The organism is Paenibacillus agricola (assembly GCF_011440305.1).
Taxonomy (GTDB): Bacteria; Bacillota; Bacilli; order Paenibacillales; family NBRC-103111; genus Paenibacillus_S; species Paenibacillus_S agricola.
The window spans coordinates 1-56,321 of the sequence record NZ_JAAOIW010000005.1; the positions used below are offsets into that span (position 1 = coordinate 1).

The window sequence follows — 56,321 nt, forward strand, 5'->3', positions numbered from 1 at the left end:
TCCTGCTCATTTTTACTAAAGTGTTTTTTACTCATATGCTCGCCCCCACTATTCTCTCTAGTATACAAAAAGGTACCCATACGCTAAACACTTTTTTTAAAGTGTCCAGTGTATGGGTACCAGTTTACGCGATGGATCTATCTCTTTCTTTGTTAATGCTGACATACTTTACTCCTCCATCTCCGTCTATTGTTAGGTAATACAAAAAGGAGTATAGGCTCAACCTCAAAATCTCGCGAACCCTGTTTTTTTCATCATCGATGATACCAGCTGCAAGAAAGCAAGAGCACCAAATAAGAGTCTGGATGGTGACCATCCTGCGCTATTATGATGTACGCTGGCACATCGAGACCGGCTATCGTTACTTCGTTGAACTACAGCGTCAAGAATGTTCAAAACCGAACGCCCCGCTAACGCTTGGAGATGTCGTACGACGGATTCACCAAGATTAATCTGGACAACTGGTCGTATATGTGTACGAGCAGGCATTGGCGAAAACACCACTTTTCGACGTTTTGAAACGTTTGAAGCTCACCGCCTAAACACCTTTTTTGGCTTCACTCTACCAGTATGCCCTTTGGGGCTGGACGATCTGTTTTTTTGCAAGACTCAAAGTTACTCTATTTTTTTTGTTTATATAAAAATATCAACTCATACACAAACCTTTTATATTAATTTGAATATTCTAAACTATCTAGAAAAGGTGGTGATTTGCGTGATAGTAGATTGGCTGATTGTCGGTGCTGGATTTACCGGAGCTACTTTGGCTGAGCGGATTGCTTCCCAGCTCGACCAAAAAGTATTATTGGTAGATCGCAGAGATCATATTGGAGGCAACTCTTACGATTGCTATAATGAGGAAGGCATCTTGATCCATAAATATGGATCGCACACATTTCATACCAACTCCTCAATGGTGTGGAACTATCTTTCTCGCTTTACAGAGTGGAGACATTATTTTCATAATGTGCTTGCCGTAGTGGATGGTAAGAAAGTCCCCGTTCCATTTAATCTAAATAGTATATATGCTCTTTTTCCCCAAAAGTATGCGGAAAAGCTTGAGGAATTGCTTATCCAACATTATGGTTACGGAGTGAAGGTACCCATTCTAAAGCTTAGGGAGAGCGCAAGCGGAGACCTTATCTTTTTGGCTGACTATATTTATAAAAAAGTATTTTACCACTATACCCTTAAGCATTGGGAACTCAATCCGGAAGAGTTGGATCCGTCAGTCACTGCACGGGTACCGGTTTATATTAGCAGGGATAACCGCTATTTCCAAGACACGTATCAAGGCATTCCAAAGCATAGCTACGCGACTCTCTTTAGTCGAATGCTAAACCATCCGAATATTAGGGTACTCTTGAACACGGACTATAGGGAGATTATAGGAGATATTAAGTTTAAGCGCATGATCTACACCGGACCCATCGATGCTTTTTTTGATTACAAGCATGGGACCCTTCCGTACCGTAGTCTTCGCTTTGACTTTGATACCTTAAATCAAGAATATTTCCAAGAGGCTGGAACCATCAATTACACCAATGAGTATGAATTTACTCGCATTCTTGAAACAAAACATCTTACTGGTCAAATCTCCCCCAAAACAACTATTACCTATGTTTACCCTCAACAACATAACCAGCAAAACGAACCTTACTACCCTATTCCACGCGCAGAGAACCGGCTGCTCTACAACCTATATTTAAAGGAAGCAGAACAGATTAAGGATAAAGTGCTTTTTGCCGGTCGGCTGGCGGATTATAAATACTACAATATGGATCAGGCTGTGGCACGCGCATTAACATTGTTTAAAGAAATCGCGGAAAAACGGAGTTAATATCTCGGACCTGATGGACGTAAGAAACAATCCAAAAATGCTAATTTAGGAGGTAGGACTTATGATCTGCTTTTCCTTGGTGGCCCATGAAAACGAGAAAGCTGTATGTAATCAAGTAGAAAATATTCGTCGTTTTATAGGAAGAGATTACATGATCGTTTTATATAACGGGGGCAGAGATAAAGAATTCGGCAAACAAGTTTGTGAAAAATACAATGAAGTACAACTGTGTGCTTATAGCAGACCATTACAATACAGAAAAACGGGTAGAGTCTTATATGACGTGTCGAGATGGCTTAAGTCAATGAATATTCATTATGACTATCTGGTCTACTTGGAATCAGATACCATGTTTATTAAAAATGGGTTTAAAAATTACCTCTATAAAGAAATGAGGGGATACGATTTTATAGGGCAGCAATGGAGAAAGTACAAGCCTAGCAAAGATATGCCTAGATCCCCCGGGACGGAGACGATGTTTAAAGATTGGAAGCGATGGAAAAAATATTTTAAACAAAACTATTTTTATAAAACATCGAACCCATACCAATCCTATAGATATGAAACGATTCAGAAAATCCTGAAAAACATTGATGAAAAAAAAATAGAGGTATTATTAGCTGAAAGCCCGGTAGAGTCGTTAGGTGAGATGCTATTTCCAACATTGGCTAAAAAAAGTGGAGCTAAAATACGAAAATATCCCATATTGTTTAAAAAATATAATCGTTGGAAGCCTGAGCTTACCAAAAATGATGTTAAGAAGGCAATTAAAAAAGATAAATTTATGTTTGTTCATCCTATCAAAAGCAGTACTCTCCGCGATTGGATGATGAAGAATATCAAATAAAAAGTTGAATTGATTTTGTTCAATCTCTCGGAGCCGACCAAGTCATTGACTATACGAAAACACACAATTCCTTCTCAGGAAAAAGCTACAGAATACGAAGTAATAGCTAAATTCAACACAAAGTTTTCCTATATATGAAAATCTTAAGCAGCTCGCTCAACTGATTGCAGATGGAACAATCAAAGCCTAAATCGAGACAGTCTACCCACTGAAAGATGTAAGAGCATCCCATAGACAAAGTGAGGTTGAGGTAGAATACTGTAAGATATAGGATCTGGATCTTAATGCCACTTACCTGACCCTATAACAAGTAAGAGACCTCTCATGTGTTGATCAAATAGAAATTGACCTCTGGGCATTTTGAATAAGGGTTTAGAAGGCTGGGAATTGTATACAAGAGAACTTGGGGCAGGCATCATAATTATTTGATTAAAACTGTAAAGCTTCAAATGGATATATTAAACGTTACTACTTAGGTCTCCCCATTTCGAGGGAGATTTTTTTTTCACTTTGCGGGAAAATCGGGGCTTCGTACCTGTCCATTCTTTGTGCGGGCGCTCACGGCTACTCTCGGGGCGCCCTAACCACTTGTTATAGCCGCTACGCGAAACGTTCATAATGCGGCACATCTTCTCCAGTCGGTATTCGGAGCGGTGTTCATAAATGAACGTGTATTTTACCGACGGTCTTTTGCGAAGAAGTGCATCGCCTTTTTTAAAATTTCGTTCTCCTCCTCGAGATCACGAATCTGCTTCACGGGGCTTCAACCTTAGGATCTCTCCACCAGTTGCCCATCAGCTACGAGGTGACTTGACTTGGTTCTTACCTCGATTGAACTTTCATCAATTAGTTGTGCCTAGCTTGGCTAGACGCGCAGAAAATCACAAAACCGATGCTCGGTTTCAAATCAATTCTAACTGCAGAACAGACATTAAAGGGAATCGAGGCCATGCATATGATTAGGAAAGGGCAGGCAGAATATAATTCGTCTGTCCTCTCTGCAGTTGAATGGCTTAATAAAATATTTGGTATTGTGGCTTAGTTAATTACAATTTATTGGGAAATTGCTATCTTTTTTAATTCTTGCACCACAACCCCTGATAATACCAAGCAAATACGTACTGAGGATCTGGATGATGAAGATGGAACGGATATTTAAATAATGTGTTGTCTACATTAATTTTATTAAAAAGCGCTCGATGATTTATTGATAAATCATCGGAACGTTTTTTTTGTTATTTTTAATAAATTGCTAATAAAACAGGTATTCCTAAAGTAACTGCATTTAAAACATATCCCGAGATGGTTCGGCTGGATTATAGGGTTATTTTACTAATTATGGGGTACATTAAGTAACAAAATATAGAAAAGGAGTACCCATTATGGAATATCAAAAAAAGGAACGATATGCAAACATTATTCCTATTGCAGAATTAGATACCTCCGAAAAAAGACTGCAGCCTTTTCCCGTGTATAACCAATTACGGAATTCCACACCCATTCGTTATGATGAAAGCCGTGATTGCTGGGATGTGCTTCGTTATGAGGATGTTCATCGGATCTTGAAGGACCCGGTAACCTTTTCTTCTGTTCGGGAACTAACCGGTAAAGGAACGGCAACCATTCTAACTATGGATCCCCCAAGGCACTCACAGCTGCGGTCACTCGTAAATAAGACATTTACTCCAAGGGTAATTTCTGATCTAGCACCTCATATTGAATCCATAACGAATGAAATGTTGGATGCCGTGAAAGATAATAATCATATGGATTTGGTTCACGACCTCGCTGTCCCGTTACCTGTTGTCGTCATAGCAGAGCTGCTTGGGGTTCCTCCACGCGACAGGGAGCTGTTTAAAGAATGGTCAGATATTCTCGTTAAAGGACCGGATACCAATTCAGATGAAGCCTTTAGCCAAGTGATGAAGGAAAAGGAAAGAGCCATACAAGAATTAAATGATTATTTTGCCAAAATCCTGGAGCAGCGTCGGGTTGATCCTAAAGAAGACCTGATCTCGTTACTATTATCAGCTGAAATTGAAGGACAGCAATTAAATGATATGGAAATCATCAGTTTTTCGGTTCTGCTCCTGGCCGCCGGGAATGAAACTACAACTAACCTAATAACGAATGCGGTTCGTATCCTTACAGAGAAGACCGAGATACAGCAGCAGCTAAGGGGGAATCCTGAGCTCATACCCAGCTTTATCGAAGAAGTGCTTCGTTACTATCCGCCAATCCAGGCTATAGGAAGAGTGGCAACCACCGATATCGAGATCGGCGGTAAGTTGATTAAGAAAGGGAATCAGGTAGTTTCCTGGATTGCCTCAGCGAATCGTGACGAATCCAAATTTGTAGAGCCTGATGCTTTTATTACCGAACGACGACCGAATACCCATCTTTCATTTGGTTTTGGGATACATTTTTGCTTGGGAGCCCCTCTTGCCAGATTAGAAGGCCAAATTGCTATACGTACAATGCTGAATCGTATGGAAGATATTGAATTCATAGCAGGATCGCCGCTTACATCGATTCAAAGCCCTTTCGTTTATGGGGTTAAGCAATTTCCAATTGCCTTTCGTTCATTCCGTATAGAAACCTAATGCTGCAGGCCCGCCATAACATTCAGACCCGGCTTCCAAGAGACGCACACCAGATAGGAGAGGCTTGAAACATTGAAACCAATCGTACCCTTTGAACCGATCAGACAGGAAAACATACCTTCAAGCGAAGCATGGATCTATCAAATGAAATGGGACTATATCTTTGTCATGTCGCTACTCCTCCATTTAGATGGACCACAAAATTAAAAAGACGGGTCTGGCACATGCCTGACCCATCCATCGTTGTATAAATATACGCCAACGTGCATAATGATTGCTTTCTAAAGATTTCTGCAACAAATCGTCTAACGAATTAATTAGAAAAACGGAGCTGCCCACCCGCATAACTCCGTTTTTGTTGTTCCATAATTCGTTAGAATTTTCTAATTGTCCAAGAAATACTGGGGCTCTGGTCCTTAATTCGTTAGAAAATAGTTTTATGAAGTTTTTCATACAAAAGTATAATTATGCGATTCTTAAAATGCATAAAAAGGAAGTAATGAATTTATTCATTTACTCAAAATAAGTTTCTAATGTATAGCTGCAGTACTAAACAAATTTCAAACATTATGATCAAGACATGGTGCATTACGTATATATTTGGTTAACATCCTCGCTATATCTTCGGGAGGAATTGCACGATCAGTCATAAACCAGTGTTGTATAATTCCAAACTGTGCATTTCCTAGATAAGCAATTGCATAGTCAGTAAATAGGCTTTCATAATTCTTATCAGATTGATCTCGTTTCAGATTCTCATACAAGCGTGTACCTACTAAATAATGGAGTCGTTCTCTTAATTCTGCTGGAGCTCGTGAATGGAATAGTGCTTTAAAAAAGCTAGCATGCTTTTGCATGTATTGAAAAGCTTTGGTTATTGGAGGAAAAGCTCCTTCATGATCAGGATAGTTCTTCAGTTCCTGAATATTGACAGGTTCAAACACACTCAATAATCCTTGAATAAACGCCGTTTCCTCTATCAGATGAAATATATCTTTATAATGCAAATAAAAGGTGCCTCGATTTATTCCTGCTTTTTCACAAAGGTTTTTAACTGTCAGCCCTTTAATACCTTCCTTCTCTAAAATAGACAACAAGGCGTTCTCCATTAGCGTACGACTGCGGATTATTCTCATATCCGTACTATTTTCCATTGTTTGTTCACCTCCAATTATGAATTTCGGATTTATTTATCAACACTATTGACGATATATCTATTAAACAACACTTGGCCTTTTATGTTCATTGATCTCTTCGTTATGCTTGAATATAATTAATTCTATAGCCTTTATCAACACGAGTTCATTATATTGGGCTGTATTATTAAAGGAGGAAAACCATGGAATACCGATATCTTGGAAGGACTGGTACAAAAGTCAGCGCGTTTGCGTTAGGCGGATCAAGTTTTGGATCTAGGGCAAGCGAAGAAGAGAGCATAAAAATTATTGATGAAGCATTGGACTTTGGCATCAATTTGATTGATACATCTAATATTTACGGAAAGGGGGAATCAGAACGTATTATCGGGAAAGCTATTAAGAACAAGCGGCAAAATGTCATATTAGCTTCTAAATTTGGTGCGGAAGCTACTAATGAAATAAATCAAAATGGTGCATCTCGCCGTTGGATTAGAATTGCTGTTGAACAAAGTCTATTACGTTTGAAAACCGATTATATAGATCTTTATCAACTTCATGTTCCTTTTGAATTTGTTGACTATGAAGAGATCCTACTAACGCTGAACGATTTGGTGAAAGAAGGGAAGATTCATCATATCGGCACTTCAAATCACCTAGGTTGGCAAATTGTTCAAGCGCAAGCCATCAGTGGTCGATATCATATTCAACGATTTACAAGTGAGCAAACACCATATTCTATTATTAATCGACGAATGGAATTTGAACTTGCTGAAATAGCTAAACATTATGACCTTTCTCTATTTGTGTACAGTCCCTTATCTGGTGGCTTACTAACTGGAAAATACACAGCTGGTCAAGCAGCACAAAGCGATTCGCGCGCTGCCACATTGAAAGGATATGTGGATTCATTAGATCCCGAACTAGTTGAAAATGAATATAAATTTAAGATAATTGCAAAGTTACAACTGCTGGCACACGAATCGGGGATTTCACTGCCGGATATGGCGATAGCTTTTACTCAAAGTCATCCATCCGTCACATCAACTCTATGGGGACCACGCACTTTAGAGCAATTAAAAGCCTATATTTCCGGTGCACAGTTAAAGCTCGGCACTGATGTGTTGGATGCTATTGATGCAATTGTTCCACCAGGGAAACGTATCGATGACAAAGAGCAAACCTGGACTCCTGAGTGGATGAGTACCGAACGGCGCAGGCGATGAACATAAAAGGTAGACGATATATGTCGTCTACCTTTTATGTATATTTATACACTCGTGATAATTATTAGTTAATTCCAACGAATTATGGAACAATTCCATTCAATTATGGAATATCACATAAGTCACAAAATGGAGCCTATTATTAAAAAAATCTTAATTGCATTTGCTAAATCCGCAATTGCTGCAATTTTTGCAGCCTTCGCTATTAATTAGCGATGCTGAGCCGCAGGAAGGGCATAGATCCAACGATGTCGCCGAGTTGCGGTTGACCGCATACTGGGTAGTTGTCTCCATCACGACCTCCTGGGTCGCTGTTACTAAGGCATCTGCTTCTGCTTCGCCAGCTCCGCTTGTGTACGCCGAAGCGGATTCGCTGTACATCTCTAGCGCCTTCGCTACCGCATCCGCAATCGATTCTACACGGTTCGCGCCAAAGCCGATGGCACCTGAACCGCCGATGCCTTTGAGATGCTTGGTCAGCAGCTGCACCTTATTGCCATGATCGCCGTAGCGAAGGAATAATGAGCATACGCGTCCCAATGCTTCGGACATTGCGAAAACATCAGAACCAGCCTTTCCTACGTTGAGGAATACTTCGCTCGGAGAACCGTTCATTTCATTAATCGTGATATACGCCATCCCGAATGGCGTGTTGAACTTGTAAGTGGAGCCGCGGAGTACCTGCGGACGGCTTTTATATTGCTTATCCACCACTTGGGCAGGGGTAATTTGCGGAGCATCTTGTATACTACCCTGTAGATTTCCCTGTGAAGCACCTGACAACGTATTCGAGTTAGCTGATTCAACCTGTGGAGCAGCCACTTTGGCTCCTGCATCAGCCCCTGAACTGCTCTCTGCATTCCCTTCGACCTGCGCTTCTTCTTTTTTATCCGTTGAAAGCACTTGGACATCGCGACTGCCATCCCGATACATCGTTACACCCTTGCAGCCTAGGTCAAAGGCAAGCTCATAAAGACGCTTCGTATCCTCCACCGTGAAATCGGCCGAGCAATTCGCAGTTTTGGAAATCGAGCTGTCCACCCATTTTTGGATCGCAGCTTGGACTCGAATATGGTCTTCAGCCGACATATCCATAGAGGTTACGAAATAATCCGGCAAGTCCTCATTCGGATGGGCATCCTTCCAATCCTGGGCAATCGGCACATATTGCTTGTCAAAGCCAAGCCGGCTTTGCCTATAATATTCAAATGCGAAATAAGGCTCGATTCCTGTTGATGTCCCTACCATCGTACCTGTGCTGCCTGTTGGAGCCTGAGTAATAACCGTTACATTCCGTATACCTTTTTGCTGTATCGCCACGCCTACCTCAGGAAACACGCTAGTCATCGTCTTCATAAATCCGCTTTGCAGAAAAGGCTCTGCCTGGAAATGCTCAAAGCTTCCTTTTTCAGCGGCAATGTCCGCTGAAGCCAGATAAGCCTCTTTAGCCATAAAGCTATATAAGCGATCCAGAAACAGAAGCGATTCTGGGCTTCCGTAACGAATTTTCAATTTGATCATCAACTCAGCAAGTCCCATAGTCCCGAGCCCTACCCGGCGCTCACCCTGCTGATTAATACGGTTTTCCTCAAAATGGTAAGGTGTCTTATCAATAACATTATCAAGGAAACGCGTAGAATAACGTACAACCTCGCCGAGGTCGTCCCAATCTACATCATGCTTTTGGGCATCATAAAACTTCGATAAGTTAATTGCTGAAAGATTGCAGACACCCCAAGCAGGGAGACCCTGTTCACCGCATGGATTCGTACATATAATCGGGTTAAAATACCAGCTATTGGACATTTGGTTGTAATATTCCATAAACACAACACCAGGCTCCGCCGATTTCCAGGCAGATTCCATAATCGTATGCCAGATTTCACGGGCTTTCAGTGTACGCTGCACAAGAACCTGCTTGCCCAGCTTCTTCCATTTATCCAAATCGCCATCCCAGACCTTGTCATAGTCAGGATCTGACATATCTGGATAGACCAACTCCCAATCCAGGTCTTCTTTGACTGCCTTCATAAATCCATTGCTCACACAAACGGATAAGTTCGCGTTGGTTACTTGCCCCATCGTTTGTTTGACCGTAATAAAATCAACAATATCAGGATGCCAGTCATTCATCATCAGCATCAAGGCGCCACGGCGGCTGCCCCCCTGCTCAATAAGGCCGGTCGTATAGCTGAATAAGCCTCCCCACGAAACCGCACCGCTCGACGAGCCGTTAACACCCTTAACTACAGCGCGCCTTGGACGCAATGATGACAAATTAATCCCTACACCGCCACCACGAGCCATAATTTCCGTCATCTCAGACAACGTAGTCATGATGCCTCCACGGCTGTCATGGGGCGAAGGAATAACGTAACAGTTGAACAATGTCAGCTCGTCACTCGCATCTGCTCCAGCAGCGATTCTCCCACCTGGAACAAGCTTCCAATCCTCAAGAATAGAGCGGAATTTGCCCTTCCATTCTGTCTTCTTCTCCGGAGTTGCTTCCACTGAGGCCATCGCTGTAGCCAATCGATCCCAAAGCTGCTCCGGTGTTTTCTCAACGGATAAAGTAAGCTTGGCAACAGATGACTCTACAACATCACCGTTACGTAGCTTAACTTGCACCGAATCGCCCTCACGGCTAATAACGACTCCCACTTCTTTAGCTGGGAACTTCGGATCATCCTTAGTTAACACCAATACCGTATCGCCTACCTTGGTACCGCTAGTATCCGCATTTTTCATTGCATAACGGTCAAGAAATATTTTTTCACTTAAACCTGTTAATTTTTGTTCTTCTGTTAGCAAATGAACAACCTCCCAAAATGGACATTATCAAAAAAAACAATATCTTGTATGTAAATTAATTATACAACACAATATGTAGCGTCTCTAATAAGAAAATCCTGAAATTCATTCAAAGCGACAGCAAGTTAACTATATAGCTCGTTTATTCTCGCTTTTACCCTCTTTTTCATTTCTGGGTTATGGTCCATCATCGGTTAAGCAAACCCCTATTTAAACTTTTGACAACTGGCGTTTGCCTTGATACCCTAAGCATAGGAAATAATTAGGATGCGAATTCGTTTATTCTTGTAGTTTCAATCTACCATATTAAGCGTCAATATTCAAACATATGTTCCCTTTGGAGGAGTGGTTTACTTTGTATTTATATCAACAGGATTTTATTGCCAAAGAACAGCTTGCCATCTCTCCTGATGACCGTGGTTATTATTTTGGAGACGGGATTTATGAGGTTTTCCGGGTTTATAAGGGCGAACTATTTGAAGCCGATGGCCATTACCGCAGGCTGGAGCTAAGCTCAGCCGATACCCGTATCCCATTGCCCTACAGCATTCCAGAGCTTCATGCTAAGCTCCTTGAGCTTATCCACCTTAACCGCTTACGTGAAGGCACCGTTTATATGCAGGTTACACGAGGCATTGCCCCTCGCTCACATCCTTACCCTGCCAAAGCTGAGCCTGTGCTTATGGCTTACTGCAACGAGCTAAAACGCCCGCTGCAAACGATGCAGAAAGGCATAACAGCCGTCACCTCCGCCGATATTCGTTGGCTGCGCTGCGACCTTAAAACGCTTAATTTGCTGCCCAATGTTATGGCCAAACAGCAGGCCTTAGATCTTGGAGCCAATGAAGTAGTCTGGCACCGAGACCGAGTTGTAACCGAATGCAGCGCATCCAACTTTATGATCGTCAGGAATGGAGAAATCTGGACACATCCCGCTAATCACCTGATTCTGCATGGGATTACGCGAGACGTTGTTATTCGATTAGCACAGAAGCTCCATATCCAAGTGCATCAAGCTCCTTTTAAGATTGAGGAAATGATGTCAGCTGATGAAGCCTTTGTAACGGGAACAACGGTTGAAGTAACTCCGGTTATTTCAGTGGATGGCGTATACATCGGCCAAGGCGAGCTTGGTCCGGTCACACGCCGCTTGCAGCAGGCTTTTGAGGAATATGTCGGAATTTGACCCTATTGGTCTTTTTACCCAACGAAAGAACGTTATAAACGATAAACGGGAACCCTCGAAGATATTTATCTCCGAAGGTTCCATGCTTCATTGGCATATTTCTCCGCCATAAGCTGTTCAGCTAACGCATGCTCATAGGCTGTCATCCCCTCTTCTACAAGCTCAACGCCCAACCCTTCGGCAAGCCCTGAACGAAATGCCGCTTCCACCTCTGCAAGTGTAATAGGAGCCCTTCCCAAATCGCGGCACAAATCGTTGATCGCCACTGCTTTATGGACGAATTGCTTGCGCAGCCTCTCCTGAAGCCGCTCGCTTTTGAAGACGAGCACCCGGAATAGCTGGTCTACATCCATATCTAACAAAATAGAGCCGTGCTGCAGAACCACCTGCTTTTGCCTCGTTTGTGCACTACCAGCAATTTTCCGTCCCTCAACAACAAGCTCATACCAAGATGGAGAATCAAAGCAGGCCGCCGAGCCCATCGATGCATATTTGTCCTTGTCTTCATCGCTCGCTAATTGCACCATTTCCGCATCTAGCCCTAATTCGCGAAACCCAAGCACGAGCCCTTCACTCAAAACCCGATAAGCCTCGGTCACGCTTCTGGGAATTCCCGGATAATCCTCAGCCACGATAATGCTATATGTTAATTCACGGTCATGCAGCACTGCACGTCCCCCGGTTGGACGCCTGACAAAGCCAAGCCCTTCTTCTTCTAACTGCTCGAAATTGATTTCTTCACTAGCTTTTTGGAAGTAGCCAATCGACAATGTTGCCGGATTCCAGCCATAAAACCGTACCGTTGGAGGCACCTTGCCTTCGCTGTGAGCTGTCAATATTGCTTCATCGACCGCCATATTATATGCAGGATCCTGCTTCCCTGATGAGATAAATCGCCATTTTTCAACCATAACCCTGCTCCTTTGATGTTTGTACCAAGAAACCTCTGATTCCATATTTCTCTTAACCACTATCATAATGCATCGCATTCGGTTATGAAAGAGCTTCTTTTCGTCCATACTAGTTGAGGAATACGGATTGAATAGGTCTTTCCCCAATGAAGCCATGAAAGGAGCGGCAGCAGCTATGCAAACAACCCCTAAGGAACATATACGCCCCTTCAACGAGCACGTTCAGCTGCATTTTGGACGCGAATGGTTTGAGGAGCTGCATAACAAAGCGATGCGCAACGGCCCTTGGGATGATTGGACGTTATACCAGCTTGCCTATGAGGCGGAGCAGGCGAGCTTGATCGCAAGTTTTGATGAACTGCAATGCCTTGTCCATCTTCCGAATTTGATCCCCATGGAGCACCAAATCGATACCGCCAAAAAAGTGCTGACCGAAATGCGTGGCAGAGCTATTTTAGCAGATGAGGTAGGTTTGGGCAAAACGATTGAAGCAGGGCTTATTTTAAAGGAATATATCATTCGAGGCCTTGTCAAAAAAGTGCTTATTCTCGTTCCCGCATCTTTGGTGCTGCAATGGGTGCGCGAGCTAAACCAGAAATTTGCCATACCCGCTGTTGCCCAGAAAAAAGCTTACGTCTGGCAGCAATGCGACATCGTTGTAGCCTCAATGGATACAGCCAAACGTGACCCCCACCGGGATATCGTCCTTGGTTTGGAATATGACATGGTTATCATTGACGAAGCCCATAAGCTAAAAAATAAAAAAACGACCAACTACCAGTTCGTAACGGAGCTGCGCAAAAAATATTGCCTGCTGCTGACCGCAACACCTGTGCAGAATGACCTCAAGGAGCTATACAACCTGATAAACCTGCTAAAGCCGGGGCAGTTGGGTGGGCAAGGCAACTTTCAAGCTAATTATGTGGTCGATAAACGTATACCCAAAAACGAAGGCCAGCTGCAATACGAGCTATCCAAGGTGATGATCCGTAACCGCCGCAGCGATGGCAATATTCATTTCACCAAACGGATCGTCCGCAACCTAACACTAAAGCTCTCTCCACAAGAGCAAGCGCTCTATGATGGGGTAACTGCCTTCGTGCAGGGACGTTTTGAAGAATCCGGAGGCGATTTCAGCAGCGCCTTATCACTGGTAACGCTTCAGCGGGAGGTTTGCAGCAGCCGCGATGCCGTGTTTATTACCTTAGTGAATATGTTCAAAAAAACACCAGAGGAGTCTCCACTTCGCCCACGCATTTGGGAGCTTGTTGAGTTAATCCGAAGTATTAAAGCAAATACAAAGGCAGAGGCAACGATTGAGCTGGTGAAAGAAATTAATGATAAGGTTATTATCTTCACTGAATATAGGGCTTCGCAAGAATATTTAATCAATTATTTAAAAGAACACGGATTTTCTGCCGTGCCCTACAGAGGCGGGATGAACCGAGGGAAAAAGGATTGGATGATGGATTTGTTCCGCAATCGCGCGCAAATTCTCGTAGCGACAGAAGCCGGAGGCGAGGGAATCAATTTGCAATTTTGCCACCATATGATCAACTTTGATTTACCCTGGAACCCTATGCGGGTCGAGCAACGAATCGGGCGTGTCCATCGCTTAGGGCAAACCCATGATGTACACATTTACAATTTGGCAACAGAAGGCACAATAGAGCAATACATTTTGTCGCTATTGCATGAAAAAATTAATATGTTTGAGCTGGTCATCGGTGAGCTGGACACGATCCTAGAGCGTTTGGAGAAAACACAATCGTTGGAAAATCATCTTGCCAAAATGGTACTCGCATCCCGCAGCGCTGAAGAAATTCGCCGCCAAATGGATGAATTGGGTAAGTCTATCTCCAATATCCGTACTGAGGTATCGCAGCAGAAAAAACAGCAGGAGCGGGTATACGGGAACCTGCCTATGCATGGAACAGACCTTACGGGTCAGTCCCAGCCTCATGGAGCTGGGGCCGGACAGGGTATTGACCCCAGCCATCCCCATATCGATGAGGTTGCCGCCCAATTAGCTGAGCTTCTTGATTCGCTTGGACAACCAGTCGATACGGATGCACAGGTGTCCCCATGAAGCGCGAACAGATCGAAACCTTTGTTATGCGTTTTCTCCATGCAGAGCAATGTGACATTCTGGAGAAGCACCCTGCCTATGTGACTGCCAAGCTGTCTCCATCTGCCGATAAAGAATTAACGTATCGGCCTTATTATTGGAGCTTTGTCGAGCGTACAGGGATCACTCCGGAGACGCTCGTTTGCACCTTTGTCTTTGACCCTGAGGCGCATAAGGCTGCCACACAGCCTGCGCAAGCGCCAGCGGGGCAACAGCTGCATCCCGGGGCAGCTGTTGCCTCTCCCGCAGATGCGCAGCCCTTCGCCACGGGCGGTACCCCTCCCGCAGATGCGCAGCCCTTCGCCACGGGCGGTACCCCTCCCGCAGGTGCGCAGCCCTACGGCCTAAGCGCTCCCGCAACTGCGCCAGCAGGCGCTGCACCTCCTGCCACAGCCGCACAGCAGGCACCTGACAGTATCCTTGGGCGCTACTTTGGTTTCGTGCCCACCCAAATCACCACGCGCATCGCGAAGGATGAGGTCACCTTTGGTAGCCGTCGGCTGCTGCAGCTCTTTGATGTGGTGCGCAGTAAAGGGCGCTTTGTTCACTTGTATGAACAAACTCCCCAGCAGCAGCAGCGTTCATCTTCTACTATTGCCTATGAAAACTGGCTGCAGGTCAATTTCAAAGTTGATATGGCCTGTGATATGAAGCGCAGCGAAATCCATTCGCTTGGCATCCAACTGGGGACGGGCGAAATTCGCAGCCAATTTCAAAATCTGCTGCTAAACAAGCAGCTTACCCCACGCCTCCCCGCCCAGGTGTTTATAGTTCCCGATCAAATCACGCTGGCACGCGCTGTTATTTATCTAGAGGCTTATTTGGAGCAGCGATTAAGAGAGATTGACCATCACTGGGCAGAAGAAGCGGGCAGCCGGCTTCTGGAAGAAATCGAGCGGATTAGCAGCTATTATGAGCCTCTGCTGCAATCGGTAGAGCTAGAACGTAAGCAAGAGATTTCAGATCAATATAGGAACCGCAAGCAAGAAATCGAATGGCAGTATCAGCCAAGGATCGTCATATCCGTCATCAACTGTGGTCTTTTTCATTTGCGTAGCGGAAGCCAGCCCAACAACTGACGTTATGCGCTATGTAACCACAAAATGGGAAACAAACAATTTTTTTATTGGATACAGGTTGTAACAAATTTCTCGGCGCCTATTCGGTACAATATATACACGAACTCAACCTAGGAACTGGCAATTAGCTTTACCTAAGAAAGAAGGTGAATGATGGACAAGCCTCAGCTTTGGACTACATTGTTATTATTATGCGGGTGCCTTGCATTGCCTGCATTGTTCTCGTCCGCAGCCATGTCTCCTGCACCTGTAGCCACTGCCACCGTCGCTCCCGGTCTTCCTGAATCGGACAATACGCTTACTTCTGCTTCCTTGTCCGAGGCTGTACAGCAATGGATGCAGCATCTAGCAGGGGAACCAGGCTACACCGCTTGGAAGCAAGCCACATGGAGCAGTTATCCACTAGGCCCCGGTACACATGGTTGGATCGTGCTGATCCAAGCAGGTGGCAAGGACATTGGTTATATGGTCATCCATGCCGCAGATCCCCAGATACCGGACAAGTACCAGCTCACTGAATATGGCAGCGGCGGCAAGCCGCTCTTCAGCTTACACACGTTGTACCAAGCTTTGGTACAGCTTGAACTTATCCATACCTCTTACACAGCTGAACGTTGGTATGCCGCCCCCATGCTGGCAGTTTGGATCATACAAGCCGATGGCAATTCCTATTATATTGATGCAAAAACAGGCGAACAGCTCCCCACTTTGGACCTCAGCCAGCCAAAAAATAATTCCTTAGGCGCAGCATCCATAGTCACTTCTTTATATCCTGAGCATATATTAAAACAAAGCCTAGAGCTTCCCGATTTCAACCCTTATGGTAAGCTACCCTGGTTACAGGGAAACCCAGCAGTGTTTGCATCCTTCGCAGAGCTTGAGGCAGAGCTTCAATTAAAGCACAGGATTACGTTGCTATTAGAGCTGTATCATGGTCAAGTGTTTATCGCCCTTCCCGTTATCGGTTTTCAACGATGGAGCAACGATGGGATATTTCTCAAGCTGGAGCAGGATGGACAACGCGCTATTCCTTATGCCGCTGTTGCTCGCTTCGGCAAGCTTTACCGTTAACTACTGGTTTCTCTCCTCCTCCACATAGAAAAGCTTCCTGTCCGACTGTAAGCGATTACTACGATCGCTTATAGCGGAAAGAAGCTTTTCATTTTTTTTGATATACACCTTTTACCCACATCGTAATCGCCACGGGCAGCATCCCGAACCAACGATATTGCCAAGGCTCCCGTGATTTTTTCTTAATCGCTCTTGTTTGCAAACGCTCCTTCTTAGGCGTTTCTACATAATGCAAAAGCTTCTCCGTAATAAATTTAATCCATTCGATGCCCTGAGCCAAGTCACCACCTCCATAATTAGTGTAGCCAGCTTTATACTTTTCATACTTTCTATACTTTTTCCTACAAAATCATCCTAAAATCCAGTATGATACAACTATGAGTTTGAGCGGGATAGGCGATGAATAACGAACCTATGTGGATGAATCAAGAGGAGATGTAAGGAATGATCGAAATTGCCGTTCCAAAGCCCTTTAGCTTTGCAGAAAATATTAATTATTTGTCGCGTTCGCCCAAGGAATGCATGTTTCAGGTTGCCGATCACAAAATTTACAAGCTCATTCCGCAAGTGGATAAACCACTGCTTATCGAAATTAGCTGCAACGATGACAGCAATTTGCTTATACATTATCGTGGAGATGAACTACCTGCAAGCTCGGATGAGCCGACCCGAAGCATGGTGATCCAATATGTAAGAGAATGGTTTGATCTGGATACCGATTTAACTTTATTTTATGAAATGGCAAGCCAGGATCCGCTGCTGAAGCAGGTGATCAAGCAGTTCTATGGCCTGCGCAATATGGGGATTACCGATTTTTTTGAGGCCTTATGCTGGGGAATTATTGGGCAACAAATCAATTTATCTTATGCCTATACATTAAAAAAACGTTTTGTGGAAGCCTACGGCGAATATGTAGAATGGAACCACCACAAATATTGGCTGTTCCCCTCTCCGCAAACCATTGCAAGCCTTACGGTCAGCGACCTGACCAGCCTGCAGATGAGTGCCAGAAAATCGGAATACTTAATTGGGGTTGCCCAATTGGTTAGCGGCGGCAGCCTCAGCAAGCAGCTGTTACTCGATTTAAAGGATTATAAAGAAGCTGAAAAGCTGCTGGTGGATATACGCGGAATCGGCCCTTGGACAGCCAACTACGTGCTGATGCGCTGCCTGAGATTCCCTGCTGCTTTCCCGATTGCTGACGTTGGCCTGCATAATGCGATTAAACATCTCACGGGAGCAGAAAATAAGCCCACCTTGGCAGAAATTCGCCAGCTATCGTCGACTTGGACCAATTGGGAGTCCTATGCCACCTTTTATTTATGGCGCACCCTTTATTAATCATAGCTAAATGATCTGAATTAAAAAAGAGCCTCGCTCGGGCGAAGGCAATGGGTGAAACCCATTCCTTTTTCCAAGCAGGCTCTTTGCTTATTTCCAGCTTGGCTTATTTGCATTCTACAGCTTACATAGAGGCAGGCAAGCTTACATTTTTTCCGGTGCCTTCAGGCCGATCAATGCCAGCCCATTATGGATCGTAATTTGCGTGCTTCTCACCACTGCCAGCCTTGCCTGGCGAAGCGCAGCATCCTCGACGAGAATGGGGCATTCATGATAAAAGCGGTTAAAGCTTTGCGCCAAATCGACCAAATAACGGCTCACAATCGATGGCTCCAGCTTTTGCATCGCTTGCTCCAGCCGTTCTTTGAAGTAATACAGCTGCTTCAGCAGCGCTTGCTCTGTTGGCTGGTCCAACAAGGCTGCATCCTGCTCGTTTAGCTTAAGCGGCAATTGCTCCCCAGCTACCCGATCCCCTGCCTTACGCAGCACGCTGCTCGCTCTGGCATGGGTATATTGCACATATGGCCCAGTCTCGCCCTCAAAGTTTAAGGCGTCCTCCCAGGAGAACACGATATCCTTAACACGGTTGTTGCTTAAATCGCTGAAAATAATTGCGCCTACGCCAACCTCCTGCGCCGTCTCCGCCTTATTTTCCAGATTGGGATTTTTTTGTTCAATAATTTCCTTTGTTTTCTCAATAGCTAGAGTCAACAGCTCTTCCAAACGAACCACATTGCCCTTGCGTGTTGACAGCTTCGCCCCTTCAAGGCTAACCTTGCCAAAAGGCACATGCACCAGCTTATCATGCCAGCCGTATCCCATCAGCTCGATCACTTTGAACCATTGCTGGAAATGGAGGCTTTGGCCGGCATCCGTCACATAAATACACTTTTCAAAATCATACGTTTGCTGCCGATAAACAGCCGCCGTCACATCCCGTGTGTGGTAAAGCGTGCCGCCGTCTTTTTTGAGCATCAACGCTGGGGGCATATTAAATGCATCCAATCGCACCAATTGCGCGCCTTCGTCCTCTTCGAGCAGCTTCTTTTCTTTCAGCTCCTCGACAATGGCTGCCATTTTATCATTATAAAAGCTTTCGCCTGTATACGAATCAAACGACACGCCAAGCAGCTCGTACATTTTTTCGAATTCCTTCAAGCTAATCGCAACAAACCATTTCCACAGCTTGATCGCTTCCTCGTCGCCCTGCTCCAACTGGACAAACATCGAACGTGCCTCGTCTTCTAGCTCCGGCTTCTGCTCGGCTTCGTCATGAAATTTAATATATAAGCGCTGCAGCTCGCCAATGCCTTCTGCTTCCACCGTGGACTCTTCTCCCCACTGCTTGTACGCCACGATCAGCTTGCCGAATTGTGTGCCCCAATCGCCCAAATGATTAATACCGATACAGTTGTAGCCCAGAAACTCATGGATCTTATAAATCGCATTACCGATCATCGTGGAACGTAAATGCCCAATATGGAAGGTTTTGGCAATATTAGGCGATGAGAAATCGATCACAATATTGCGGCCTTGTCCAATATTTTGCGAGCCATAACGCTCATTTTGCTCCAGGATCTCGCCGATCACACTCGAAGCGACATGCCCCGGCTGAAGGAATACATTAAAATAGCCAGAAATCGCTTCAACCCTCAATACTGCCGGATGCTCCTGCCAGCTTGCCGCCAGCCCTTCGGCAATGGCCTGCGGCGCTTTGCGCAGCTGCTTGCTTAGCCTGAAGCAAGGCATCGATAAATCCCCCATCTGTGGGTTAGGTGGATATTCGATCAGGTCGGCGATGGCTCCTGTATCTACCCCCTCCAGCTTTCCTTCCAATTGTGATGCTAATAACTGCTTGTAATTCATGAATGATTTACCCCTTCCCAGCCTGCTGCATATCCCTTAGCGTTTCCCTCACGTATACAATAAAGCACCCCAGGACGGGGTGCTTGCAAGAAATGTCGTGAATAACTCCCGCTGCGTACTTAGTAGCCAATCTTCCTGCTTTTAGCCCTAAAATACCGTTATTTGCCTATGTAACATTATAGCTATCCGCAAAAATCGAGTCAAGCCGCCACAGGTGCTTTCTTTCATATTTACCGAAATCAAAAAACCATCTGCCTCCTAAAAGGAAGCAAATGGTTTCGTGACATTTCAAAAAATAAGATGCGGTCAAGAGGACTCGAACCTCCACGGGGGGTTAGCCCACACGGACCTGAACCGTGCGCGTCTGCCAATTCCGCCATGACCGCTTGTATGGCGCGGGTTTACATCGTTTTGCTCCGCGTTATATTCGGATTACCGCGCACTTCCATTTTCGTTTGGCTGACGTAAGGCTTCCGAAAGGCTAATCGGTAGCTTGCGTATGACCGCGCTTTATTTTAGACGTGCGTGCTTCGTAACCGCGAGAATAAATATAACACGGACATTTACGCGATGTCAATATAGAACGCAAAAAACGCCAGCTACCGGTTGTAGAGTACGTAGGAATACGTACATGACCGATAAGCTGGCGTTATATGGCTGCGTTATTTTATTATCTTGGCATCGCGTATTACCCAATCAGTCAATAAGCCCCTTCGTACTAGCGTACCTCTTATCGTTATTTTCTCTTCTTTTTTCAGCGTAGGCAAGATAGATTTTTGATCCTCGGATACCTCAGCGTCAAAGTTCCGGAATGTGGCACCTGCGACTCCTACGTACACCTCTGTCTCGGTCACGTTATGAACAAATCCTGTCCATTCTACCAAGGGGTTACCGAGTGTCTTTAGGTACTCCTTCTGCTGAATATCGGTCATTGCTTTATACGATTTATCAAACGCCGCGTAATCGACGCTCATCAGTCCGTTGGTTTTCATATATTGTTCCGAGCTTACTGACGTCCCGCTCGACGCTGGCTTATTCATAGCCGGGCTCGTAGCGAAGTATACTAACGCAATAATAATCGCGGCGATTATCGCGAACACCACTACGTTCTTATTCGATTTCGCCGACACATCCGGACTACCTCCAGTCATATCTGGCTCGTCCTTCTTCACGTCCTTAACGTCCATCTAACGCACTCCTTCACGTTTCCACATTTTCCCTCATTATATAACGTAATCTACGTTTTCACCACGAAAAGGTTTCAGTCAACTCCGCTGCTACTACGTCCTCTATCGCAACCCAACGCCAACCTTCGCCGCCCGCACCGCTTTCTCCGATCCCAATCCGCTTCTTGTACGTATCAATTTCCGTAATGTAGCCGGTAATTACTTCGTTCTCTACTTCGTTAAACACCGTTATCGTAACCGGTAGTACTGACGCGCGCGCGGACCGTAGGAGCCCGTCTATGTACGTTATCTCATCCTCCGCTAAATTAGGACGCGTGATTAACGTATTCCTCCGCGCGTATTCGTTCAGCGCCTCGATATGTTGCGGAATCATGAATCGCGACGATGACCAACGCAGATTCGATGCGTCGTCCGTTTTATTCGGTTTTTTCATACGTGATACCTCCGTATTTATAAGAACATTTGTTCCTATTATAACCGGTCCTTACGCGTATTAGTCAAGGGTCAATCGTCCCATAACGTAAAAAAGGCGCTCGCCAACGGAATCTTTCCCGCAAACGAACGCCTCATCTTATATCGCGATATTCCGATCGATACGACCGTCAAGCACCGTATTCAAGAACGCCAGCTCCGAAGCCGTCAGCGTCTTATCAACGACTTTCTGCATCCAGTCCCATCCGAGTTGGTCCGTATTATAGGCCGCGCCCATCACCGTATACAACATGTCCCACTGCCACTGTTCGAGTTTCATCGGCATATTCGTTTCATCCTCCTCCGTTTCGCTCGTTACACCCGCCAATACTCCCGCCAGTTCTGCGTACAGCCGTACGAATGGAAAGTATGCGCCAGGACACGCCGGCTTCCCCTTCGATATATCGCGATGTCCGATAACGTGGTACTCGTCCAAAACGTAATAGGCGGTCGTCCCGTAAATCCGCACGACCTCATCGCGTATATAGCGGTGCAGCCACGCGCTCGCGCGGAATTGAGCCTCCGTTAAATTACCGTCCATGCCTTCGTGTTCGATCGATACGGAATAGAGATTCGGATTCACTCCGAGATTATCGTGTACGACCGGCGTCAACGATGCGGCAATCTCTAACGCGCCGATTCCGTTAGCCCACGCCATGCGCCGGATGTCTACGTATTGGTGAATCGCGCCGGTCTTCGATACGCCGAAGTGTGCGGAGGATCCCGTATTACCTGCAGACGTAAACCACGAATCCATTGACGCCATCGTACCGGCGGAGATGTGGCAAACGTTGACGAACGGTATATAACCGCTGCGCGACGACGAGTTCGTATGCTCGTTACCCTTCCAGATGATTTCGTAGTTCATCCGTCATCCCTCCGTCTTCCCGCGATCCTTAAGAACCGCGATTACTTTACGTACGCTATCCGGTAATGGAAGTCCGCAGCGTCCGTAATTTTCGGTTATGCTAACTAGCTCGTTCGCGATATAGAAGTAAACCGCGCCGACCATTACGATATCCGTATCGAGTAAAATGTCCATCCTATGCGCGATTATGATTGCGAGAAACATTAGCGCTTTTTTGAGTAGTCCGGCGGAACTAACCGCTGAAGATAGACCGCGCTTTTCGTACAAGCTTGCGGCAACGCCCGTTAGAATATCGGCGACAACCGCGAGTAGAAAGAATCCGAGTAGCGCGGACCACGCTCCGAACGCATACGAAATAGCGACGCCGAGGAAACTAGCGCCGAAGTTTACCGTTGTTTGCGTTATGTTTGACGTCATTAAGCGGTCGCCTCCGTTACTTCATACGGAATGTCCGGACGAATCTGCGCTACATATACGATTACTGCAGCGCGGTCATCTTGCGCCAAGCTTGCGTAATTTACGTCCAGTATCGTTTTCAAGTCCGCTGCTTCTCCGTTGTTGTAGCGCGTGATACATGCGTTCGCGATAATACGGATCTTATACGCTGCCATCGCTGTAGTAGCCATTAAATAACGCCCCCATTCGCAAATATGTCGGCAATCGCCATTTCGAGATCCGCAATACGTTGTTCGCTCACCTGTTCGGGCGTAGGCGGCGCAGGAGGCCTAGTGTCCCACTCTGCGTCCAAATCGGTCTGACTGCGCGGGCCATCTTCCTCGTAGATCCATTGCCGGTCATATTGTCCGCGCTCATTCGTAACCGGATCATTGTAATGGCGTCCGCCGTCCTCGTTAACACAAATGTCGCCGCCCTCTGGCTGTTCGAAGGCGCTTGAAAAACGCTTAATAATTAGGCTGTTCTCATTTATGCGGATGTAGTGTTTATATTCGCCCATAATATCCTCCCTAGATTTCAGCATCTGCTGTAAAATGGAAACGCCTAAGTGTTGTTGTGGCACCTGTCAAGGCATAATTCTGCTGAAAGCTTGTCTCGAACGGATTTGCTACTGACCCCGACGCAATTGTTTTATCCGAGGCTCCATCACTTACGGTATTTGCAGCCCCGCTATCCGTGCCATAAATTGTGACCGTAGGTGTTCCGCGTTTCCTTACTTTAAAAGGAATGGTAGTATAAACAATTCCCACGTTTGTATTATCTACCGTAGTATTTAATATGGCTCCCCCTTGCGTTATCGTTGCAGGAACATTTGTATAACTGTAGCTTTTTTCGTAATACCGTTGACATAACGTCAACTCGTCGGCAAAATTTCGAGGTTGAAACGGAAGCGCTACGTCACCCGAACATAACTGGACTTGCGCAATATCAATGGTTCCTGCTGCACCAAATCCTTCAGCCGTAGACGCACCAACTCTCGACTGTAACGAGGCGCCCCAAACGTTCCAAAGCTCAAATGTCAGGTAATCGTCATTGTTTGTTCCGAAGGTTTTACCAGCAAGCGTGTTCGTTGTGAATGTGAAGGTGAATTTCTGCCACGTACTTGTGAGTATGAAATTTGTTCCGTTAATTACTTCCTGAGCCGAAGGCGAACCTCCTGTACCATAATTTTGCAAAAGATCAATACCCATCCTCTTGTTCGCAATTGAGCTCCTTGCGTAAAAACTTATCGCAACTTTTTTGGATGCCCCACACATATATCTCGTACCGTTTTCTATTGGTTGAGCTAATTGATAAAATGAAGATGCACCAATAGCACCAGCTCCGTCCGGCGCGATCCGGTAAAAAAAGAACGATTTGTCTATATCTCCCGGTGTAAGAGTTTGTCTGGAGTGCACCACATTAGTTGGAAATGTGCCTCCTCCTGTAGCTTGAGATATTTTCCACCTATCAGCTAAGTAAGCGACACTTGATGGATTTGTTAATGTTGTTCCTCGCTGCCATGCGTCAAAGTTTCCGTTTATGATTGCTTGTCTGGACAATGCACTATACGGAAGCACCGCGTCGATTTTATCGAAGTTCTCGTTAAACTCCGTCCGCAATACGTAATCAGTTCCCGTCCAGCTATGCAAATTGAGATTCGCTGTTTTATTCGTAGACATTAGCGCCATCCTCTCGTTATAAACTAACCGCCTGTATTTCGTCCCACCGATACACGCCGATCTCGCTCCACGTCATTGACGCATCGTCCAATTCCGCCCAAGGAAGCGAGAATAACGGCTGTAGTCCGTCCCACGTATAACCGCCGAGTGTATTAAACGTCATTCCACGCGCCTCAATATCCGCCCAACTCACGTAAGTAAATCCGAATATGACGCGTAAATGAGCCGGTATAATCTCCTTGATTGCGCGCTTCACGTCCGCTAGATTCGCCGGTACGCCGCGCTCATCGATAAAACGGACGAGCACGGTACCGCGCGTATTCTGCTCGATGATTTCAACCGTACCGTTGACGAACGATTCCGCTACATTCCGGAGTGATTCCGCCGTAACCGTTCCTTGTCCGCGTAGCAACGATTTGATAACACCGCGCCGCTGCCCAATCGGCTTCGATTCGTCCGTGACGATGCCTAATACGCGCTCCCAATACGTAAGCCCCCACGTTGCTGTATCGATGGAGAACTGCGCTAAAACACCGTAGATGTCCGCGTTCAAAGCGGCGACTTCCGTACTTTCGCGGTCGAGTAGGTTCTTAACAGCCGCCGAGTCCGCGTAATACAACGGCAAATAACCGCCCATGTCTGCGCGGATGATTTCGTATGTTCTCATTGCGTTATACCCCCGATCATGTAACGGTTCCGGCGATTGCTACGCTTCCAGCCGCTATCACTACGTTGACCGCCCCACCATTCACGGTTAGTCCGCTATAATCATCGACCGCCGCCGTATTTAAGACTACGTTAGCGATCTGCGTATAACGGACGGTCGCATCGGTGAAAGCCAGCGTTTTGAGATACGCGGTAAGCCCCGCTAGTATCTGCGCGCGCGCCTGCGTTAGTGTATAACCGGCCGCCAGCGTGAACGTTCCAGTTACGTTAATCGCGAATTCCGTTGCGGCTACGATAGAAACCGTTGCGCCTATCGGGCGGACCGTTTCGATATAAGCGGCGACTTCCGCAACCTTGCCGCTAACCGGTGCGCGTTTATCCGTATCGAGCAGCGCGACTTTAACGGTTAGAAGTCCGTTCCATAACGGAAATACTTTCGCGTCGGATATCCCCGCGATTTCCAGCGCCCATTGCCGGTACTGATTCGCGTTTCCGGACGTAGCAGGCTTGCGGGCTCGTTCGAAATAGCGCGCTGTTAAATCAGCGTCGGATTCCGTATCGGCGCCTCCGTTAAACGTTGCCGCGTTCGTAACGGAAACGATACCGACTAACGGACCGGCTACGAGGTTAATCGCGCCTATGGTTACGTTGCCGGCTGCGCTTCCTACGAGAGCCTCCGCTGTTACCGTGACGGTTCCGGACGCAGTCGTACCTGCCGCCGTTGTGACGAAGTAGACATTACCCGTCGATACCTGCGTACCTATCGGAATGACTGTCCCGTTTGGTCCCGTAAACGTAACGGAGCCGACTGCCTTGACCGCTGCCTTCCGTGTTAAACCGAGTTCGCCCGCACGCAGATCCAAGTACGCGCCATATGCGCCGGTTCCGTCCGCGTTTACGAATCCCCACCGTAGCGCATTATCGAGTTCTGCGTAAGCTTGCGCGAGTTCCATCGCGGCTGGCGAGAGTAGATCGAACGTCGGCGATCCTTGCCGCTGATCAAGCGTAGGGTCGGACGCTGCGAGCATCCGCGCCAATATCGCCGTCTTCGTTTCATCTTCATATGCCATCGTTAAATTACCACCTCCTGCGTAAATGTACCGTTAGTTACCGAATCGACCGTAAATGATACGTACAGCGCGTCAGCTTCCGTACCGGTTCCGCGCCTAATAACAAAATTGCGAACGTCCAGGATGCGGTCGTCGTAGATTAACGCTTCCTTTAATACGCGCGGTATCTCCGCCTGCAGTAACGCGGTCGATACGTCTTGTCCGATTAAGTCGTCGATTTCACATCCGTACTGCGACGTATAAATGAGGAAACGGAATCGCGCGGTATAAATCGCCTTTGCGATAAACTGGCGTAGAGCGTCGATCCCATCAACCGTAGAGAGTCCGAGTTCGCCCGTGTTAAAATCGAAGCTGTACGTTTTCGACGGTCGCGTAACGCGCGTTACTTTGACAGCGCGCGCTGACGCCGGCTTAAGCGGACTTAGCGCCATTAGATCATCACCGCCTTTTCGATTACGAAATACGTCTGGCCTTCGTTCATTGACGATACGATTACGCGGTCACCTACGATAAGTGGGCTCTTTACGAGCATTTCCGTCTCAACTCCGCCAGCGATCGTTACCGTCCGAGTGTGATCCGTAAGTGATTCCGCGAATACTAAATCGTAAGCATCGAGATTTTCCGTCATTCCGTCGACTTTAATTAGCGTAGGTATGAGTGAAATCACCGTAGCAAATTCGAGCTTGTCGAACTCGTTAAATCCGCGCTTCTTGATTACGTTAGCCAACTTTTGATAACCGCTACCTTCCGAAGCCATTACGTCACTCTCCTAACCTTGCGAGCGCAGCCGCATATGTAGCGTCATCGGCTCCGCTTTTCTTCTTCTTAGTCGACGCCGCTTTCTCTTTCTTCGCGTCTTCTAAGTCTTCGTATTTCATCGTTGGTAGCGATTCGTCTCCGGATATCTTCAGCGACATTCGATGGACACCGTTTGACCACGTATGGCTGTCCGTAATAACGTAGAAACCGCCGACAATTCCCGTAAGCGATTCGATTACGTATACTGCGGAGCCTGACGTGACTTCAACGTTGCCTAAAACCTCGACGCTCGCTTCGTCCTTAATGACCGCCATCTCCGCGAGTAATTCGGCCGCAAGTTGGTTGACGCTTGATTGCGTAGACTCCGCGCCCGCTTGATCCGGATGTTGCATAAGCCCGAAACGCGCAACTAATGCGTCATCTTTCGCGGAAGCAAATAACGGCTTCTTCTCCGATTTCGGCGTAGCAGTCGGCGCAGACGAAAGCATATCTAGCGCTTCCGGCGGAAGGTTAGCGGACACTGCCGTTTTAGGCTTCGCGTCTTCATTGGCGCTAACCTTGATTGAGTTGCGCATATCTTCGATCGACTGACCGTAACTGGCTCCGAGTATGTTAACGCCGTCTTCGAGGATGTAATCGACGATTTTCTCGCCACGCTCCGTAAGATATAGCGCGCCCTCTTTCGCGGAAACTAAAAAACGCCTCCCCGTCTGCCTTCGCGTCTCGGTTAGCGCCGTTGTGATCATATCCCATAACGTTTTATTCTTGAAAAGTAACCGTGGAATGACGTACCCAGTGTCCACTATGTCGCCGATTTCCACTTCGAAGGATGCGCATAAATCACGGATGATATCGGACGCCTTCTTCGCGGTAAACTTGCGCGTCCCATCCGAGTTCTTTACGAGATATACGTTCTCATCATGCGCCGTCAGCGACATATCGCCTTTTTCGTTAATGGAATGCGTGAATATAATACCGCGGAATAATTCGATATCATCCGAATACAGGCGCAATTCACCACCGAGCTCGATATCAACCGCTCTCGTAACGCCATCAAGCGTATTCCTAAGAGTAACGTCGAGGCTGCGGTAGCCCTGCGTAATTTCGCCGGACCATGTAACGCCGGTTACGATTGGGTCGAGATATACATCATTCGCGTAAACAACGCTAATTACCGATGTCATCGCGGAATCACCAACGTCTGCCCCGGCTTTATGGCGTTAGGATTCGCGCCGATGAGCGCTTTATTAGCGTCGTAAATCTCGCGCCAACGGTCGCCATCGCCATAAACGGAAGATCGCGCCGCAATCTTAAATAACGAATCATTCGTAATAACGACGTAATCGCCCACCTTTTCGGAATCATCCGTACGCGCCGTTTCTGACGTAAGCTCCACGGAATCGACCGCGGTTTCAATCGTACGAATACGTTTAAACTCGACGAATACGTACTCCTTCAGTGCTAAATCGTAATAGACGTCGCCTACCGCGTCAGCTTCTTCGTAGTACGAAAACGACCGTATTGTAACGGGCATACTCATAATCTCCGTGAAACTTTCGTCGTAAATCTGACCGGACAACGCGAACCGTATCGGACTTCCGCTATTTAGCCACCGCTCGATCGTCTGAACGATTTCCCACGGAGGAGCGAAGCCGGCATATTCGCAATACGACGCATCATAACCGCGTGGAAAGAACGACGAGAACGATATCTCCCGCAATTTAGCGTTGCCGATTATCGTATATTCGCCGAGTTGCGTAACGTCGACGTCCTCGTAACCGCGCGAAGACGATACGCTGATGCGTTCGGGATTGACCGGAAGCTGAAGCGACTCGGCTCCGTTATTATATGAAAGAACGAACTTTAACGTGGTCATTGCGGCGCTCCCCTCCGGTCAATTTCGTCCGCTATCTTAGCGGCAATTGCGTCGATATCCAACTCGCTACGCACATTAAACGTATTGCCAGTTATCATGATACCGCCGCTATTACTTCCGCCATTCCGCTGCTTATCCGCTTCCGCCTTCGTAAGTACCATCTCGTCACGGTGCGCGAGTATCGGATAATTATCGATTGGGACGCGAGAAAGACCGCCGGAACGTTTGGTAGGCGTAGGCGCTGGGTTAGCTTTTTGGTAATCGTAAAGCTCCTTACCTACGAGTCGGCGACCGCTGGCGTCCACGTTACCGCTGGTATCAAAGTTTTTCGCAATGTTATCGGCGATGTTAGAGACGCCAGGCATGAAGCCCTGTTCGGAAAATACCTTAACATCGTTTGATACCCCATTGTAGGCTTCTTTCGCTGAGTCGATTATTGGAGTTGCTACTCCCGACCCAACTGCTACGGCTGCTGCAAACTTAACTGCGGGCGGTCCTGGCGTGGCTATATACGTAAGTAAAGCGGCCATTTCCGGGTTTGCGGCTGCGAACGTTTTTAGCCCTGATAACATACCCGATCCGATACTCGTTCCCAAGTTGACTCCAATCGCGGTTAGCTTTCCGGAAGACGCCGCTAATGCATCACTAACGTATGTTATGAGAGCTTCTGTACCGCTTGCAATCTGCTTATTACCGCCGCCTTCGTACCAAGCATCAAATATTTTCTTGAAATCCTCGATGATATAATCGACTTTGCCGGATATTGTCGGTATCTTTTGAAAATCAGGATTATCGAAGTATCGCGTTTTTAGCGTTTTAAACGAATATTCCAGTTCGTTTAATATCGCGTCTGCGCCCTTACCTGCTACGCGTTGAATAGTGGTACCCCACTCTTCGATTTTCCCCTTATTATCGTCAATCCACGTTACCAAACGGTCGAACCGCGGCTTTAGCGCGCCAGCAATTGCGTCTCCGTATTTAACGAGGATCTTACTGTCAAACGTATCCTTCATCGTCGACCATAGGCCTTGTAGCGTCTTCGACTGCTTCGCCATCATTTCGGGAAACTTTTTATTCATTCCGTCGATTAAAACTTGAATCGCCTTGTCCGCTGGTATAAGCCCTTTTTCCGACATCTTCATAACCTGCGCTGTTGAAATGCCCATCTTATCCGCGAGCATTTGCCACGCTGGAATACCGGCTTCCGTGAGCTGCATCATTTCATCGCCGCTTACTTTCGCCTTTGCTTTCATTTGTCCGAGCGCCAACGTTATCCGGTCGATCCCGTCACCGCCGAGTCCAAGTCCGGAAGCTGCGTTACCCACGCCGGTTAGCATTGGAATAACCGCTTCAGCATCGAATCCGAACGCAAGTAGTTTCTTGGATGCGTCGCGAACTTGCGGTAATTCGAACGGTGTCTTATTCGCGAAGTCCGATAAGTCCGCTAGAAACTTCTTCGATTTGTCGGCGGAACCTAACATCGTATCAAACGCGATTCCGGCCTGTTCCGCGTCTGACGATAACTTCAACGCTGATTTCGTTAAATCGAACGCGCTAAATGCCGCCGCAGCTACGCCGATGCCTGCGGATAAACCCGTTACGGCTGCGCCCACAGATGCTATTTTCATCGCGAGTCCGCCCATTTGGGACATCGATTTACCGATTTGACCGCTCATATTATCAATCACTCTGAGCCTAGCAACAAGGTCAAACGCCATACGTTACCCCCTTTCCGTTTCAAGTCGCGCCAGCATACTCGCGTACATAAAGCGCCTTGATCCGGTTGGCGCGTTATAAACCTCGTGCGGCATCCGTCCTGTACGCAGGAATATCTCGGAAACTATGTACGCCTCCGGATTCCTGCGTATTAGTTTTTTATTTCGTCGATTGCGTCCTCATCGTCGTCGAATCCGGATAGTTTCCAGCCTTCCGCGATTAACTTCGCTACCTCACCGGGTAATAGTGCTTTCTGAACGCAGTCAACGGAGTTACTTACACCGTACTTTTCGTGGAGCGCCTTATTTGTAAAGTCCGGCGCGACCGCGAGCTTCGTAATCAAAATAGCGTGCAGTTTAGTGTTATCCGTAACTGCTTCGCGCTTACTACCTTTTCCGATATAGTGCGTAGCCTGTTCGCGCGCCTTATTAAGCGAGTCCGTATCTAGCGCCTTGATTCGGAAATTAGCGCCTAATCGCGAAATGTATACGTCTTTCTCAACGTTCGTGGATGCGCCTAATAGCGCCTGTAGTGGATCAATTACGTTGCTCATATATAAAAACCTCCGTTTAGTTGAGTTTATTGGCGAATTTAAAACGGAGCCTAACGCGTTACTTTGCGTCATTCTCCGTCTGATTGCGTTATTTATTCGGTAATGAAATCGAGATATTCGAAATCATCGAAGACAAACGGCCATTCCGTTTCCACAATCGCACCGTTTTCGAATTTCATGATATCGATTTTCGTAAACTGCACGCCTTTTATCCGAATACGCTCGGCTCCGTACGCTTCTGGATCGTTGAGTTTCAGAATCAACTCGGTAACGAACGCACCTTTACGGTCGTCTAAGACCTGCGAAACCTTCCGCGCGAGTTCGGACGTTACCTTGTAGCCCGTAATCGTACCGGACATCTTAATCGGGCCGAGCTTGTTGCCGGTCTTACGTGTGCCTGCGCGTTTAACTTCGAGATACGAAATATCGACCATAGCTTCCGCCTGATTAAAATTCGTCAGCCAGATACCGTCGCTCCATACTTCGCCGAAGGAGCCGTTAATTGTACGCGTTGAATCCATTGGTACCGCCATATTTCCGCCTCCTTATACGTTAATTGTCAAGAATATACGTTCCATCGAATCGACCTCGACGTAGCTAATCGCGAGGAACACGGAATCGCCGGTTGACGCATGCTGCGGATCGAGGATAACCGCCGGTCCCGTTAGGACGTTCGCACGCTCCAACGTTTCCAGATACGCCTTAACCGCGCTAATCAAAGCCGCCTGTCCGTCCGCGTTATTATCGATTTTGCCGATATAAGAGTCCGCTGCCGTCTTCGTAATGTCCGTTGAAATCGCCTGGCGTGCGCGAATCGAACGGATTTTCGTCTTAGCCGTCGTGAGCCCCTGTACGATTTTCACCTTTTCGCCGTCATGAATCGAAACGAGCGAACCCGCCGCCAACGCCGTATCCACTTCCGCGTTAGTGAACCGCTTATTCACGTCATCCGCCGGTAATCGGCTGTACGTAATCGAACGGTTGATTGCCGTTCCTGCGATAAGTCCCGCCCAGTAAGGCGCATATTGAGCGCTCGAATACGTCGTAGCGCCAACCTTCGTACCAACCGTCGCGTTAACGATGTAATCGTCGTTCTCCAAGATTGACCGCGTATTACCGGTTGCTGGAACGGCATCGGACGCAGCATCCCCGCCGAATACGCACATGAAGTGCTTGCCTGCCGCTCGATTCGCGATTACCCACGTTTTAATTGCGGCAAATTGCGTTACGTTAAATTCGCCGTCGAGTACGAAAACGTTGAACGGTCGCGTATCGAAGGCTGTGCGCATCGCCGTATAAGCCGCGGCATCGGGCGTTGAAGGCAGCGTGTAAACGAGGACTTCTTTAGCACCGCCCTGTAACGCGAATAAAATCGATTGGATATTCGCAGCACCGAACGTATCGGACGCTTCCTTTTCCGTTGTGACCGTGTAAAACGTTGAAGCCGTCGCGCCGGTATACGTTAGCAATGGAATTGCGACCGTGCCGCGTGCTCCACCGTTGATCCGCGCTGCCGCCGCCGTTACGTAATTAATGTAGAGTCCGGGCGAAGTCGGGAGCGCCGTTGGGTCCCATGAACCGTTTGCCATATTGCGTCATCTCCTCGTTATGGTATCGTTATATATCGCGTATAAACCTGCGCAATCTTGTCGTACACTTGCTGCGTTCGTGCCTGCCGGACTTCCGTCGATAGAACGCCGATAATCGCATGAACATCGTTGTCCGTTTTGAACGGTGCTGACATGGAGAATTGGTCGACGCGAATATAACGCAAAGAGCCGCTAATCGGAATTAGCAGCGTTTGGTATAGCGCGGATGATACCGCGTCCATCTTCGCTAACACATCGGCGGCACTCGTACCGAAGTAGACGAGTTGGTAATCGCGACTATTTCGGAAGTGGTGTGCAGTTTCAGACTCCGTTGAGCCGTTTTGGAAACGGATGACGAACGTACCCGCCACCGGTTGTAACGGAACCGTCTGCTTAACGGTTACAACCGACGGGAATAGCGCTTTGACGAACGCCTCAACGGAGCCTAACTCGTTAACTAGCGTCATCAAAAACCCCTCCGTTTCGCTTCCGCCTTCATTTCCGCCTCGATCATCTTCGCCCACTTAGCGCCGTTATCCGCGAGAGGCTTATCGAGGTATTTCGGAATCGTGCCGGGCGTCGTCGGGCTCTTAAACGATGTCCGCGGGAACCGATCGTGGATGTACGTCGCGTAATCGAACCGCTTGCGGCCCTTTTTCGATACCGCAGATGACGTGATTACACCGCCGAGTTTACTTCCGGACTGCTCCGTATTCGTATCGATGCCGCGCCGTAACGCACCGAATTCCAACGGTGCTAAATCGACCGATTCGCGTTTCCATTCGTCCAACACGTCCGCCGTTCCGTTGCGTGCGCCTTGTTCTAACGCATCCTCTAAGCGCCGCGTATAGTTGCGCGAGAACACGCCAAAAAGCCGCTGCGTAAGCGAGCGACTGCGTGATATATCGATTTCTATTCGGTTGCTCGCCATTATTACACGAACACCTCCGTTACTATCGCTTTGCCGGACAGCATACGTTTAATCTCGATTTTTAGCGGCTTTCTCGCGACTGTCACGTCTAATTCGTTCGTATACGTTATTACGTCGTCATACGATACGTCCGCTAATTTATCGAGGATTATCCGCAGCGTTGCGACCGCTTCTTCGGCCGTCTTGTTGCCTTCGGACTGCGTAGCTACTACCTTCGTTGTCTCCGTAACACGCGCCTTGAGCGTAAAGGGAACGCCGGGAGCCGGTTCGCCCCACTCGTCAATACCGTTAGCCGGCGTAATTTGAATCGTCTGCTTCAACGGGATTATCGCCATTACATCACGCTCCAGCCGACGTTACGTTTGGATAACGGAATGCCACCGTTTTCTGCGCTAATCAAGTCGAGCGCCGATTGCGGAATGAGCTTCGCTAAGTCAGCGCCTGGTCCGCGTACGAGATCGTCCTTAAACGAAAACGACGCCGTTCCGGTTAACGCGAAGTTAGTTACGCCTTCTTGCGCGAGTTTATTCGTATCATTAAAAACCGTAGCCAGCACGTTGCTGAATTCGTATACCGCCGTATCGGGTATCGTATATTTCGGATATTTGACGGATAGCGTGCGTCCTGCGACGTTTAACATCCGTTGTTTACTCGCGGCGTCAGCATCCATCCAATCTCCGATTACGATACAATTTAACGCGATATAGGCGTCAGCGTCCGTTATTGATACCGCCATCTAAACACCTCCGTTTATTTACCGGAGGTTTGGGCGCTCGCACCCTTTCGCGGTGCTGCAGGCGTTTTAGGCGCAATCGCTACGGCTTCCTCCGGTTGTACTTCGTCAATTACTCGCGTGGCGTCGGTCATTGCGTCGAGTATCGCAATCTCAGCGGGAACGTCCGTAGAAAAGACGCCACCGCGAAACTGCCGGTAAGCGCCTCCTACGAAGAAGCCGATCTCTTTATAGCGTGCCGATTCGTAACGCGCCATCTTACGACAAGCCTTTCAAGCGACCGTGCGCTTTCTCTTGGCGCAATTCCAACGTGTACTCGCCGACAACCATACCGGAATCATAGTCACCCTTAACGCCTAGGTACGTATGGGAAAAGTCGCGAGTAATCAACGGTCGGATAGCTAGACGGTTAGCGTCAACTAGCAACAGTTCGTCAGCAGCTAAGTTTTGGTTTAAAACCAGCTCAAACTCGCCGAAATCCGTAACCAAATGGTCGACTTTCACTCCACGTTTATTCTCGGCTTGTGTGATTTGAACCTTATTCGCATCCAACGCGGAAAGCGCAATCTTCTGTTTCGCACCGACCATAATCTTATACATACCGCCTGTAGCGAAACCGCCTGCGTCATAGATACGTTGAGCCAGCGTGTTAACTGCAGAAAGCGTTAGTGGCCCGGCTACGTTAGTAACGTTCGTAGCGATCCATTGGCGAATGCCTTTCATCTGGCGGACTTGACCGAACTCGTAAGAGATACCGTTAATCAGCGCCTTTTCGAGTTGCAACGCAAGCATCAACTGTACTTTTTGCTTCTCGTATTCGTACAAATCACTGATACCGTATTGCGTAACCGCCTTAGCAGTACCGGAGATGTCGATAGTGTCATCGAAAATCTGCGTCAGGTTGGACTTCTTAACGCGCGCTTTATAACGAGCCGCCCTTGCGTCCGCACCTTCCGTACCTTCTACGAATAGCACCTCGATCTTTGCAACGTCGGCAATCGCAGCAGCCGTAGTAGAAGCGTAACCACGCGTAACAGTCAGCGTCTTCGTGCCGGTATTTACCGCGGAAACGTATAGTAACTCGTCCGCTACTTTAACAACGTGACCTACACGGAAAGGTTCGACATCTACGACAATTACGGAAGTACCGCCAACTAGAACAGCGCCATTAACCGTAGACTCATCTCCGATCATTTCGTCCTCGAACCATTGGTGCTCCGTTTGTGTAACGGCTTCCGAAAAGCCCAGCGCGTTCAATAGTGGCGTTTGATGCGGATTAAGTAGTAGGATTTCGTCAGTTACGGATTCTTTAACACCGATTAGAGATGCATCATAGATTTTAGTCATTTATTATTTCCCCCTGTTTGTTTGCTACGGTCTTTCGGCGTATGCCTATTTCCGCGCAATAAAATAAGCCGCCGAGTTAACGGGGCTTTTGCTTACTTTTTCAATTCCGCTTTCAACGTTGCATAAGCTACGCGATCCTCTGTCCGTCCACTCTTACGTGCTAGCGCTGCAGCCTCCGAAAGTAACTGCTCCTTCGTTTTGGATCCGTCGTCCTTGTGATTCGTAGGCTCACCGATAACAACCGGCTTCTTCGGTGCCTCCGCTAGAAACGGTTTCGCCTTAACTAGCGCGTCAACAACGTCCGTCACGCCGGTAACGTTACCTTCGTCGTCTACGGTGATTCCCGCTTTGTCCGCGATTGTAAACGCATCGTCTAACGCATCCGCCCGAATGCCGGCTTCTTTCGCCGCTAAACGAAACTCAGCGCGAATCAGACGTTTATCCGCAGCTTCTAGTTTGGCTTTCGCGTTAACGTCGGCTTCGTCCGCCTTCTTTAGCGCTTCGTCCTTCTCCGCCTGCAGCCGTTCCGTTTCCGTTAATGCCGCCTTTGCGCGCTCGTCGTCCGCCAACTTTAAGCGATCGCGTTCCGCTTTCAAATCGTCATAGTCCGCAAACTTTTTCGCAGCGCGTCCTTTTTCGCGACCAATCAACGCGTCGAGATCCGCTTGCGTCATCGTTACCGTGCGCTTGCCTGCGTCGTCCGCGCCTTCATTGCCGTTATCCCCGTTGTTATCTCCGCCTTCTCCACCGCCCCCGTTACCGTCAGCTTCGAATAATGGCGTATATAGTTCGTTTAGGAATCGTCTCATTGCGTTAAACCTCCACCGGTTAGAGCCCGTCGGCTATCGTATAAATGCCGTTGCAGTTTAACGTCATGAACGTTCGGACAAATGCAAATAAGCCGCTATTAGGCGGTCAGTGTTTCTGGTCTTCGTATCGGACTAATTACGTGTCGGCAGTTCGGATGAAATATGTCCCTACGCGGCAACGCGCTCAATAGCGGATAATCGCCAGGCGCTTCGGCTACGAATTTAATAACGCGCCCTTCCCACTTGGAACACGCATCCTTCGCGCCATGCTTCGATATGACTCCGTAATAAACATCGCGTCCGAGTGCTTCGTTAATCGTAGCTTCGTTATGGACGTTCATTAGTTTCGTACGCGTAAGCATGTCGACGTACGTTTCAACGCGCCATTTACGACCGGCTGCGTCGATGATTGCGTTATCCGCCGCTGCTCCTAAGTCCGCCCGAATCCGCGCTACTGTATCGGCGCTTATCGTCTGGCTACCGTTAATCCCCTTCGCCATGTTAGCGCGCATTGATTCCGCTACGGCTTTACGGAGAGCTGCGCGTGTACGGCGGTCGATATTCGCTGTGACCGCTAAAACGTCCGCCTGCGTATCCGCTACAGCCGCCGCGACTACGTTCTGATTCATCCGGTTAAGCGTTGCGATTCCGGCTGCTTGCGTACGGTCCTTCGCGATACCGAGCGATATTAGTGTCCGTATGATGCCGTCCGTAGCCGCCTTCGGTATAAGCCGCGCTATCCACTCGAAAGCGCGCTGCGTTAACGTTTTGAGCACGTTCGATACTTGCGCGAGCGCCGAGCCCGCCGTCTTACGCGATAACGAGGATACGTCAAGCAGCGCCATCTCCGCCTGGATATCCGTTACGGCAACGCGATAAGCCTTCGTTAATTCGTCGATATCGTATTCGTACGTCGGTCGCGGGATATTAGGCGGTTTCATTACGCGCCACCTCCGCTGTTAAATATCGAAGCGTCGACCGTTCCGTTAACGCGCTCCTCGTCCGCATCGATACGCGAGATAATAGCGTCCGCTTTCGTGCCGTCTACGTCATCGAGCGCCTTGATTGCGTCTTTAACGGACCACGTCGCTTTGCCTCCGGTACGAATCTGCGCGACTTCCGCCATCTCTTTATCATCGTGTGGGATGCCGTCTTTCCACTGAATCGACGGGTATTGCGGCACGTACGGAACGAAGCCGTCAACGCCTTTATTTGCATATACTTCGAGCTCCTGCGCCGTCCAAATTGCGTCACGTATAGCGCGGTCGAAGTAGTTACGGATACGTTTAACCTTCGATAGGATCGGCATGAAACGCGCCTTAATTGCGCCGCTGTCCGTATGGGACGTACCGGTTCCGCCTTTATCGGAGGCGAGCGTCGTACCGAATAACCACTGCGGCGTTTCCGACATTTGGTACACGATGCCGAGTAACATATCGAGTTGCTTAAACGCCCCGTCTAACTGCGAATTCCACGTCATATAACCGGGCGCTACGTCCGCCTTGTCGACGGGGATATACTTTCCGCCGAAACGCACGCCTCCGCTTTCGTCCGTAGGTAAATCCGGTCCATACGCTGTCGGATCGCTATGCTTCCATAGGATATAGTCGATTTGTACCATACGGTCGTTAATCGCAGCTAATACGGATTCTAGTTTCTCGATTCCGGAGATGCCTTCCCATCCGTCGTCAACCGTTTTGTACGGCGCATGATGTACAAGGATTCGCGGTACGCCCGTTTCGATAACGTCCTCGACACGCCCCGTCGCTACCTTTTCCGCGATGTAATACGTGGATATTGGCGTACCAAAACGATTGTCAACGCCGCGCTCCGTCATCCGGTAACGCTCGTATAAGATAAAGCCCGGCACATGCCGCTCAACAACGAGGTGCGGTACTTCCGTATAGCGTTCATCCGGCTTCATCGCGTATTTTTCGAGGCCCTCGACGTCATTCGTAAGAACCCATTCGATCCAAGCGATATTAACCGCCTTGAAACGTTTGTTAGAGCCGCGCGACAATTCCGGAAATACGAGCGCCGCGTCAACCGCTTCGATAATCGGTTCCGGTTTCGCTTCAACGTCTGCGCCCGCCGGTACTTCGCTCACGTCGATCCGCGGAGCATAGTACGATTTAAACCACGAGTCGCCCCGTATGCCCGCGCCTACTACGGATTCGTGGATTAGCGTATTCAAATCGTTATCTTCCGCGATACGGTTAATTGCGCCCTGCTCCGCGCTTCCGTCCGGCATACCGGATTCATATACGGGAAATTCTCCGACGATGAGATCCGCCGGCTTCGTTAATAGGACGTCGATCAAGTTGACTCCGATATATAAGCTGCGTAATTGCGCTTCGTGCGGCGTTCCCTTCAGTAAATCCGATGCGCGCTCGAACACTTCCGCAGGTTTGCCGTCGAATATCGCACGACCACGAGTATACTTCGATAAACGTTCGATCGCGTTATGCGGCGGATAAATAGCGCCTACTTCGAAAAGCTTGCTCAATATAGCGCCTCCTTTCTTACGTTAATTTAGCGTGATATTAGCGCGTTACAGCGTTAGACGACCGAATAGTCACAGAACGTATGAAAACGCCTAATAACGCGTTGAGATTGCGTTAAATGACGTGTTAGATACGTTATAACCACGACGGCTTATTCCGCAGCACCTTTTTCGCCTTCGCTACGTTTTCGACCGCGAGCTGAAGTGCGTCGATACTGTCCACGTAATCTCCGTGAGGATATTGCGACATCTGATCGATGAGCATCGTATGTGAACGGTTAAAAACCAACGTTTTATTATGACAATACGGCTCAAGCGACTCCATCCGTTCTTCCTTGCCGGATTTATGCGACTTGATATCGTTAAGCCGCGTTCGATTTGTGCCGCCTTTTTTACGGAGGGCTTCCTGTAACTGTCGATAGAATTCGTGTTGCGCGTTAATTGTCTCGACGGAAAAAACGTTGTGACGCCACTCCGCGATTTTACCGACGATTAAATCGATATATACATGCGGCTGCTCTTTTGACGCGTATTCGTCCAATACGAAGATGTGACCGGTCTTTTCGTAGCGTCCAACGGTCAACACGGCGTTATAGCACGACCGCGCGTTCTTGCCTAGTGCAATATCCCATGCGCCACTTATTGTGAGGTCTTTTACAGGAATCCGCATATCTTCGTATTGTATATACTTTTCGCCTTGCGAATAAAATAGGCGATAGTATCCGAAATTCTCCGGAAAGAAAAACTGCTCATCTTCGCTAAACGCTAAATTCCGGAACTCCGAGTTATATGCGCGCGTTCCCATGTTAAACTTTTCGTGCATGAGCGCTCTATACGTCCAACGCCACGGCCATGCAAGTTTAATGCCGGCTTCTAGCGCATCCTTATTCGCTTCGTAGAACGCATCGGCTTCCGCCAGGTCATCGGTGCGTCCGTATATTTCGAGATACTCGTCCCACAATTTCGGATTATCCGGTTCAGAAACTAGCGCTCCATGAAACGATGATTTAAAGTCCTTCCGCTTCAGTACGTGATTCAAAAGCCCCGTAGCGCTGACCATCGTACCGACGAGTATAATCGCGGTCGCCTTCGTTCCGATCGGAACGACTACGGAGTTAAACCAATGTACAAGCTTCTCCCGCGCTTCCTTCGTTCCTTCGTTATTCGTAGACGACGGGTCATCGACGATAACTAAATCCGGTCGGCGGCTACCGTGACGCTTACCGCGGAGTTGTTTACCGGACGATGACGCCTCAACTAGCGCGTTACTCGCAGTTATATACGATTCTTCATTATCGCGTTCATTCTGCGTGTTCTTTTCGTTAAGCAACGGACCGAAATCCGCGCGTAACTTTTCGTTGAACTTTAGCTGCTTGTTTACCCATCCGATTAGCTTCTTAGCGAGTCCGTCCGTCTCCGAAATAACGAGCACGTACTTCCGCTTACGATACGCGATTTGGTGCAACGGAAACGCATTCGAAAACATACCGGATTTACTATGTCCCCGCGCAGCCGCGATCGCGAGCCTGGCGTTACGTTCCGTATGATCTACGTAATCACATAAATCGAAAAACTCGCGGTGTATCGGCGCGATATCTTCGAGCCCATCATGTTGCGTACCGTCTTCCCCGTGTCGAATAACGTTGTCCTCGTTATCTTCGTTCGCGCCATCTGACGCGTATTCATACGTGAAGTATGCGACATCCACTTCCGCGCGATGAATCCGTTTAAGCCGCTTTAATTCCGCCATATCTGCGCGTAAAGTATCTACGTGGTACTCAGCGGCTTTTCCTGCGTCATATAGCGTCTTTAACTTGCGTGCCCGTTCCGTTACGAGTGCGATGCGTTCAGCCCGCGCAGGTCGGTCGAGCCAAGTTTCGTTGACATACGCGATGCGAACGCACCTCCTTCATCTCAGTTTTATTAATTTAGCGCGGACGGCGCTTGGTAGTACGCAATTACTGTACCATTCGTCAAAAGTTATGTTTCCGTAACCTTCTCGTTCCTTAATCGCGTCGATGATTAGCGTCGGCCGTCTTCCTCGGTGGTTAACTCCGCACATTTGACTCCCCTTCGCGTAAGCAACTAAGCGAAAATTAGGCGTCGTGAGCAGCTCGAATACGCCATTTATCTCGCGCTGCGTACTCAGGTCATCTACGAGAACAACGATAAACTCGGCTGTCTCGCTCATTCGCTATCATCCGCTAACAATTCGTCGATCTCCGCTAGTTCATTCGCGATGTCAGCGTTACTACCGGACGAGCCGGCTTCCTTCGTTTCGACGATCTGCCGCTCCGTAATGAGACCGTGCCGCTTGAAAAAGAGATCGATACCCTTTATTGAAGGCTGCGCACCACTAATCGTTTTCATGAGCTGGCGGTAGACGAACGCACGCTCGGCGGATAAGAAATCGTCCGCGAGTAGATTAACGTACTCGATAAACGGTGCTTTTTGCGTACGCCATTCGTATAAAGACTGCCGCGTGACCCCGATTTCAGCCGCGATTTCTTCGTATGACTTGCGGCCGTCTTCTTCCGGTACAAATTCGCGTTGAACGCATAATAGAGCCGCCCTTATCTGGCGACCGTCGAGCTTCGCTTCGAGCGCCTTTTTCTTAGCGTTAGTTCCGTTAGACATAACGTATCCCCTTCCGTTTAATTGACGTGAAATAAGCGTGTTTATTCGTTAGACGAGCGTTTATACCTACGAGGCTACAAAACGCCTAATTTGCGGTCGAGATTACGTTAAAATTACCTAACCGGACAATAGCGCCATAAGCCGCTCGCGTTCGCGATTGAATGACGCTTCAAATTCGTGCGACTGCGTTAAGATCGCGTCTATTTCCGTAGCGGAACGATGTGAACGCTCAACCATGCCGGAAATGACCGCCAGGTAACGTTCCTCCGTGAATGATTCCGTTATCGCGTAGAAGTGGCGTAATGATTGACCGCTTTTCGACGTATTACAACTGATACAAACTTTAATGAGATTCCAGCGGCTATTATGACCGCCTTGCGACATCGGTACGATATGATCGATGTGAATAGCGCGTTTAGCCGTCGGATCGCAAACTTTACCGCAATAAGCGCATGTATTCGGCGTTTCATATATGTCGAGAGCGTCTTCCTTCGTTAAATCCGAGAAGACTCCGGCTTTCTTCGCTAGATACTGCGACGTCGATAGGAACGTAAGCTGCGGGTTAGCTTCGCGGTCGGAGCGCGTCCTGAGACGGTGTTTTTCGCGGTCAGTGTCCGTTTGATTCGCGCGACGATTACGTCCATATTCGGATAGATACGCCCGGTTATTTGAGTTGCGACACTTGTTGCACGTTTTATGATGTGCGGAGAAGTTAACCTCCGGAGATTTTCCGTGACATGACCGACATTCCCGCTCAGTAACCGTCAACCTATCGCCTCCCGAGTTAGAAAAATGATACGCTAATTCTGGACAGCAGTCGCGCATGAATCGGACGGGGGCGTTGGGGGTATCGCTTCACCGCGTTAACGTAAGTAGGCATCGTCGATATTACATCCGTTCATGTGCGTTCCATAAACCATCGTATACGGAACGTTGTGAAACCGTGCGCTGTACCACGCTTTGCCGCGTCTATACCGTACCAATACCCGTTACATATTCATAATTGCGTAAACGTACGTGTTTATGATACGATAGCATCAATAAGATAACGGAGGCGATACGTATGAAGATCGGGTATGCACGCGTTAGTACGGCGGATCAATCGTTAGACTTACAGCTCGACGCACTACAGGCTGCCGGCTGTGAACGTATATTCACGGAGAAGGCAAGCGGCGCTAAGGACGACCGTATCGAACTAATGCGCGCTATGGACACGTTACGTCCTGGCGATGTATTCGCAGTCTATAAGCTTGACCGTTTAGCGCGATCGACGATTAAATTGATATCAACGATTAGCGATATACAAAAGCACGGCGCTGAATTCGTTAGCCTCAACGATAACATCGATACGACTACGGCAGCCGGTAAAGCCATGTTCGGCATGCTGGCGGTGTTCGCCGAGTTCGAGCGTAATGTAATCGTTGAACGTACTAACGCTGGCTTAGCCGCATCAAGAGCGCGTGGACGCAACGGTGGACGCCCTAAGACGGACGCTAAGAAGGTAACGCAGGCTCTTCGGATGTATGACGCTAAAGCGGCTACCGTCGCTGAGATAACGGAAACGACCGGAGTCACAAAAGCAACGTTATATCGCGCGATAAAGGAACGGGCGGCTGCGAAATAAGCCGTCTTTTTACGTACCCCTTGAGTCCAGCGCGCTCGTCCGGTCAGAGACGCTCAGCCGTAGTACATACGGACTCACACGTAGCCCGTACGTACGCATACGATAGGCACTCATACGTAGCCCCCTACGTTATGTACCGATATCACCGTAAGAAATCGTAGCCCCCTACGTTATGTACCGCTAAACGCGTTCCTTCTAATATATACGCGCATAGACGTATGGTTTAGGGACTACGTTACATGAGCGTTTGTTAACGTTAGGGTGCAGATGCTATTACGTAGGTTCACGCTGGATGTGGACATCCTACGGGAACATAAGGGATAAGAGCCCTCTTGTCCGGGAATAGCGTCCGTCCAATTCACCTGTTCCGGCGCTGCCGTCACAGACTATTTATTAATCCGCGTAATAATTAAGCGGTTAGTGAATACGCGATAAAGGTTATACGTGTTACACAAAGGGCCGCCGTTGCCCGCTTGTGTTCGTCAAGGCTCGCTCTTAGCCGAAGACGATTATAGCGCTACCCGACGTTAACTCTCGCTCCAATATCGTAATTATCCGTTCTTTCTAGGGATAAGAAGAGAGAAACGCTAGAAACCGCGCCACTACGCCATTCTTGACGTTTCTAATGTAACGCTACCGTTACATTAACGTACCGCTAGCGTTACATTAGAATGCTCCGTTACTACTCGTCATCAAGCGCTGATTGTTCAAACATGCGTATAGCCGACTGTAATCCGCTAGTATCTCCGCGGTAAATAAAGTTCGGATTCATCATGTAATACTTCGCTTTCCCGACGGTCGTATAGCCGAGCAGCTTCTTATTCGGTGAGCACAACGATTCCAATACGCGCCCAGCACGCGCTCGACTCCACCCCATTAATTCCGCGATACGGTTAACGTTAAAAAAGAACGCTGATTCGTCTTTCGCGTATTGGTCGTAGTCTAAGTATATGAGCAGCGAGAATAACAACGATTTCTCATCGTCACTTAACGATCGCTTCCGGACTAGTTCGCGTGTGCTGCCGTGGAATACCATCGTAAACTCGGCGGACTTCGAAAACTTACGCGCTTTATATGGACGGACCGTTTCGCCTGGCTTAACGTCGATCGCGACTTTAACTGTATCGTCCGTCCCATTGCGGAAATGACCGCTATTTACCTCATCTATAATTTCGCCTGTTTGCGTATCGATTACGTTACTCATTTAACCGTCCCCTTTTCGTATATGTATCGTTGTTCCCCCGTTAAAAAGCGAATCGAACGGAACAAAGGCGTAGGGATCGCCTCTTTCGCGTGGCCGCGCTAGTTCCGTTTAAGACAACGCAAAAAAGACGCCCGCTGATGATGGCGTCCTGCTGCGTTTGAGTTAACCCTTAAGGGCTTCTACCTCCGTAGCCACATTTGTTAACGGAATATACGGTGTAGCCGAAATAATTTGTCAAATAGCGCAGTATTCGGTGCTATCCGCCATCATACGCGCCCTCTCGCTTATTCCAGCGCATTCCGTAAATGGCTCCGGCAACTCCCCGCCTGTAACGTGTAAGTTATACGAGATTAGCGCTCCGACGCTTGTATCGCGCCTGTACCGAGCGTTTCGTCTACGGTTCTTTACTATCGCTAGTTTATCGACGAATCTATTCTCCTTCGCCGTACGACGTCGTTTTTCCGGCTTTGCGCGATTAGTTCCCTCGCTGTCATATGTGTCCGCTAGAGACAGTGAATATTCGCGTTCGTATCGGCGTTCGAACTGCCTTTCGCTTAAGAATGGATACTCGGTTATAGATATCTTGTTCTTCGCGGTGTCGGTTAGCTCCTCATTCAAAATGGCGTCAGCAAGGCGCTCTAGTTCAGCATAGACAGGCGCTTGTCCATTAGTAACCGTGTATTCCTCGATGAGTTCTTGCACAGCCAAGATACGCTCATCGCGATCCTCTATAAGATTAGAAATAAAAGAGTCCACTTTGGCAGAAAACCGCTGTCTAAAGTTCATAATAGTGGCCTCCCATCCATTCGTTTAATTGTATTCGCGTATTATGACCTTTTCCGTAAATGGAATGAAATTCACTATGGCAACTTTTACATAAAGTTATCCCGTTGTGTTCGTCATATCGCAGGTCTAGAGCTGTGTTATAAGACTCGATATGATGAGCCTGCATCCCCTTCGGTCCGCGCTTACCACACTTCTGACACGTAAACTTATCGCGCTTACGCACACATAAGGACCACTCCGCATGCTCTATTCCGCGAAATAAAGCGTATGGATGCGGCGGCGTTATTGGGTAAGCTGCGCGAAAAGTGTCCTCCCCCATTTGATCGCGCAAATTATAAGCAACCACAGGCTGGCTACGGTTAATTCCGTGATACCTCTCGCTTTCGATGTCAATTTCGGACTGCAGCCGCAACTCCGGCGTATCGTAGAATAAAGTATCAACGCTGCATCCCGTAACCTCGCTAACGTACTCTAGCGGCACCTCACGCTTTCTACGAGACACAAACTGGAAATCGCCCAAAATAGGGCGATCTTCATGCGCGACTTTATACGGGTCGGGGTCCGTCAATTCCTCGTATAACAACGCGTCCGCCAGGCGTTCTAATTGCGCGGAATCAGGCGCTTTGCCGATGTCCCGTACGTAGGCGTCTATTAACGCCGAAACCGCTAATACGCGGTCAGAACGCGGTGTAATGACGGCGGATACTAACGAGCTGACCGCGACCATGAACGCTAGTTTATAATCCGTTTCTATATCGAATGAATACGTCATATGGCGTTCACCTCCGTTGTTGGTATCGAGTCCAGGCGCTTGTTCGCCGTTGTTATGTGGTCCGCATCGAGTTCGAACGATATGAAATCGCGCCCCGTTTTCGCTGCAGCTACGCAATCCGTACCGGAACCGCAGAACGGCGTTAGAATTACGTCACCGACGGCGGATGATTTGCGTATAAGGAATTCGATAAGCCCCTCCGGCTTTTCGTGGCTATGACGGAGTTTGTTCGGCGATATGCGGTCAAACTGCAGTATGTCGGCATGGCGCGTTCTTCCGTCAACTTCGTTTAATAACCGCCGACCCTTTTGCGCGAATAGGATATTTTCGTACTGACCGGCATAGGCTCCGAATAAATCGCCCATCGACCAGTTATTCTTCATCCAAATAAGCGAATTCTTAACGGTAAATTGGCGCTCTAATAGCGGCTGTTGCTCCGTTACCTTGTCCCATCGCGTAAACCAGTATATATGAGCGTTCGGCTTCAATACGCGGTATATTTCATCGATAACGACCGCAAGGAAGCCCGCGTTATCTATTCCGTCGTTTGCGATGCCGCCCGTCGTCTTAAGCATAGAAGATTTACGGTAATTACTATGGAAGTTAATACCATATGGTGGATCGACTATCGCTAAGTCAACGGTTTCACTCGGAATCATCCGCATTCCCTCGATGCAGTCGCGCTGATATATCCGGTTTAATTCGATATCGCCGAGTAGCTTTTTCGTCAATTCGCGACCTCCTTCGTTGTTGACTTCGTTACAGCTACGTGTTCCCACCGTTTAAATACCGCCGCTATCCGTTGCGCCGCGACCTCAATATGCGCTGATACGTTCTTCTGCGATATCCCCATAATGCGCGCCGCTGCCGTTTGGTCGACGCCGACGCCGTACACCCACGCTATCGATTCCGCTTGGCGATCCGTAAGACCGGCGCTATCAATCGCGGTATGCAAGTCGATAATCGTAGCGCTGGCGTCCGTATCGTGACCGCGGGCTTCGGCGATTTCGTGGCGTGCGGACAATAGCGCTTTAACTGCGCGTGAATCGGTGATTTGATACGTCATATAGCGGACACCTCCGTTTTATTTTCGTTCAACTGTTCCGCTAATGCTGCGCCTAAAACGTAAGCGACTCGCGATGCTACGCCGTTTCCAACGATGCGGTACTGCGCTGATATCGGGATTTCCGACGGAAGCGCGTACGAATCCGGCACGCTTTGAATCCGCAAACATTCACGGACGGTAAACCTGCGGTCGCCTGCCGTTCCGTTTCTCACGTCGTCCATATCGAAGGAACCGTCGCCAGGATGGATTGACGCGTCCCTTGCGCTAGTCAAAACGGTAAATGCCGGCTTATCCCACGCTACAATGCGGTTTCTCGATAAATACTGCGATGAGTAGCGACCGTCTTGCGGATTTCGTTCATCGGCGTTAGGAGCCGGCAAATCTCCGATAACATCGCGTAAGGTCTGCGTACGGTGATCCGCTGCGATTGTTTCCGGGAACTTAAACGTAAACCCGCGATCCTTCCGTATGCCCACGATGAGCACGCGTTCTCGCCGCTGAGCTACGCCGTAATCCCATGCGTTAACAATTCGATAAGAAACGTTATAGTAACGGGAGAGTCTGCGTATAAATCTATCGAATACTTTCGCAAACTTTTTCGATAACATACCCTTAACGTTTTCAATCCAAAAAGACGGCGGCCGCTTAACGCTTAGAATCGCGATTGACCGGAGCATATGTTTACCGCGTTTATCGCCGAGTCCTGCGCGCTTGCCCGCGACTGACCACGTTTGGCACGGCGGAGATAAAATGTACGTATCAGCGTCCGGTATTTCGGCGGCTTTCATCATCGCTATATCGCGTTGAACGATGCAACTGCCGTGGTTGTGGCGATATGCCGCTAATGCGTTTTTATCCCATTCGTAGGCCGCTAACATACGATAGCCTGCCGCCTTAACCCCGATGGATTGAAGCCCGCCGCCAGCGTAAAACTCTACCGCTGTCAATCCGTTCGGTGACAACTGTGGAGTAACGTTATACTTTCGGATTTCTTAACGCCTCCCTTCGTTATATTGCGTCACAATCAGGTCTTGCCAATCGAAGTCGAACGAAGATTCTCCGTTTATTTCTTCACCGCGTCCGAGCGTTAACACGTTCCAATACGCGTAAAGACCGGCTTTAACACGCCAATCTTCGTGCGGAGGTACTTTAACGTTGAGCGCGTGGCTGGCACCATTAACCGGCGCTATCGGATCGCAATTTTCGCGGACCAACGTATCCGTGAACGCTTCGAGTATTTCGTCAAGTTGCGTCAATCCGTCGCCGTATTTATCCGTACTTTTGCCGTCCTTATCGTAGCCAATGTCCGTAATCGCAACGTGGAAGACAGGCGGCTGCCCTTCGTACCAAACCGTGTCTGCCGCACTTTCATCCATCTGTTCAACGATATCGACCGGAAAGCGACCGTTACCACGCTGTCCGTATTTAACGTAGACCTTCCGCGCGTTCGGCGTTACCTTCCGCAGAATATGGATGTCCGTTGATATCGTTGTTCCTACGTGCGCGAACGTTGTACCCGGCAACTCTACGCTCGCCACGTGCCAGCACGTTTCACGGATTAAATCGCGGACTTTAGCGGCTTGGCTGTTATATCCGATGCCTTTCGGAAGCACGAACGCAATGTAACCGCCCGGCTTAGTCGCTTTAATCGCGAGCTCGATAAACGCTGATTCAGACTTTCCTTTCGCGCGTCCCTTAGCGGTCGTTAACGTAGCGAAACCGTCAGGCAGCTCGTCCGCAGCGATATCGATCGGAACGCCATACGGAGGGTTTCCGATAACGTATTCGTAGTAATCGCGTCGGTCGTGGAGAAACGCATCGCCTAGGATTACGTTAGCTGCCGGATACAATAATGACGCTACCTTTGCGGAAGTCTCATCAAGTTCGAGCGCGGTAACCTCGCCATCCTCCGGCAAGTGTTCAAGGAACACACCGCTGCCACACGAAGGCTCTAGAAAGCGCGCTCCTTCCGCAAATGAACCGCCGGATAGACCGCGTAACGCTTCTACGATGAATCGCGCTACGTGTGTCGGAGTAAAGAACGCGCCCCCACTGTATGCGTTCGGAATCAAACCGCCTGCCGACGTATAGTTTGCGCGGAGAAACTCAACGTCCTCCTCCGTTATGTCTGCGCGATCCTTACCGATGATCGCCATTGAGCGTACGTTTCCGTCCCATCGTTTACGATCGGCTTTACCGATACTGACCGCCTACTTTCCGTTTGAATTTTCGCTACAAATGCGTTATACTTTCGTTATATGAACGTTAATTGAACGGAGCTGACCACGTTGAACGAAAAACGCTTTAATATCGAAGCTATTCCGGTCCTCACGCTATTCGTAGCGACCGATAAGCAGATGCGCCTACGTTTATCCGCGGACATCGTCGATTTATACGAATTGAAGGAAGGCGGACGCGTCACGCTCGGCTACGATTCCGGTGCGCAAGCTATCGCGATTAAACGGGCGGCGACCGCCAATGACCCGACGGCTGCTACGATTGATAAACGAGGCTACGTATCGGCGCGTCCGTTCTTCCACCGTACGCGGGTAGCAGCGGAAAGCCGGCGCTACGTGTTCGCAAGCGAGCAGGACGGATGGCTCGTATTCGTGGCGGAGTAATAGCGTTACCTATTCGCTACTAGTCCGTCCATAATCTCGTCAACCTGCGCATATAACTCCGCCAGCGACCCATCATTCGTTACCTCGTAATCAACCGCGAACCCGTCCGTATGGCTTTCCGTATCGTGCGTTAAATCGTTAAGCGTGAAAGTATCCGCCGACTCGACTGCGCGGTTGATACGGACGCCATCCATTGCTTTAACGCGGATGATTACGTATCCTTCAGCGCGACAACGTTCATACTCGTTAGGCTGGCGGAGGTCGCTGATAACGGTGCGAAACGGTTTGTCCGTAAATTCTAACGCTAGATCGCGGTCGTGTGCGTACGAAGCCATTCGGATTTTACCGAAGCATTTGCGGACCCATACGTCCGGATCGCGTTCGCGCATCGCTTGGCCGAAAAACTGGTACAGTTCGCGCGGCTTAGCGTTTGGCTCTACGTCGAAGATTTCGTTAGCATAGCGCTTCAGCTCGTCGCCGAACGCGAAACGTGTGTATCCGTATTTGTGTACGAGATACGCGGCGGTCGCGTCCTTTCCGGAACGGAGAGCGCCTGTTAGCGCGATGTTAAGTAACGTCATTAGGCGCTCACCTCCGGTTCCTCCCGCGAATCGTCGATAATTGACGTGTTACCATTATCCGTCGGCACTCCGTAATGATACGGAACTCCGGTGTACTTTTCCCCCGATGGCAACAACGTAAAATCGTAATAGTACCCGTTGATACCGTCGATTCGGTACGTTTCGCCCTGTCTCCGCCAGTAGAGAACGTCCCCTACGCGCGGTTCCGTAGGTTGTGGCGCGTCCGTATATTCCGCCGGGACTTCTAGCCCGAGCGCCCTCCGAAGGCTGACCGCGCGCCCTATGGAAGCGTTGAACACGTCGCCTCGCGCACAACGGGACTTACCACGCGACTGTATCGCGCCATTATATCTCCAACGTAATAGAGCGACCACCGTACGTTTATCACGATTAACGATGAACTCAACATCGCAAACCCTGTTGCTGACGAAATATTGCGGCGAATTATCAACCGACTTCCACGGAGTCTTAACGTTTTCGATGTCCGCCTTCGCACGCTCGATAACGTCGTCACGTGTTGGATAATGCTCATTGAAAGACGCGATAGTTTCCGGAGTCGTAACGATTAGCGGTGTTTCCTTCGCCTGTAAGATGCGTTCAATCTGCGTCAACCTTACGCCGACTTTTGCGAATGTTTCCGCGAAAACGGCTGATACCTGCGCGATGATGGCGGCTGTGTCGATCGGCGTAGATGTTGCGGCAGCTTCCGTAGGCACGTCGCGTATCCGACTAACTAGCGGTTCGATTACGCTGTACTCTTCGCGCTCTAAATATATCTCGCTACTCTCCGTATCGTCAGGCCAGATTTCCGGACACTCTCCGCCTATCTTCATAACTACGTAAGTCTCACCGTTCCCATATCCGTAATCATCCCTCGCGTCATTTACGGCATTGACGATAAGCACCGTATCCCCAACGTTAGCCTTACGTTCGACGAGGCGATAACGTTTATCGTCGATGCGAATAACGTCGGATGGCGTAAGGACAACGTATTCAGTCCGTTCAGCGTCGATAAATCCGTCGTGCTCACTGCCCGGAAACGGAGTATCCGTATCGATCGAACCGTCGGTAAATTGGTCGGCTACCGTACATTTTGCGATAGTACCGATAGGAATTCGTTGATCCGTAGCGATAATCTTAATCCGTTCACCGACCGCCGCCGCACGTTTGACTTCCGTATATTCCCGCAAGACTGCGTTCCCCAAAGTTTCGTCCGCTAATACTGTAATCGCGTTATTAATTTTCGTCATATAAACACGCTCCTCATCGTTTTGTTATTCGAAAAACGGCGCTAACCACGCGTCAACCTTCGTTACTTCTTCGCGTATATATTCCGCCAAAGCTGCGATCTCCCACTGTGAGTGCGTCCGCTCGTTACGCTTGCCGTACAATTCGATGAGCGCCCGCAGATTACCGGTCATGACGAGATTCGTTGCGGCTGCGTTCGGGAGAACCATGCGCGCGTCTTCAGCGGTAACTCCTGCGGCTCGTAAGCGATCATACACGTCCTGCAACGTTTCCATAACGTCAGTGTAAGCGCGGTACGTATTGCCGTCCGTATCTCCAATTGACGGGGGCGTAACGTAATCGAAGCCGCCGCTTTTATCGTTGCTACCGAATTTAACGTAGCGCTGCGACTGAACGCTGAACGATAGCTGGCGGTGACGTGTAATCTGCGCGAGTAAGGAACGCGATACGCCTTCGATGGCGAATGTGTACGTCAAATGTTCAAGCGTTGAAGCGTGACCGGATCGGACGATGTGACGGAACAAGCGGTCGGCTTCCGTACCGGATTCGCCGTCTGACGCAGATTGACCGAAGTACTTAGCGCCTTCTAGCGCAACGATTTCGGATGGTTTGTTCGCGGAGTAACACGTACGGATAGCGGTAAGTGCGACGGCGGCGCGATCGTTCGTAGGTATCTCACCATTTACGAATGTAGACGGGATGTCTCGTAAGAAATCGTCCGATAGCGCCGTGTGTGCGATTAGCTTAACGTTCAATTGGCGTCCTCCTTTCCGAGCAGCATTCCGACTAGTCCCGTGATATAGATTTCAGCGCCGCTTGCGTCGAAGACAAATGCCGCGATTGTCATCGTAATAGCTCCGGTAACAACAGGTAATACAAAGTTCACACGCCCACCTCCGTTCTCACACCGCTATGGCCGAATCCGCCAGCCCCTCGCTCCGTCTCACTTAATTCCGCAGACTCAACGAATGCTACGCGCGGCAACGGTTGGATGAACGCTTGGCAGACGCGATCGCCGGCGCGGATGACTACTGCGCCACTAGCTCCGCAAGAGAAGCATTCTTTTCCATCGATAGTTACGGCGAAAGGCGCTGATTCGCGTAGTTTATAATCCGTGTAAGCGCCAGTTTCGTAATCAAAGTCGCTATCTAACTCGTAATCAATCGGCGTTATATTATCGAACATCATCGCGACTTCTCCGCGGTAATCTGAATCTATAACGCCTACACCGTTTGGCTGCCGTAGCTTCGTCTTCAGCGCGATGCCCGACCGCATAGCGACGATCATAACGTAACCGGCCGGTATTTCGAACGCGAGCCCCAACGGAATTTTAACCGTCTCGCCTGGTGCGATTATGGCGTCGGATACCGCTACGAGATCAAACGCTGCGGCTCCTTCCGTTGCGTAAGCGGGTATTTGTGCGGCTTCGTGGAGCTTGCGGATTTTAACGTTTAACATTCGGACACCTCCTTAACAAATTACGTATTCATGCGTGTAGATATCGATCTCTCCGTTCAATTCGATAAACGCAATTGCGTAACAACTAACGGCGTATCCCGGACTGTCGAATCCGCCTGCATAAGCGTAATCGCATTTAACTCCGAAGGTATTCCGCACGGCTTCGCAAACTGCCGCAATTACGTCCTCGCCGTCATTATCCGAAATATGATCCGCAATGAAATTGTTAATACTTTCGCCCATTTCGCGTCACTCCTTCGTCATATTTTCGTTAATCCGAATCAACTCCGCTGCCTTCCGCATAACCCACTCGTTAACTTCCGCGGATGAACGCCCTCCTAAGTCGAAGCCCGTTGTTCCGTCCCATCCGTCAAACTCGGAAGCTAACGGAGCCGCTGCGCTTTCGACCGTAGACACACGTTGCAACTCGACTCGCGTCCCCAACGGTCGAACGTAGCGTCATCGATGACCGACGTTCCGAGCCGGTAGTAAATCGCGGAATGTACGAAAATCTGGCGTCGACGGCGCGCTATTAGATCAGCGGTCACTGATCCGCTATCGCTCCGAGTATGAATCCGAGTATAAGTCCGACGACTAACGCAATTACTACGCTCATATTAACGCCTCCTCATGTATTAATACGCGGCCTCTTCGTTGTTTCGCGCAGCCCGCTGTCTGGCGGCGTCTATTACGTTGCCGCTGCGGTCGTTTCCGTACACTTGCGAATCAAATACTGCTGCGGCTTCGTCATCTAGTTCGGAATAACGCTGTAAAAGCGGATGCTTACGGATGGCGCGTATACGTTCGATCTGACTGCGGTTGCGTTTCGGTATAGCCATCCGTAAACACCTCCGTATTGACTAATTGGGAATATTGTGATATATTACCTATATAAAGTTTATTAGTTTTGCGAGTCGGATTCGTCTTGCGAACGCAGTATCTTAGCAAAAACTAAATATTTGGGGGTGGGGCTTATCAAAACTCTATGGAACATGGTCGAAGGCGTAAACTTGGGTATCCCTCCGGTAGTAGTGCGTATTAAGAAGCCTGATTTAAGCTATTTTGCTAAGGCGTCTCGCAAAGCCTAATAAACCGTTTATAATCGAAGCCTGATTTAAGGCTTCTTTTTCTATCTAATCGGACACGCTCCGCCTTCGCACCCGTCAGCACCGTCTAAGTCGGACAGCCCCGCCGTATCGAACTCCCGTAAGAGACCTGCGTCAAACGGTCTCATCGACGCCTTCAGCGCGTTATACGCAGCCTCATCGCAAGCTTCATACGGAGCCAGCTCGTACGAACCGCCGTCCAACGCGAGGAAAGATACCGCGGTAAACTCGTCCCACTTTTCGTAGACAATCGCTTCGACTTCCGCCCATTCATGCGGACGCACCGTTATCGTATTGGACGAGTTGTGCTCCGTATAATGACGCTGGAACGTAAAGTACGTATCGAGTTGGCGCGCTGCTGAAACGTCGTCTTTCGTTTCCTTGGCTGCGGACGATACTGGAAAGTCGATAACGAGCGTTCGTGCGTTTGCCAGGCGTTCTTCGTGCGTGCCGCCAGGCGTACCGACTTCGGGACTAACCGTCCAGCCTAGCGCAATTACCGTCTTTGCTAACGGATCGGTTGCGTTGATACGGATACGGCGAATGTAAAACGGACTGTGCGACCAATGGAGTCCGGACGAAACTCCGCCAGCGACTTGCGATATTGTACCCTCCGGCTTTACCGTTGTGACGAGTAATGGCGAGCTCACGCGGAGGACTTTTGCGTAGGCGTCCGCCTCATCCCGCGCCGTATCGCCCAGCATCTTCAGTAGTCCCGACTCGTGAAATTCCGTAGCCTCAACGCTAGCGAGCGCGTCCTTAACGCCGGTAAGCGATGTTCCGAGTAGCCTATCGCGCTGCTGTACAGCGTTCCAATGCGGAATTTCAAGCTCCGCAAGTGTCATACGCAATCCAGCCCGCGCGGATAGACGCTGCGCTTCGTCTAGCGCTACGTCATCGATAACCTTTCGGATTCCGTTAACACCGTATGCGTCTCGGATGAACGCGGTCATATTGATCGTAGTCAAATTGCAGACGCCGTAACTATCGAGCAGTATTTCAGCGCAAGGATTGAGCCCCTCCGCATTCGGACGCCTTCTACGCGCTTCTTCGAGGTTAACGAAACCCGGCTCGCCTTCCGCCTGCATCATCTCGAATACGAGGTTCAGCGTTTCACGCTGCGGTTTCTCCGTAAACGCGATCGAATTATTCGACATCCTCCGATGGTGTAACGGACGCGCATTCGGATCGTTTAACGGTAATCCTTTGAGGAATTGCGCTTCCTTTTCGAGTCCGAGCGCTCGCGTCTTCGCTATAACTGCGCTATGCTTCTCCGCGTCCCAAATGCCGTTGAGTCCGTACTTAGCGAAGATACATTCGTAATCGTCCGCGTCCATAAGGAAAATCTCCGCTGTCCGCCGTACACCTCCGACGACTACGTTGTTACCGATTAAGTTGCCGATATCAAGGATATGAATCGGACGGACGCGGCGATATGCCGAGTTGAACAGGCTGAATTTTGCGCCATCTAGCGTCGTCCCGTCGAATAATTTAGCGTCTTCAAGCGGAGCCAGCGCCGGATCAATCGTATTCTTGAGAACCGCGTCGATTCCGTCGAACATCTCCTGTAATGGTGCGTGTCCGGAAGCCGTACCGCCAAACGTAAGCAACCGCTCGCCATTCGGACGTACGCTGTTATACGAAATCTTAACGGTGTGAATATGCTCGTACTCTGGCTTCGTCAGGATATCGAGGTAAACGCGTAGGCTATCGACCCACCCTTCCTTCGAATCGCCTACGTATATCTTCGCGTAACCGTTCGCCATATCGCGTAGTTGCGTCGATTCGTAACGGGCAGCCTTCGGAACTGGCGCGTATTCCGAATGGAGCAGCGTCGTATTCGTACGGATCGGCGGAAGATTGGCCGCGAACTCCTTCGTACACTTAAATCCGACGCCGGTTCCTACGAGCAGCAAGTAGAATAAATCGCCGAGATCCGCCCACGACTTAACGTTAATGAACGAACAATTAAAGTTAG

62 protein-coding genes, 1 tRNA gene and 1 pseudogene (1 of these 64 running past the window's edge) are annotated in these 56,321 nt (G+C 48.7%); 11 read left to right on the forward strand and 53 right to left on the reverse strand.

Features of this window, described 5'->3' with window-relative positions; translation table 11 throughout:
• The first annotated feature begins 388 nt into the window (after positions 1-388).
• The gene (gene glf / locus G9U52_RS14775; RefSeq protein ID WP_207952996.1) at positions 389-1,840 is read left to right on the forward strand and encodes a UDP-galactopyranose mutase; all 1,452 of its coding nucleotides are present in this window, start codon (positions 389-391) and stop codon (positions 1,838-1,840) included.
• 61 nt (positions 1,841-1,901) lie between these two features.
• Positions 1,902-2,687, forward strand: coding sequence for a hypothetical protein (locus tag G9U52_RS14780; protein WP_166150833.1), 786 nt, complete (start codon positions 1,902-1,904; stop codon positions 2,685-2,687).
• A 545-nt stretch (positions 2,688-3,232) separates the two neighbouring features.
• Here G9U52_RS14780 and G9U52_RS42085 read toward each other — a convergent pair.
• Positions 3,233-3,441 (reverse strand): annotated as a pseudogene (locus G9U52_RS42085) (IS3 family transposase); the annotation flags it as partial.
• 628 nt (positions 3,442-4,069) lie between these two features.
• Between G9U52_RS42085 and G9U52_RS14785 the strand changes: the two are divergent.
• Positions 4,070-5,290 (forward strand): cytochrome P450, encoded by a 1,221-nt coding sequence (locus G9U52_RS14785; RefSeq protein ID WP_166150835.1) that lies wholly within the window; start codon positions 4,070-4,072, stop codon positions 5,288-5,290.
• Between the two features lie 560 nt (positions 5,291-5,850).
• On the opposite strand, the gene G9U52_RS14790 is transcribed toward G9U52_RS14785, so the two are convergent.
• Positions 5,851-6,444: a TetR/AcrR family transcriptional regulator gene (locus G9U52_RS14790; protein WP_166150837.1), complete on the reverse strand. Its 594-nt coding sequence runs from the start codon at positions 6,442-6,444 to the stop codon at positions 5,851-5,853.
• A 185-nt stretch (positions 6,445-6,629) separates the two neighbouring features.
• On the opposite strand from G9U52_RS14790, the gene G9U52_RS14795 reads away from it, so the two are divergent.
• Positions 6,630-7,652, forward strand: coding sequence for an aldo/keto reductase (locus tag G9U52_RS14795; protein ID WP_166150840.1), 1,023 nt, complete (start codon positions 6,630-6,632; stop codon positions 7,650-7,652).
• 153 nt (positions 7,653-7,805) lie between these two features.
• On the opposite strand, the gene G9U52_RS14800 is transcribed toward G9U52_RS14795, so the two are convergent.
• A complete protein-coding gene (locus tag G9U52_RS14800; protein WP_375790257.1) occupies positions 7,806-10,400 on the reverse strand; it encodes an adenosylcobalamin-dependent ribonucleoside-diphosphate reductase in 2,595 nt (864 codons plus the stop codon).
• Between the two features lie 391 nt (positions 10,401-10,791).
• On the opposite strand from G9U52_RS14800, the gene dat reads away from it, so the two are divergent.
• Positions 10,792-11,649 (forward strand): D-amino-acid transaminase, encoded by an 858-nt coding sequence (gene dat, locus G9U52_RS14805; protein WP_166150844.1) that lies wholly within the window; start codon positions 10,792-10,794, stop codon positions 11,647-11,649.
• A gap of 65 nt (positions 11,650-11,714) precedes the next feature.
• Here the strand turns inward: dat and lipM are convergent, their stop codons facing one another.
• Positions 11,715-12,560, reverse strand: a complete 846-nt coding sequence (lipM, locus tag G9U52_RS14810) for an octanoyltransferase LipM (RefSeq protein WP_166150846.1) — start codon at positions 12,558-12,560, stop codon at positions 11,715-11,717.
• Positions 12,561-12,714: 154 nt separating this feature from the next.
• Here lipM and G9U52_RS14815 point away from each other — a divergent pair, with 154 nt between their 5' ends.
• The 3 genes from G9U52_RS14815 to G9U52_RS14825 all read left to right on the forward strand — a co-directional run bounded on the left by G9U52_RS14815 (position 12,715) and on the right by G9U52_RS14825 (position 16,838).
• Positions 12,715-14,649: a DEAD/DEAH box helicase gene (locus tag G9U52_RS14815; RefSeq protein ID WP_375790258.1), complete on the forward strand. Its 1,935-nt coding sequence runs from the start codon at positions 12,715-12,717 to the stop codon at positions 14,647-14,649.
• Complete coding sequence (locus tag G9U52_RS14820) at positions 14,646-15,767, forward strand: YqhG family protein (RefSeq protein ID WP_166150848.1); 1,122 nt, start codon at positions 14,646-14,648, stop codon at positions 15,765-15,767. Before G9U52_RS14815 ends, G9U52_RS14820 begins: the two co-directional genes overlap by 4 nt.
• Before the next feature lie 150 nt (positions 15,768-15,917).
• Positions 15,918-16,838 (forward strand): hypothetical protein, encoded by a 921-nt coding sequence (locus G9U52_RS14825; protein WP_166150850.1) that lies wholly within the window; start codon positions 15,918-15,920, stop codon positions 16,836-16,838.
• A gap of 88 nt (positions 16,839-16,926) precedes the next feature.
• Here G9U52_RS14825 and G9U52_RS14830 read toward each other — a convergent pair whose 3' ends face one another.
• Positions 16,927-17,118: a YqzE family protein gene (locus tag G9U52_RS14830; RefSeq protein ID WP_166150852.1), complete on the reverse strand. Its 192-nt coding sequence runs from the start codon at positions 17,116-17,118 to the stop codon at positions 16,927-16,929.
• A 164-nt stretch (positions 17,119-17,282) separates the two neighbouring features.
• On the opposite strand from G9U52_RS14830, the gene G9U52_RS14835 reads away from it, so the two are divergent.
• Positions 17,283-18,179 carry a DNA-3-methyladenine glycosylase family protein gene (locus G9U52_RS14835; RefSeq protein WP_166150854.1) on the forward strand — a complete coding sequence of 299 codons (897 nt, stop codon included), beginning with the start codon at positions 17,283-17,285 and terminating at the stop codon, positions 18,177-18,179.
• A gap of 144 nt (positions 18,180-18,323) precedes the next feature.
• Here G9U52_RS14835 and argS read toward each other — a convergent pair whose 3' ends face one another.
• The 32 genes from argS to G9U52_RS14990 form a co-directional block, all read right to left on the reverse strand.
• Positions 18,324-20,045, reverse strand: coding sequence for an arginine--tRNA ligase (gene argS / locus G9U52_RS14840; RefSeq protein ID WP_166150855.1), 1,722 nt, complete (start codon positions 20,043-20,045; stop codon positions 18,324-18,326).
• 301 nt (positions 20,046-20,346) lie between these two features.
• Positions 20,347-20,431 (reverse strand) — tRNA-Leu (locus G9U52_RS14845).
• Positions 20,432-20,707: 276 nt separating this feature from the next.
• Positions 20,708-21,232, reverse strand: coding sequence for a hypothetical protein (locus G9U52_RS14850; RefSeq protein ID WP_166150857.1), 525 nt, complete (start codon positions 21,230-21,232; stop codon positions 20,708-20,710).
• 58 nt (positions 21,233-21,290) lie between these two features.
• On the reverse strand, positions 21,291-21,605 hold the full coding sequence (locus tag G9U52_RS14855) for a YolD-like family protein (RefSeq protein WP_166150859.1): 315 nt from the start codon (positions 21,603-21,605) through the stop codon (positions 21,291-21,293).
• Positions 21,606-21,803: 198 nt separating this feature from the next.
• The gene (locus G9U52_RS14860) at positions 21,804-22,571 is read right to left on the reverse strand and encodes an N-acetylmuramoyl-L-alanine amidase (RefSeq protein WP_166150860.1); all 768 of its coding nucleotides are present in this window, start codon (positions 22,569-22,571) and stop codon (positions 21,804-21,806) included.
• A gap of 3 nt (positions 22,572-22,574) precedes the next feature.
• Positions 22,575-22,988 carry a phage holin family protein gene (locus tag G9U52_RS14865; protein ID WP_166150862.1) on the reverse strand — a complete coding sequence of 138 codons (414 nt, stop codon included), beginning with the start codon at positions 22,986-22,988 and terminating at the stop codon, positions 22,575-22,577.
• Entirely contained in the window at positions 22,988-23,197 is a 210-nt protein-coding gene (locus G9U52_RS14870; protein ID WP_166150864.1) for a hypothetical protein, read from the reverse strand. Before G9U52_RS14870 ends, G9U52_RS14865 begins: the two co-directional genes overlap by 1 nt.
• Positions 23,197-23,550 (reverse strand): hypothetical protein, encoded by a 354-nt coding sequence (locus G9U52_RS14875; RefSeq protein ID WP_243767351.1) that lies wholly within the window; start codon positions 23,548-23,550, stop codon positions 23,197-23,199. The genes G9U52_RS14870 and G9U52_RS14875 overlap by 1 nt, the downstream gene beginning before the upstream one ends.
• Positions 23,537-24,688 carry a hypothetical protein gene (locus G9U52_RS14880; protein ID WP_166150866.1) on the reverse strand — a complete coding sequence of 384 codons (1,152 nt, stop codon included), beginning with the start codon at positions 24,686-24,688 and terminating at the stop codon, positions 23,537-23,539. The genes G9U52_RS14875 and G9U52_RS14880 overlap by 14 nt, the downstream gene beginning before the upstream one ends.
• A 16-nt stretch (positions 24,689-24,704) precedes the next feature.
• A complete protein-coding gene (locus tag G9U52_RS14885) occupies positions 24,705-25,355 on the reverse strand; it encodes a putative phage tail protein (protein ID WP_166150868.1) in 651 nt (216 codons plus the stop codon).
• Between the two features lie 16 nt (positions 25,356-25,371).
• Positions 25,372-26,424, reverse strand: a complete 1,053-nt coding sequence (locus tag G9U52_RS14890; protein WP_166150870.1) for a baseplate J/gp47 family protein — start codon at positions 26,422-26,424, stop codon at positions 25,372-25,374.
• Positions 26,425-26,426: 2 nt separating this feature from the next.
• Positions 26,427-26,855 (reverse strand): DUF2634 domain-containing protein, encoded by a 429-nt coding sequence (locus tag G9U52_RS14895; protein WP_166150872.1) that lies wholly within the window; start codon positions 26,853-26,855, stop codon positions 26,427-26,429.
• Complete coding sequence (locus tag G9U52_RS14900) at positions 26,855-27,181, reverse strand: DUF2577 family protein (RefSeq protein WP_166150874.1); 327 nt, start codon at positions 27,179-27,181, stop codon at positions 26,855-26,857. The genes G9U52_RS14895 and G9U52_RS14900 overlap by 1 nt, the downstream gene beginning before the upstream one ends.
• A gap of 4 nt (positions 27,182-27,185) precedes the next feature.
• Positions 27,186-28,367 (reverse strand): XkdQ/YqbQ family protein, encoded by a 1,182-nt coding sequence (locus tag G9U52_RS14905; RefSeq protein WP_166150876.1) that lies wholly within the window; start codon positions 28,365-28,367, stop codon positions 27,186-27,188.
• Positions 28,364-28,717 (reverse strand): LysM peptidoglycan-binding domain-containing protein, encoded by a 354-nt coding sequence (locus G9U52_RS40000; RefSeq protein WP_243767352.1) that lies wholly within the window; start codon positions 28,715-28,717, stop codon positions 28,364-28,366. Before G9U52_RS40000 ends, G9U52_RS14905 begins: the two co-directional genes overlap by 4 nt.
• 338 nt (positions 28,718-29,055) lie before the next feature.
• Positions 29,056-30,777 carry a tape measure protein gene (locus tag G9U52_RS14915; RefSeq protein WP_166150880.1) on the reverse strand — a complete coding sequence of 574 codons (1,722 nt, stop codon included), beginning with the start codon at positions 30,775-30,777 and terminating at the stop codon, positions 29,056-29,058.
• A 149-nt stretch (positions 30,778-30,926) separates the two neighbouring features.
• Positions 30,927-31,328, reverse strand: coding sequence for a phage tail assembly chaperone (locus G9U52_RS14920; protein WP_166150882.1), 402 nt, complete (start codon positions 31,326-31,328; stop codon positions 30,927-30,929).
• A gap of 92 nt (positions 31,329-31,420) precedes the next feature.
• On the reverse strand, positions 31,421-31,861 hold the full coding sequence (locus tag G9U52_RS14925) for a phage tail tube protein (RefSeq protein WP_166150884.1): 441 nt from the start codon (positions 31,859-31,861) through the stop codon (positions 31,421-31,423).
• Positions 31,862-31,873: 12 nt separating this feature from the next.
• Entirely contained in the window at positions 31,874-32,917 is a 1,044-nt protein-coding gene (locus G9U52_RS14930; RefSeq protein WP_166150886.1) for a phage tail sheath subtilisin-like domain-containing protein, read from the reverse strand.
• Positions 32,918-32,934: 17 nt separating this feature from the next.
• Complete coding sequence (locus tag G9U52_RS14935) at positions 32,935-33,384, reverse strand: hypothetical protein (protein WP_166150888.1); 450 nt, start codon at positions 33,382-33,384, stop codon at positions 32,935-32,937.
• Entirely contained in the window at positions 33,384-33,848 is a 465-nt protein-coding gene (locus tag G9U52_RS14940; protein WP_166150890.1) for an HK97 gp10 family phage protein, read from the reverse strand. Before G9U52_RS14940 ends, G9U52_RS14935 begins: the two co-directional genes overlap by 1 nt.
• 2 nt (positions 33,849-33,850) lie before the next feature.
• A complete protein-coding gene (locus G9U52_RS14945; protein ID WP_166150892.1) occupies positions 33,851-34,183 on the reverse strand; it encodes a hypothetical protein in 333 nt (110 codons plus the stop codon).
• Positions 34,183-34,584: a hypothetical protein gene (locus G9U52_RS14950; RefSeq protein ID WP_166150894.1), complete on the reverse strand. Its 402-nt coding sequence runs from the start codon at positions 34,582-34,584 to the stop codon at positions 34,183-34,185. The genes G9U52_RS14945 and G9U52_RS14950 overlap by 1 nt, the downstream gene beginning before the upstream one ends.
• 14 nt (positions 34,585-34,598) lie before the next feature.
• Positions 34,599-34,838: a hypothetical protein gene (locus G9U52_RS39255; protein WP_207952997.1), complete on the reverse strand. Its 240-nt coding sequence runs from the start codon at positions 34,836-34,838 to the stop codon at positions 34,599-34,601.
• 1 nt (position 34,839) lies between these two features.
• The gene (locus G9U52_RS14955) at positions 34,840-35,928 is read right to left on the reverse strand and encodes an SU10 major capsid protein (protein ID WP_166150896.1); all 1,089 of its coding nucleotides are present in this window, start codon (positions 35,926-35,928) and stop codon (positions 34,840-34,842) included.
• Between the two features lie 92 nt (positions 35,929-36,020).
• Positions 36,021-36,737 carry a phage scaffolding protein gene (locus G9U52_RS14960; protein WP_166150898.1) on the reverse strand — a complete coding sequence of 239 codons (717 nt, stop codon included), beginning with the start codon at positions 36,735-36,737 and terminating at the stop codon, positions 36,021-36,023.
• Positions 36,738-36,835: 98 nt separating this feature from the next.
• On the reverse strand, positions 36,836-37,678 hold the full coding sequence (locus G9U52_RS14965) for a phage minor capsid protein (protein ID WP_166150900.1): 843 nt from the start codon (positions 37,676-37,678) through the stop codon (positions 36,836-36,838).
• Positions 37,678-39,243 (reverse strand): phage portal protein, encoded by a 1,566-nt coding sequence (locus G9U52_RS14970; protein WP_207952998.1) that lies wholly within the window; start codon positions 39,241-39,243, stop codon positions 37,678-37,680. Before G9U52_RS14970 ends, G9U52_RS14965 begins: the two co-directional genes overlap by 1 nt.
• Positions 39,244-39,376: 133 nt before the next feature.
• Positions 39,377-41,134, reverse strand: coding sequence for a phage terminase large subunit (gene terL / locus G9U52_RS14975; protein ID WP_166151792.1), 1,758 nt, complete (start codon positions 41,132-41,134; stop codon positions 39,377-39,379).
• A 15-nt stretch (positions 41,135-41,149) separates the two neighbouring features.
• Positions 41,150-41,431, reverse strand: coding sequence for a hypothetical protein (locus G9U52_RS14980; protein ID WP_166150902.1), 282 nt, complete (start codon positions 41,429-41,431; stop codon positions 41,150-41,152).
• Positions 41,428-41,877 (reverse strand): phBC6A51 family helix-turn-helix protein, encoded by a 450-nt coding sequence (locus G9U52_RS14985; protein ID WP_166150904.1) that lies wholly within the window; start codon positions 41,875-41,877, stop codon positions 41,428-41,430. Before G9U52_RS14985 ends, G9U52_RS14980 begins: the two co-directional genes overlap by 4 nt.
• Positions 41,878-41,994: 117 nt before the next feature.
• Entirely contained in the window at positions 41,995-42,702 is a 708-nt protein-coding gene (locus tag G9U52_RS14990) for an HNH endonuclease (RefSeq protein WP_243767354.1), read from the reverse strand.
• Between the two features lie 238 nt (positions 42,703-42,940).
• Between G9U52_RS14990 and G9U52_RS14995 the strand changes: the two genes are divergently transcribed.
• Positions 42,941-43,501: a recombinase family protein gene (locus G9U52_RS14995; RefSeq protein WP_166150908.1), complete on the forward strand. Its 561-nt coding sequence runs from the start codon at positions 42,941-42,943 to the stop codon at positions 43,499-43,501.
• A gap of 682 nt (positions 43,502-44,183) precedes the next feature.
• Here G9U52_RS14995 and G9U52_RS15000 read toward each other — a convergent pair.
• From G9U52_RS15000 to G9U52_RS15030, 7 genes are all read right to left on the reverse strand, one after another.
• Positions 44,184-44,705, reverse strand: a complete 522-nt coding sequence (locus G9U52_RS15000) for a hypothetical protein (RefSeq protein ID WP_166150910.1) — start codon at positions 44,703-44,705, stop codon at positions 44,184-44,186.
• 234 nt (positions 44,706-44,939) lie between these two features.
• The gene (locus G9U52_RS15005; RefSeq protein ID WP_166150912.1) at positions 44,940-45,491 is read right to left on the reverse strand and encodes a hypothetical protein; all 552 of its coding nucleotides are present in this window, start codon (positions 45,489-45,491) and stop codon (positions 44,940-44,942) included.
• Positions 45,481-46,263, reverse strand: a complete 783-nt coding sequence (locus G9U52_RS15010; protein ID WP_166150914.1) for an HNH endonuclease — start codon at positions 46,261-46,263, stop codon at positions 45,481-45,483. The genes G9U52_RS15005 and G9U52_RS15010 overlap by 11 nt, the downstream gene beginning before the upstream one ends.
• Positions 46,260-46,994: a DNA-methyltransferase gene (locus tag G9U52_RS15015; protein ID WP_166150916.1), complete on the reverse strand. Its 735-nt coding sequence runs from the start codon at positions 46,992-46,994 to the stop codon at positions 46,260-46,262. The genes G9U52_RS15010 and G9U52_RS15015 overlap by 4 nt, the downstream gene beginning before the upstream one ends.
• Complete coding sequence (locus G9U52_RS15020) at positions 46,991-47,329, reverse strand: sigma-70 RNA polymerase sigma factor region 4 domain-containing protein (protein WP_166150918.1); 339 nt, start codon at positions 47,327-47,329, stop codon at positions 46,991-46,993. The genes G9U52_RS15015 and G9U52_RS15020 overlap by 4 nt, the downstream gene beginning before the upstream one ends.
• Positions 47,326-48,291, reverse strand: coding sequence for a DNA cytosine methyltransferase (locus tag G9U52_RS15025; protein ID WP_166150920.1), 966 nt, complete (start codon positions 48,289-48,291; stop codon positions 47,326-47,328). The genes G9U52_RS15020 and G9U52_RS15025 overlap by 4 nt, the downstream gene beginning before the upstream one ends.
• Before the next feature lie 30 nt (positions 48,292-48,321).
• Entirely contained in the window at positions 48,322-49,485 is a 1,164-nt protein-coding gene (locus G9U52_RS15030; protein ID WP_166150922.1) for an HsdM family class I SAM-dependent methyltransferase, read from the reverse strand.
• 132 nt (positions 49,486-49,617) lie between these two features.
• On the opposite strand from G9U52_RS15030, the gene G9U52_RS15035 reads away from it, so the two are divergent.
• On the forward strand, positions 49,618-49,950 hold the full coding sequence (locus G9U52_RS15035) for a hypothetical protein (RefSeq protein WP_166150924.1): 333 nt from the start codon (positions 49,618-49,620) through the stop codon (positions 49,948-49,950).
• 5 nt (positions 49,951-49,955) lie between these two features.
• Here the strand turns inward: G9U52_RS15035 and G9U52_RS15040 are convergent, their stop codons facing one another.
• From G9U52_RS15040 to G9U52_RS15075, 9 genes are all read right to left on the reverse strand, one after another.
• Positions 49,956-50,339 carry a nucleoside/nucleotide kinase family protein gene (locus G9U52_RS15040; RefSeq protein WP_243767355.1) on the reverse strand — a complete coding sequence of 128 codons (384 nt, stop codon included), beginning with the start codon at positions 50,337-50,339 and terminating at the stop codon, positions 49,956-49,958.
• A 191-nt stretch (positions 50,340-50,530) separates the two neighbouring features.
• Positions 50,531-51,781 (reverse strand): hypothetical protein, encoded by a 1,251-nt coding sequence (locus G9U52_RS15045; RefSeq protein WP_166150928.1) that lies wholly within the window; start codon positions 51,779-51,781, stop codon positions 50,531-50,533.
• 24 nt (positions 51,782-51,805) lie between these two features.
• On the reverse strand, positions 51,806-52,534 hold the full coding sequence (gene thyX, locus G9U52_RS15050) for an FAD-dependent thymidylate synthase (protein ID WP_166150930.1): 729 nt from the start codon (positions 52,532-52,534) through the stop codon (positions 51,806-51,808).
• Entirely contained in the window at positions 52,531-52,665 is a 135-nt protein-coding gene (locus tag G9U52_RS40900; protein WP_279538643.1) for a hypothetical protein, read from the reverse strand. The genes thyX and G9U52_RS40900 overlap by 4 nt, the downstream gene beginning before the upstream one ends.
• Positions 52,662-53,237, reverse strand: a complete 576-nt coding sequence (locus G9U52_RS15055) for a dUTP diphosphatase (protein ID WP_166150932.1) — start codon at positions 53,235-53,237, stop codon at positions 52,662-52,664. The genes G9U52_RS40900 and G9U52_RS15055 overlap by 4 nt, the downstream gene beginning before the upstream one ends.
• A gap of 12 nt (positions 53,238-53,249) precedes the next feature.
• Positions 53,250-53,480 carry a hypothetical protein gene (locus G9U52_RS15060; RefSeq protein ID WP_166150934.1) on the reverse strand — a complete coding sequence of 77 codons (231 nt, stop codon included), beginning with the start codon at positions 53,478-53,480 and terminating at the stop codon, positions 53,250-53,252.
• Between the two features lie 6 nt (positions 53,481-53,486).
• Complete coding sequence (locus G9U52_RS15065; RefSeq protein WP_166150936.1) at positions 53,487-53,663, reverse strand: hypothetical protein; 177 nt, start codon at positions 53,661-53,663, stop codon at positions 53,487-53,489.
• A 209-nt stretch (positions 53,664-53,872) separates the two neighbouring features.
• A complete protein-coding gene (locus tag G9U52_RS15070) occupies positions 53,873-54,076 on the reverse strand; it encodes a hypothetical protein (RefSeq protein ID WP_166150938.1) in 204 nt (67 codons plus the stop codon).
• Positions 54,077-54,366: 290 nt separating this feature from the next.
• Positions 54,367-56,321: the 3' portion of a ribonucleotide reductase barrel domain-containing protein gene (locus tag G9U52_RS15075; RefSeq protein ID WP_166150940.1), read on the reverse strand. Its footprint extends 286 nt past the window's final position; 1,955 of the gene's 2,241 nt are visible here — the last part of the coding sequence; its start codon lies beyond the right edge, outside the window; it ends in the stop codon at positions 54,367-54,369.

What these genes read in the sequence shown, in the direction of transcription:
- G9U52_RS14925 (WP_166150884.1), bottom strand. Translation starts at nt 31,861, where the DNA reads ATGGCGGTACCAATGGATTCAACGCGTACAATTAACGGCTCCTTCGGC.
- G9U52_RS14945 (WP_166150892.1), bottom strand. Translation starts at nt 34,183, where the DNA reads ATGGCGATAATCCCGTTGAAGCAGACGATTCAAATTACGCCGGCTAAC.
- G9U52_RS40000 (WP_243767352.1), bottom strand. Translation starts at nt 28,717, where the DNA reads ATGCCCGTTACAATACGGTCGTTTTCGTACTACGAAGAAGCTGACGCG.
- G9U52_RS14960 (WP_166150898.1), bottom strand. Translation starts at nt 36,737, where the DNA reads ATGAGACGATTCCTAAACGAACTATATACGCCATTATTCGAAGCTGAC.
- G9U52_RS15005 (WP_166150912.1), bottom strand. Translation starts at nt 45,491, where the DNA reads ATGAACTTTAGACAGCGGTTTTCTGCCAAAGTGGACTCTTTTATTTCT.
- G9U52_RS15060 (WP_166150934.1), bottom strand. Translation starts at nt 53,480, where the DNA reads ATGGGCGAAAGTATTAACAATTTCATTGCGGATCATATTTCGGATAAT.
- G9U52_RS15010 (WP_166150914.1), bottom strand. Translation starts at nt 46,263, where the DNA reads ATGACGTATTCATTCGATATAGAAACGGATTATAAACTAGCGTTCATG.
- G9U52_RS14920 (WP_166150882.1), bottom strand. Translation starts at nt 31,328, where the DNA reads ATGAGCAACGTAATTGATCCACTACAGGCGCTATTAGGCGCATCCACG.
- G9U52_RS14990 (WP_243767354.1), bottom strand. Translation starts at nt 42,702, where the DNA reads ATGCGCGACTGCTGTCCAGAATTAGCGTATCATTTTTCTAACTCGGGA.
- G9U52_RS15040 (WP_243767355.1), bottom strand. Translation starts at nt 50,339, where the DNA reads ATGCGCGAACGCGATCCGGACGTATGGGTCCGCAAATGCTTCGGTAAA.
- G9U52_RS14980 (WP_166150902.1), bottom strand. Translation starts at nt 41,431, where the DNA reads ATGAGCGAGACAGCCGAGTTTATCGTTGTTCTCGTAGATGACCTGAGT.
- G9U52_RS14860 (WP_166150860.1), bottom strand. Translation starts at nt 22,571, where the DNA reads ATGAACTACGAAATCATCTGGAAGGGTAACGAGCATACGAACTCGTCG.
- G9U52_RS15000 (WP_166150910.1), bottom strand. Translation starts at nt 44,705, where the DNA reads ATGAGTAACGTAATCGATACGCAAACAGGCGAAATTATAGATGAGGTA.
- G9U52_RS14935 (WP_166150888.1), bottom strand. Translation starts at nt 33,384, where the DNA reads ATGACGCTAGTTAACGAGTTAGGCTCCGTTGAGGCGTTCGTCAAAGCG.
- G9U52_RS39255 (WP_207952997.1), bottom strand. Translation starts at nt 34,838, where the DNA reads ATGGCGCGTTACGAATCGGCACGCTATAAAGAGATCGGCTTCTTCGTA.
- G9U52_RS14905 (WP_166150876.1), bottom strand. Translation starts at nt 28,367, where the DNA reads ATGACATCGGTAATTAGCGTTGTTTACGCGAATGATGTATATCTCGAC.
- G9U52_RS14780 (WP_166150833.1), top strand. Translation starts at nt 1,902, where the DNA reads ATGATCTGCTTTTCCTTGGTGGCCCATGAAAACGAGAAAGCTGTATGT.
- G9U52_RS14820 (WP_166150848.1), top strand. Translation starts at nt 14,646, where the DNA reads ATGAAGCGCGAACAGATCGAAACCTTTGTTATGCGTTTTCTCCATGCA.
- G9U52_RS14930 (WP_166150886.1), bottom strand. Translation starts at nt 32,917, where the DNA reads ATGGCAAACGGTTCATGGGACCCAACGGCGCTCCCGACTTCGCCCGGA.
- G9U52_RS14885 (WP_166150868.1), bottom strand. Translation starts at nt 25,355, where the DNA reads ATGAGAACATACGAAATCATCCGCGCAGACATGGGCGGTTATTTGCCG.
- G9U52_RS14875 (WP_243767351.1), bottom strand. Translation starts at nt 23,550, where the DNA reads ATGCTGAAATCTAGGGAGGATATTATGGGCGAATATAAACACTACATC.
- G9U52_RS14955 (WP_166150896.1), bottom strand. Translation starts at nt 35,928, where the DNA reads ATGACTAAAATCTATGATGCATCTCTAATCGGTGTTAAAGAATCCGTA.
- G9U52_RS15055 (WP_166150932.1), bottom strand. Translation starts at nt 53,237, where the DNA reads ATGTTAAACGTTAAAATCCGCAAGCTCCACGAAGCCGCACAAATACCC.
- G9U52_RS14940 (WP_166150890.1), bottom strand. Translation starts at nt 33,848, where the DNA reads ATGGCGAGCAACCGAATAGAAATCGATATATCACGCAGTCGCTCGCTT.
- G9U52_RS14800 (WP_375790257.1), bottom strand. Translation starts at nt 10,400, where the DNA reads ATGAAAAATGCGGATACTAGCGGTACCAAGGTAGGCGATACGGTATTG.
- G9U52_RS15070 (WP_166150938.1), bottom strand. Translation starts at nt 54,076, where the DNA reads ATGGCTATACCGAAACGCAACCGCAGTCAGATCGAACGTATACGCGCC.
- G9U52_RS14880 (WP_166150866.1), bottom strand. Translation starts at nt 24,688, where the DNA reads ATGTCTACGAATAAAACAGCGAATCTCAATTTGCATAGCTGGACGGGA.
- G9U52_RS14795 (WP_166150840.1), top strand. Translation starts at nt 6,630, where the DNA reads ATGGAATACCGATATCTTGGAAGGACTGGTACAAAAGTCAGCGCGTTT.
- G9U52_RS14850 (WP_166150857.1), bottom strand. Translation starts at nt 21,232, where the DNA reads ATGGACGTTAAGGACGTGAAGAAGGACGAGCCAGATATGACTGGAGGT.
- argS (WP_166150855.1), bottom strand. Translation starts at nt 20,045, where the DNA reads ATGAATTACAAGCAGTTATTAGCATCACAATTGGAAGGAAAGCTGGAG.
- G9U52_RS14865 (WP_166150862.1), bottom strand. Translation starts at nt 22,988, where the DNA reads ATGACGTCAAACATAACGCAAACAACGGTAAACTTCGGCGCTAGTTTC.
- G9U52_RS14965 (WP_166150900.1), bottom strand. Translation starts at nt 37,678, where the DNA reads ATGAAACCGCCTAATATCCCGCGACCGACGTACGAATACGATATCGAC.
- G9U52_RS14790 (WP_166150837.1), bottom strand. Translation starts at nt 6,444, where the DNA reads ATGGAAAATAGTACGGATATGAGAATAATCCGCAGTCGTACGCTAATG.
- G9U52_RS14895 (WP_166150872.1), bottom strand. Translation starts at nt 26,855, where the DNA reads ATGGCGCTAAGTCCGCTTAAGCCGGCGTCAGCGCGCGCTGTCAAAGTA.
- G9U52_RS14985 (WP_166150904.1), bottom strand. Translation starts at nt 41,877, where the DNA reads ATGTCTAACGGAACTAACGCTAAGAAAAAGGCGCTCGAAGCGAAGCTC.
- G9U52_RS14950 (WP_166150894.1), bottom strand. Translation starts at nt 34,584, where the DNA reads ATGGCGGTATCAATAACGGACGCTGACGCCTATATCGCGTTAAATTGT.
- G9U52_RS14890 (WP_166150870.1), bottom strand. Translation starts at nt 26,424, where the DNA reads ATGGCATATGAAGATGAAACGAAGACGGCGATATTGGCGCGGATGCTC.
- G9U52_RS14825 (WP_166150850.1), top strand. Translation starts at nt 15,918, where the DNA reads ATGATGGACAAGCCTCAGCTTTGGACTACATTGTTATTATTATGCGGG.
- G9U52_RS15020 (WP_166150918.1), bottom strand. Translation starts at nt 47,329, where the DNA reads ATGACGTATCAAATCACCGATTCACGCGCAGTTAAAGCGCTATTGTCC.
- G9U52_RS14835 (WP_166150854.1), top strand. Translation starts at nt 17,283, where the DNA reads ATGATCGAAATTGCCGTTCCAAAGCCCTTTAGCTTTGCAGAAAATATT.
- G9U52_RS14870 (WP_166150864.1), bottom strand. Translation starts at nt 23,197, where the DNA reads ATGGCTACTACAGCGATGGCAGCGTATAAGATCCGTATTATCGCGAAC.
- G9U52_RS15030 (WP_166150922.1), bottom strand. Translation starts at nt 49,485, where the DNA reads ATGGCGATCATCGGTAAGGATCGCGCAGACATAACGGAGGAGGACGTT.
- dat (WP_166150844.1), top strand. Translation starts at nt 10,792, where the DNA reads ATGTTCCCTTTGGAGGAGTGGTTTACTTTGTATTTATATCAACAGGAT.
- G9U52_RS14900 (WP_166150874.1), bottom strand. Translation starts at nt 27,181, where the DNA reads ATGGCTTCGGAAGGTAGCGGTTATCAAAAGTTGGCTAACGTAATCAAG.
- G9U52_RS14995 (WP_166150908.1), top strand. Translation starts at nt 42,941, where the DNA reads ATGAAGATCGGGTATGCACGCGTTAGTACGGCGGATCAATCGTTAGAC.
- G9U52_RS14855 (WP_166150859.1), bottom strand. Translation starts at nt 21,605, where the DNA reads ATGATTCCGCAACATATCGAGGCGCTGAACGAATACGCGCGGAGGAAT.
- G9U52_RS14815 (WP_375790258.1), top strand. Translation starts at nt 12,715, where the DNA reads ATGAAAGGAGCGGCAGCAGCTATGCAAACAACCCCTAAGGAACATATA.
- G9U52_RS14785 (WP_166150835.1), top strand. Translation starts at nt 4,070, where the DNA reads ATGGAATATCAAAAAAAGGAACGATATGCAAACATTATTCCTATTGCA.
- G9U52_RS14915 (WP_166150880.1), bottom strand. Translation starts at nt 30,777, where the DNA reads ATGGCGTTTGACCTTGTTGCTAGGCTCAGAGTGATTGATAATATGAGC.
- G9U52_RS15045 (WP_166150928.1), bottom strand. Translation starts at nt 51,781, where the DNA reads ATGACGAAAATTAATAACGCGATTACAGTATTAGCGGACGAAACTTTG.
- glf (WP_207952996.1), top strand. Translation starts at nt 389, where the DNA reads ATGTTCAAAACCGAACGCCCCGCTAACGCTTGGAGATGTCGTACGACG.
- lipM (WP_166150846.1), bottom strand. Translation starts at nt 12,560, where the DNA reads ATGGTTGAAAAATGGCGATTTATCTCATCAGGGAAGCAGGATCCTGCA.